50 protein-coding genes and 1 tRNA gene (2 of these 51 cut by a window edge) are annotated in these 57,671 nt (G+C 37.0%); 16 read left to right on the top strand and 35 right to left on the bottom strand.

Features of this window, described 5'->3' with window-relative positions; genetic code table 11:
• The 3 genes from AO058_RS04515 to AO058_RS04505 form a co-directional block, all read left to right on the top strand.
• Positions 1–1,309 carry the 3' portion of a glycoside hydrolase family 9 protein gene (locus AO058_RS04515; RefSeq protein WP_075325438.1) on the top strand. It extends 1,169 nt beyond the left edge of the window, so the window shows 1,309 of its 2,478 coding nt (coding positions 1,170–2,478); its start codon lies beyond the left edge, outside the window; the stop codon is at positions 1,307–1,309.
• Between the two features lie 359 nt (positions 1,310–1,668).
• The gene (locus AO058_RS04510; protein ID WP_075325437.1) at positions 1,669–2,475 is read left to right on the top strand and encodes a response regulator transcription factor; all 807 of its coding nucleotides are present in this window, start codon (positions 1,669–1,671) and stop codon (positions 2,473–2,475) included.
• 94 nt (positions 2,476–2,569) lie between these two features.
• A complete protein-coding gene (locus AO058_RS04505; RefSeq protein ID WP_075325436.1) occupies positions 2,570–4,531 on the top strand; it encodes a tetratricopeptide repeat-containing sensor histidine kinase in 1,962 nt (653 codons plus the stop codon).
• Positions 4,532–4,552: 21 nt separating this feature from the next.
• Here AO058_RS04505 and AO058_RS18625 read toward each other — a convergent pair whose 3' ends face one another.
• From AO058_RS18625 to AO058_RS18835, 7 genes are all read right to left on the bottom strand, one after another.
• Positions 4,553–5,410 carry a nuclear transport factor 2 family protein gene (locus AO058_RS18625; protein WP_232228892.1) on the bottom strand — a complete coding sequence of 286 codons (858 nt, stop codon included), beginning with the start codon at positions 5,408–5,410 and terminating at the stop codon, positions 4,553–4,555.
• A 29-nt stretch (positions 5,411–5,439) separates the two neighbouring features.
• Positions 5,440–6,384 carry an NAD-dependent epimerase/dehydratase family protein gene (locus AO058_RS04495; RefSeq protein ID WP_317040660.1) on the bottom strand — a complete coding sequence of 315 codons (945 nt, stop codon included), beginning with the start codon at positions 6,382–6,384 and terminating at the stop codon, positions 5,440–5,442.
• Between the two features lie 32 nt (positions 6,385–6,416).
• The gene (locus AO058_RS04490) at positions 6,417–6,935 is read right to left on the bottom strand and encodes a nuclear transport factor 2 family protein (protein ID WP_075325434.1); all 519 of its coding nucleotides are present in this window, start codon (positions 6,933–6,935) and stop codon (positions 6,417–6,419) included.
• Between the two features lie 16 nt (positions 6,936–6,951).
• On the bottom strand, positions 6,952–7,362 hold the full coding sequence (locus tag AO058_RS04485) for a hypothetical protein (RefSeq protein ID WP_143083642.1): 411 nt from the start codon (positions 7,360–7,362) through the stop codon (positions 6,952–6,954).
• Between the two features lie 14 nt (positions 7,363–7,376).
• Positions 7,377–8,144 (bottom strand): hypothetical protein, encoded by a 768-nt coding sequence (locus tag AO058_RS04480; RefSeq protein WP_075325432.1) that lies wholly within the window; start codon positions 8,142–8,144, stop codon positions 7,377–7,379.
• 120 nt (positions 8,145–8,264) lie between these two features.
• Positions 8,265–9,008 carry a LytR/AlgR family response regulator transcription factor gene (locus tag AO058_RS04475; RefSeq protein ID WP_075325431.1) on the bottom strand — a complete coding sequence of 248 codons (744 nt, stop codon included), beginning with the start codon at positions 9,006–9,008 and terminating at the stop codon, positions 8,265–8,267.
• Between the two features lie 320 nt (positions 9,009–9,328).
• Positions 9,329–9,460, bottom strand: a complete 132-nt coding sequence (locus tag AO058_RS18835) for a hypothetical protein (RefSeq protein ID WP_257787186.1) — start codon at positions 9,458–9,460, stop codon at positions 9,329–9,331.
• A gap of 139 nt (positions 9,461–9,599) precedes the next feature.
• On the opposite strand from AO058_RS18835, the gene AO058_RS04470 reads away from it, so the two are divergent.
• Entirely contained in the window at positions 9,600–10,916 is a 1,317-nt protein-coding gene (locus AO058_RS04470) for an IS1380 family transposase (RefSeq protein WP_075325430.1), read from the top strand.
• A gap of 552 nt (positions 10,917–11,468) precedes the next feature.
• Here the strand turns inward: AO058_RS04470 and AO058_RS04465 are convergent.
• From AO058_RS04465 to AO058_RS04460, 3 genes are read right to left on the bottom strand one after another with little or no spacing between them, the layout of a single operon-like run.
• The gene (locus AO058_RS04465; RefSeq protein WP_232228891.1) at positions 11,469–12,485 is read right to left on the bottom strand and encodes an AGE family epimerase/isomerase; all 1,017 of its coding nucleotides are present in this window, start codon (positions 12,483–12,485) and stop codon (positions 11,469–11,471) included.
• Positions 12,486–12,523: 38 nt separating this feature from the next.
• On the bottom strand, positions 12,524–12,658 hold the full coding sequence (locus AO058_RS18830; protein WP_257787185.1) for a hypothetical protein: 135 nt from the start codon (positions 12,656–12,658) through the stop codon (positions 12,524–12,526).
• A complete protein-coding gene (locus AO058_RS04460; RefSeq protein WP_317040661.1) occupies positions 12,659–13,033 on the bottom strand; it encodes a hypothetical protein in 375 nt (124 codons plus the stop codon).
• A 186-nt stretch (positions 13,034–13,219) separates the two neighbouring features.
• On the opposite strand from AO058_RS04460, the gene AO058_RS04455 reads away from it, so the two are divergent.
• Positions 13,220–13,660, top strand: a complete 441-nt coding sequence (locus AO058_RS04455; protein ID WP_177195688.1) for a tyrosine-type recombinase/integrase — start codon at positions 13,220–13,222, stop codon at positions 13,658–13,660.
• Positions 13,661–13,715: 55 nt separating this feature from the next.
• Here AO058_RS04455 and AO058_RS04450 read toward each other — a convergent pair whose 3' ends face one another.
• Together AO058_RS04450 and AO058_RS04445 are read right to left on the bottom strand one after the other, a co-directional pair.
• Complete coding sequence (locus AO058_RS04450) at positions 13,716–15,041, bottom strand: serine hydrolase domain-containing protein (protein WP_083634131.1); 1,326 nt, start codon at positions 15,039–15,041, stop codon at positions 13,716–13,718.
• 26 nt (positions 15,042–15,067) lie between these two features.
• Positions 15,068–15,517 carry a MotA/TolQ/ExbB proton channel family protein gene (locus tag AO058_RS04445; RefSeq protein ID WP_075325427.1) on the bottom strand — a complete coding sequence of 150 codons (450 nt, stop codon included), beginning with the start codon at positions 15,515–15,517 and terminating at the stop codon, positions 15,068–15,070.
• A gap of 415 nt (positions 15,518–15,932) precedes the next feature.
• Between AO058_RS04445 and AO058_RS04440 the strand changes: the two genes are divergently transcribed.
• Positions 15,933–16,805 (top strand): sensor histidine kinase, encoded by an 873-nt coding sequence (locus AO058_RS04440; RefSeq protein WP_232228890.1) that lies wholly within the window; start codon positions 15,933–15,935, stop codon positions 16,803–16,805.
• A complete protein-coding gene (locus AO058_RS04435) occupies positions 16,798–17,523 on the top strand; it encodes a LytR/AlgR family response regulator transcription factor (RefSeq protein WP_075325425.1) in 726 nt (241 codons plus the stop codon). The genes AO058_RS04440 and AO058_RS04435 overlap by 8 nt, the downstream gene beginning before the upstream one ends.
• A gap of 6 nt (positions 17,524–17,529) precedes the next feature.
• On the opposite strand, the gene AO058_RS04430 is transcribed toward AO058_RS04435, so the two are convergent.
• From AO058_RS04430 to AO058_RS18315, 10 genes are all read right to left on the bottom strand, one after another.
• A complete protein-coding gene (locus tag AO058_RS04430) occupies positions 17,530–18,645 on the bottom strand; it encodes an ATP-binding protein (RefSeq protein ID WP_075325424.1) in 1,116 nt (371 codons plus the stop codon).
• Positions 18,646–18,707: 62 nt separating this feature from the next.
• The gene (locus tag AO058_RS04425; RefSeq protein WP_075325423.1) at positions 18,708–19,175 is read right to left on the bottom strand and encodes a helix-turn-helix domain-containing protein; all 468 of its coding nucleotides are present in this window, start codon (positions 19,173–19,175) and stop codon (positions 18,708–18,710) included.
• A 100-nt stretch (positions 19,176–19,275) separates the two neighbouring features.
• Positions 19,276–20,019, bottom strand: a complete 744-nt coding sequence (locus AO058_RS04420; protein WP_075325422.1) for a hypothetical protein — start codon at positions 20,017–20,019, stop codon at positions 19,276–19,278.
• Positions 20,020–20,030: 11 nt separating this feature from the next.
• A complete protein-coding gene (locus tag AO058_RS04415; RefSeq protein ID WP_075325421.1) occupies positions 20,031–20,831 on the bottom strand; it encodes an Mbeg1-like protein in 801 nt (266 codons plus the stop codon).
• A gap of 163 nt (positions 20,832–20,994) precedes the next feature.
• Positions 20,995–21,150 carry a hypothetical protein gene (locus tag AO058_RS18320; protein ID WP_156858129.1) on the bottom strand — a complete coding sequence of 52 codons (156 nt, stop codon included), beginning with the start codon at positions 21,148–21,150 and terminating at the stop codon, positions 20,995–20,997.
• 825 nt (positions 21,151–21,975) lie between these two features.
• A complete protein-coding gene (locus AO058_RS04405; RefSeq protein ID WP_075325419.1) occupies positions 21,976–23,163 on the bottom strand; it encodes an AGE family epimerase/isomerase in 1,188 nt (395 codons plus the stop codon).
• Positions 23,164–23,171: 8 nt separating this feature from the next.
• Positions 23,172–24,356, bottom strand: coding sequence for a glycoside hydrolase family 130 protein (locus AO058_RS04400; protein WP_075325418.1), 1,185 nt, complete (start codon positions 24,354–24,356; stop codon positions 23,172–23,174).
• Positions 24,357–24,365: 9 nt separating this feature from the next.
• Entirely contained in the window at positions 24,366–26,204 is a 1,839-nt protein-coding gene (locus tag AO058_RS04395; protein WP_075325417.1) for a sodium:solute symporter family protein, read from the bottom strand.
• A 13-nt stretch (positions 26,205–26,217) separates the two neighbouring features.
• Positions 26,218–26,451: a hypothetical protein gene (locus AO058_RS04390; RefSeq protein ID WP_143083644.1), complete on the bottom strand. Its 234-nt coding sequence runs from the start codon at positions 26,449–26,451 to the stop codon at positions 26,218–26,220.
• 126 nt (positions 26,452–26,577) lie between these two features.
• Entirely contained in the window at positions 26,578–26,718 is a 141-nt protein-coding gene (locus AO058_RS18315; RefSeq protein WP_156858128.1) for a hypothetical protein, read from the bottom strand.
• Positions 26,719–27,157: 439 nt separating this feature from the next.
• Between AO058_RS18315 and AO058_RS04385 the strand changes: the two genes are divergently transcribed.
• Positions 27,158–28,030 (top strand): AraC family transcriptional regulator, encoded by an 873-nt coding sequence (locus tag AO058_RS04385; protein WP_075325415.1) that lies wholly within the window; start codon positions 27,158–27,160, stop codon positions 28,028–28,030.
• 121 nt (positions 28,031–28,151) lie between these two features.
• On the opposite strand, the gene AO058_RS04380 is transcribed toward AO058_RS04385, so the two are convergent.
• The 7 genes from AO058_RS04380 to AO058_RS04350 all read right to left on the bottom strand — a co-directional run bounded on the left by AO058_RS04380 (position 28,152) and on the right by AO058_RS04350 (position 39,318).
• Positions 28,152–28,748, bottom strand: a complete 597-nt coding sequence (locus AO058_RS04380; RefSeq protein WP_075325414.1) for a 3-keto-disaccharide hydrolase — start codon at positions 28,746–28,748, stop codon at positions 28,152–28,154.
• Positions 28,749–28,751: 3 nt separating this feature from the next.
• Positions 28,752–29,507, bottom strand: coding sequence for a 3-keto-disaccharide hydrolase (locus AO058_RS04375; RefSeq protein WP_075325413.1), 756 nt, complete (start codon positions 29,505–29,507; stop codon positions 28,752–28,754).
• Between the two features lie 18 nt (positions 29,508–29,525).
• Positions 29,526–31,064, bottom strand: coding sequence for a DPP IV N-terminal domain-containing protein (locus tag AO058_RS04370; RefSeq protein ID WP_075325412.1), 1,539 nt, complete (start codon positions 31,062–31,064; stop codon positions 29,526–29,528).
• 16 nt (positions 31,065–31,080) lie between these two features.
• On the bottom strand, positions 31,081–32,430 hold the full coding sequence (locus tag AO058_RS04365) for a Gfo/Idh/MocA family protein (RefSeq protein ID WP_075325411.1): 1,350 nt from the start codon (positions 32,428–32,430) through the stop codon (positions 31,081–31,083).
• A 115-nt stretch (positions 32,431–32,545) separates the two neighbouring features.
• Positions 32,546–34,330, bottom strand: coding sequence for a RagB/SusD family nutrient uptake outer membrane protein (locus AO058_RS04360; RefSeq protein ID WP_075327879.1), 1,785 nt, complete (start codon positions 34,328–34,330; stop codon positions 32,546–32,548).
• A 21-nt stretch (positions 34,331–34,351) separates the two neighbouring features.
• Positions 34,352–37,567, bottom strand: coding sequence for a SusC/RagA family TonB-linked outer membrane protein (locus AO058_RS04355; protein ID WP_075325410.1), 3,216 nt, complete (start codon positions 37,565–37,567; stop codon positions 34,352–34,354).
• A 35-nt stretch (positions 37,568–37,602) separates the two neighbouring features.
• Positions 37,603–39,318 carry a GMC oxidoreductase gene (locus AO058_RS04350; protein WP_075325409.1) on the bottom strand — a complete coding sequence of 572 codons (1,716 nt, stop codon included), beginning with the start codon at positions 39,316–39,318 and terminating at the stop codon, positions 37,603–37,605.
• 336 nt (positions 39,319–39,654) lie between these two features.
• Between AO058_RS04350 and AO058_RS04345 the strand changes: the two genes are divergently transcribed.
• On the top strand, positions 39,655–40,482 hold the full coding sequence (locus AO058_RS04345) for a sugar phosphate isomerase/epimerase family protein (RefSeq protein ID WP_198036135.1): 828 nt from the start codon (positions 39,655–39,657) through the stop codon (positions 40,480–40,482).
• Positions 40,483–40,930: 448 nt separating this feature from the next.
• Here AO058_RS04345 and AO058_RS04340 read toward each other — a convergent pair.
• Positions 40,931–41,007, bottom strand: a tRNA-Ile gene (locus AO058_RS04340).
• 85 nt (positions 41,008–41,092) lie between these two features.
• Positions 41,093–41,533, bottom strand: coding sequence for a methylmalonyl-CoA epimerase (gene mce, locus AO058_RS04335; RefSeq protein ID WP_075325407.1), 441 nt, complete (start codon positions 41,531–41,533; stop codon positions 41,093–41,095).
• A 427-nt stretch (positions 41,534–41,960) separates the two neighbouring features.
• Between mce and rbfA the strand changes: the two genes are divergently transcribed.
• Positions 41,961–42,356 (top strand): 30S ribosome-binding factor RbfA, encoded by a 396-nt coding sequence (gene rbfA / locus AO058_RS04330; RefSeq protein WP_037318333.1) that lies wholly within the window; start codon positions 41,961–41,963, stop codon positions 42,354–42,356.
• Between the two features lies 1 nt (position 42,357).
• On the top strand, positions 42,358–43,563 hold the full coding sequence (locus AO058_RS04325) for an ABC transporter permease (protein WP_075325406.1): 1,206 nt from the start codon (positions 42,358–42,360) through the stop codon (positions 43,561–43,563).
• A 242-nt stretch (positions 43,564–43,805) separates the two neighbouring features.
• On the opposite strand, the gene dusB is transcribed toward AO058_RS04325, so the two are convergent.
• From dusB to AO058_RS04305, 4 genes are all read right to left on the bottom strand, one after another.
• Positions 43,806–44,798 (bottom strand): tRNA dihydrouridine synthase DusB, encoded by a 993-nt coding sequence (gene dusB / locus AO058_RS04320; protein ID WP_075325405.1) that lies wholly within the window; start codon positions 44,796–44,798, stop codon positions 43,806–43,808.
• A 194-nt stretch (positions 44,799–44,992) separates the two neighbouring features.
• On the bottom strand, positions 44,993–47,398 hold the full coding sequence (locus AO058_RS04315; RefSeq protein ID WP_075325404.1) for an outer membrane beta-barrel family protein: 2,406 nt from the start codon (positions 47,396–47,398) through the stop codon (positions 44,993–44,995).
• A 127-nt stretch (positions 47,399–47,525) separates the two neighbouring features.
• A complete protein-coding gene (locus AO058_RS04310; protein ID WP_075325403.1) occupies positions 47,526–50,474 on the bottom strand; it encodes a glycoside hydrolase family 3 N-terminal domain-containing protein in 2,949 nt (982 codons plus the stop codon).
• 16 nt (positions 50,475–50,490) lie between these two features.
• A complete protein-coding gene (locus AO058_RS04305; protein WP_075325402.1) occupies positions 50,491–51,648 on the bottom strand; it encodes an acyltransferase family protein in 1,158 nt (385 codons plus the stop codon).
• A 215-nt stretch (positions 51,649–51,863) separates the two neighbouring features.
• On the opposite strand from AO058_RS04305, the gene AO058_RS04300 reads away from it, so the two are divergent.
• The 5 genes in view from AO058_RS04300 to AO058_RS04280 are tightly spaced (at most 51 nt apart) and all read left to right on the top strand, a layout consistent with a single transcriptional unit that may run on beyond the window.
• On the top strand, positions 51,864–53,150 hold the full coding sequence (locus AO058_RS04300; protein ID WP_232228889.1) for an ROK family transcriptional regulator: 1,287 nt from the start codon (positions 51,864–51,866) through the stop codon (positions 53,148–53,150).
• Positions 53,151–53,156: 6 nt separating this feature from the next.
• Positions 53,157–55,079 (top strand): glucosamine-6-phosphate deaminase, encoded by a 1,923-nt coding sequence (gene nagB, locus AO058_RS04295; protein WP_075325400.1) that lies wholly within the window; start codon positions 53,157–53,159, stop codon positions 55,077–55,079.
• A gap of 4 nt (positions 55,080–55,083) precedes the next feature.
• Positions 55,084–56,019 (top strand): N-acetylmuramoyl-L-alanine amidase, encoded by a 936-nt coding sequence (locus AO058_RS04290; RefSeq protein ID WP_075325399.1) that lies wholly within the window; start codon positions 55,084–55,086, stop codon positions 56,017–56,019.
• Positions 56,020–56,070: 51 nt separating this feature from the next.
• Complete coding sequence (locus AO058_RS04285) at positions 56,071–56,658, top strand: peptidoglycan recognition protein family protein (protein WP_083634130.1); 588 nt, start codon at positions 56,071–56,073, stop codon at positions 56,656–56,658.
• Between the two features lie 19 nt (positions 56,659–56,677).
• Positions 56,678–57,671, top strand: the start of a protein-coding gene (locus AO058_RS04280; RefSeq protein WP_075325398.1) for a phosphodiester glycosidase family protein. The gene runs 2,801 nt beyond the window's last position; 994 of the gene's 3,795 nt are visible here — the first part of the coding sequence; its start codon is at positions 56,678–56,680; its stop codon lies beyond the right edge, outside the window.

The raw sequence follows: 57,671 nt of genomic DNA, 5'->3' as shown, positions 1-57,671 counted from the left end.
CGATAGATATAAAATATGGCATGGCCGTTGTCATTTAGACGATGCAAGAATGGCGCCTGTAGATACCAATCATTTTGATGGTTACCTGCAAGGCCCTGAAACCCTTACCAATTTTGAACCTGGCGAACACGTACCGGGGCTAGATGCCGGTGGTTGGCACGATGCCGGAGATTACGATCTTAGAATAGAATCCCAGGCTTCTACCATCCACGGACTTTCGCATATTTATGAGATTTTTCAGGAAGATTATGATAATACCACCATAAACCAGGAAACAAAAACCGTAGATATTTTGCAACCCGATGGAAAGCCCGATTTTCTTCAGCAAATAGAACACGGCACCATACATATTGTAAATGGCTATAAATCTTTGGGTCGGTTTTATCGTGGGGTGATTGTGCCTACTTTAGACCAATATGTTTTGTTGGGCGACCCGGTAAACCATTCTGATGGCGAGATTTATAAAGAAACCAGTACTTCAAAAGAAATTCCGTTAGGCCAGGAAGGCGCGCCAGATGATCGCTGGGTGTTTACCGAAGAAAATCCGCGTAGGGAATTACAAAGTGCAGCGGCCCTGGCTGCCACCTACAGGTCTCTAAAAGATTTTAATCCAGACCTGGCTGAAGATGCCCTGGAAATTGCTAAAAAAACCTGGGAAACTACCTCTACAGATAATCCCGTGCACAAACTCAGCTTAGGTGTAGAACTCTTCAGAAGTACTTCTGACGCGAAATATGAAAATTTTATAAAAGAAAATGCTGAAATTTTTGCTGAAAATATTGCGCAAACCGGCTGGGTTCTCGCACCCGTTTTTGATGAAATTCAAGATGAAAATTTCAGAAATAAAATAAAAGCTTCTGTAGAAGATTATTACGTGGAAGTAGAAAAATTAGGAGCGCAAACTCCCTACGGAATGCCTTATGAACCCGATATTTGGGGTGCAGGATGGGGAATTCAGAATTTTGGGATGAAACAGTATTTTTTACATACCGCTTTTCCTGAAATCTTTCCGAAGAAATATATGCTAAACGCGCTCAATTTTGTTTTAGGAACACATCCGGGTGTAAATACATCTTCTTTTGCTTCGGGAGTGGGTTCTCGCTCCTTAACCCAGGCTTATGGAATGAACCGGGGCGATTTCTCTTTTACTCCCGGCGGAATTGGCTCGGGAACGGCATTAATTCGACCCGATTTTCCTGAATTGCTGGAATGGCCTTTTCTTTGGCAACAAACCGAATATGTTTTAGGCGGTGGTACTACAGATTACCTTTTTTTAGTATTGGCAGCCGATAAATTATTAAACGAATAATTGGAAAATCTCACTGTAAAAAGCTTAGAATATTCAAATCTCATTACCTAATAAATTACCTTTAAAGTGGTATTTTATAAATTATTTTCTGTCTCTATCTTAGCCTTGTCAAATTACTAATTGTAATAGCAGATTAGTTCAAAGAAGATTTGGTAGGGCTAACTTCTTAAATGTTTGATTTGGGGATTAACATTTATGAGTATCTAATTTCTAATACCATTAAAAAGTATTTGACGCAAAAACCTTCAGGATTTCCCTGGAGGTTTTTTCATTTATATAATTTTCTACCACAAAACTTGAAAAGACTAAGGTAAATAAGGAAAATTCCTATATTTAATGTGATTAAACAATCACACTTTATGCAAAAGGATTTCGAAAAAATCTCCGCTTACTGGCAGGAAATGTATTCCCGCCAGGTAAAAGAGTATCGGCCGTTTGAAATCTCTGAAGAATTTAAAAGATTTGCCACTATTTTCGCCCCGGGAGACTCCTATTTATATATTGTAAACCTTCATAATTTTGGATTGGAATATGTTTCTAATTCGGTAGAACGTTTTGTAAATAAAAAGGCCGGAGATATTACGCTACAGGATTTATTACAAACCGTTATCCCCGAAGAAATTGAAATTATAAGTCTTAAGAGCAAAGTCATCAATAATTTTTATACCGAATTTCTTGATAAAGAAGATGTATTAAACTATAAAAATATGTTTTCTTATAGAATGAAAAATGCCGGCGAACAAACACGAACTATGTTGTACCAAGCATTCCCATTAAGTGTGTTAGAAAATGGAACCCCAGAACATGTATTGTGCATTCAAACCGATGTTTCTCACCTTAAAGTGACCAGTACCAATACAGTTTCATTTATTCATATAAACGGCGGAAAATCTTATTATAATATAGATATTTCTAAAGGTACATTTGAACCCGGCGAAAGTGCAGATGCCAATTTTTCAGAATTTCTCACCGAAAAAGAAAAAACTATTGTTTGTAAATTATCCCGAGGATTAAATGCTGAACAAATAGCCACAGAAATGAACCTCTCTCCTCACACCATTAAGACGCATAGAAGAAACGTACTACAAAAAAGCGGTTGCAGAAATACTACTGAACTTGTTGCCAAATGTCTTACTACCGGAATAATTTCCCCGGTATTAAGTTGAAAACAGTTTTACACCATTTAATTTTATATCAATAAAGTTCTCACAAACAGTTATTTAGTCTTATATTTATAAGGATATCTCAATATTACGATCCTTGATTCTGGAGAAAAAATTATTTTTAGCGCTTTCCTTTTTAGTGCTTTTTAGTCCATCAATTTATGGGCAAATCTTCGATTTTAGTAAACCTGATCCATACAAAAAGATTTTTGTAGAAACCGATGATTTTGGCCTTTCTTACTTGAAAGAGCTAGAAGAATCTTTGGAGAAAATTGAGTCAGATACTCTTAAGTTTGAAGTTTTAAACGATCTGGCTTATTACTGGCATACCAGGAACCTCAGCACTGCCCTGGAGTTTACCGAAAAAGGATTGGCACTTTCTTTAGAAAAAAATAATTCGCTTTGGAATGGTAGATTCCAAATTACCCAGGCTGCAATTCTATTGCGCCAGGAAAAACTAGATGAAGCAGAGGCAGTCCTCAAAGAAGCTGAAGCCAAAGTAACAGAAAGCGACCTTTCATTTCTTAATACACAATTAGGCTATGTTTACGAACGCCGTGGACAATTAGGAAGAGCTGCCGATTTTGCCCTCGAAACTTTGCGCCTGGGAGAAAAATTAAATAATAATAAAGCAATTGGAATTGCTTACAGCGATTTAAGCAACTTGTTTTGGAAGCAGGAAAAATATGAGGAAGGTTTGGAGTATGGCCTGAAATCACTTTCCTTTTTTGAAGAAAGAAACGTAGTAGATCTTGATTATGATTTTACACTTTACGTGGTTGGAAATAATTATTTAAAACTTAAACAATACAACAAAGCAATGGAGTACTATACACGTTCTATTGAAATTGGTGAACGTTATGGTTTTTATAATAATCTAAGCGATGTTTACATTTCTCTTGTAGATCTTTATGCATTTTTGAATGAATTTGAAAGCGCTGAAGAAGCCGGTAAAAATGCCATAAAGTATGCCTATCTTCTAGATAATGCGTTTATGCTAATGCGTTCTTACCTTTCGGTTGGAGAGTTACAAATTCAGAACAAAAATTATCCTGCCGCAATAACTAATATCAAAAAATCTATCGAGGTGGCTACGCCAAGCTTTGGAGATGGTTTCTTCTTAAGCAAAGCTTATAACAGTCTTGGTGAAGCTTATGCGAAAAATGCACAGTATCAGGAAGCGTATAAAGCATTTTCTGAATATGATTCCCTTAATAAAATTGTATTCACCGCAGAAGCAGATCAACGTATCTCTCAGCTTGAAACCGAATTTAATGTGGCTCAAAAGGAAAATACTATTCAACTTCAGGAAACAAGGTTATTACAACAGCAAACGAGTCAAAATCTTATTAGTCTTATTGCCGGCTTATTGTTCCTAATTTTATTGGTGCTATTTGTTAGTTTTAGCAATAATCGAAAGAAAAATAAACTATTAAGAAAACAGAATAAGGAGAAAGAATTCTTATTAAAAGAAATTCATCACCGGGTAAAAAATAATCTTGAAGTGGTTTCCAGCCTTTTGGCTTTACAAACAGCACAAATTAAAGATCCTAATGTTGTGAGTGCGATGAAGGAGAGCCAGAACAGGGTATATTCTATGAGTATAATTCATCAGCGTTTATACCAGAATGATCATCTTTCTTCTATTGAAATGAAAGATTATTTCTTAAATCTTGGCAATCATATCCTGGATTCTTTTGGGGAAGAAGAACGCATTAAGATTAACTATAAAATGCCTGAATTGCATCTAGATGTAGACACTGCGGTACCTTTGGGATTAATAGTAAACGAACTATTAACAAACAGCCTCAAATATGCTTTTCCGAATAAGCAAGCGGGGGAGATAACTATAGATTTAGATAAAAAATCGGCTAACGAGTTGCAGCTGCTAGTAAAAGATAATGGTATTGGGCAAACCGAAGGTGAACCCGTTAAAGGAACCGGATTCGGAAAAACACTCATCGATTTGCTTACCCGACAATTAGATGGGACGATGCAGGTAATTTATACCTCTGGCACTCAATATTTATTCAATTTTAAATCTCACAGGTTTCCTTGATTTGAGATAGAACAAGGTTTTTTAATTACCCATAGCATCATTTATTTTTTTGGTATCTACATATTGCTGAAAGGCACTAACTTTTCCATCTTTTAAAGTCCAAAGGTGAGCAACTTGTGCATTATAAGTTTTTCCCGTTTCTTTAACTTTAGCATTATATCGCAAGGTAGCCAATACCTGATTGTTGCTCATTTCATGTAGCTCGATGTCTTCAAGTTTAAAATATTCGTGTTCTGCTCCAACCCTCTCAAAAACACCTTTTAAAACGGCCTCCGGACCTATATATGGGTTGCCACCGGCATAAGCATTACCTTCGGCTTCGTTCCATATAATTTCTTCGTCTATTGCTTCCAGAACAGAAGGAATATCACCCTCGCCAAAAGATTTATAAAGGCCATCAATAATCCCTATGTTTTGATTTGTACTTTCAGGTTTCATCTCCACCCGAATGAGACGTATGGGCTTTGTCTTGCTAAGATTTACGACAGAATGCGGTGCCTCCGGTTCTTTGGCCATGGTGAGCGGAAAGCTTAATGGTTCCGGAAGTTTTTGAGTATTAAAAATAACCTTATCATTACTATCATAGTCAATAAAGTCGGCGGCTTCCTGGATATATAAAACGCTTGGCCATTTGTGATGGTGAAGCGGTTCTTTTTCTTCCGGAGCCAAATAAACTTCAAGTACCCTTACCTGGTCATTCTCTAATAATATTTTATGATTATTTGGTGCAGCTATCACAGCATCCAGTTCAGCTGGCCAATTAGCCGGATTACCTGTTTTATAATCTATTTTTTGACTTTCCTCGTATTCCTGTCCAAAAGTGGCAATGGTCACTAAAAATACGGCCAGGAAAATAGTCTGGTTTTTAAGTGTTTTCATGATTAATATGTTTTAAATTCGGTAATTTCTCATTTAGAATAACTTCTTAGGGTTTCTCTTACGGGCCTGAACTGAATTCCTAAATCTGTTTTTGCGAGATCGTTTTTATAGACAATTTGTGCTTTTTCCTTGGGTTCTTTATGATTCAACATTTGATGAATATCCCACACTTTATATGTTTCACTCGTTAAAAGGTAATCTTTGCAGTGTAAGCCCTTTTTCGTGGCTGCCTGGTATGTGGCATTAGCCACGTCTTCAACATCTACCACGGCAAAAGGAACATTATTATCGTAGAGTCTTTGAATAAAATCATCTGGCGCTAATTTGTTCTTTATAAGAAATTGCAGGCCAGTAGAGGTGGAGTCTTCTCTATTAGACAAAGATTTGCCCATCACCATTACGGGGGAAACAGAACAAATTTCAAATGGAAGGTCCGGGTTATCTGCGATGAATTTCTCAACGACCTGGTTAGCAATAAATTTGGCTTGAGAGTATGGATGGCTATCTTCACTGGTGTACCTGTCTTCTTTTTCATCAAAAGTATCAGAAAAGCTTTTGCCACCTGCCGGCATTGGGAAATTGGTATTCCAGGCTGCAACAGATGCAATAAAAACTACTTTTTCAATATTCGAAACCTCGCTTATTGCCTGGAGAAAATTTTGGGTTCCTTTTATAGTAGGATCATAAAGTTCAGCTTGCGGGTCTTTTACATCCAGTTGAAAGGGAGTGCCACTGTGAATTACGATCTCGCAATCTTTTATAAAATCTTTTAATTGATCCAGGTCTTCCAACTTAAAAGCCCTGATGTTGAGGTTTTCTGAATTTTGAAGATCAAAAAGATGCTGATATTTTTCGCTCTTATGGATATTGGTTACCGAAACTTTTACCTCGTAGCCTTCTTCCAAAAATTTCCTGGTTATGTAGCTTCCAATAAAGCCCGAACCGCCTATAATTCCTACCGTTTTCATCATCATAGCATTTAAGTAAGTCGTAACTGTATTAACAGTTAATTCCCGGTTCTTTCTTCTGAAGAACTTAATTCATCTGCCTGCTGGATATCCTTTACTATTTTTGAAACATCCCAATAACCAAATTCTCTTACAATTTTCCCGTTAACAAACCGGGCAGTAATATGAGTGGGAATTTGATACACTTTATTATTTGCTTTATAAGTGCCCTCCCAAAGGCCCCAAAAGTTCACCCAGGTTTCGCCTTCATCGTTTACAATCATTTCATATTCTGAGGCATCGTCTACAAAATTCCAGCTAGTAAATTGAGAGGCATCTTTCTTGTTTTCCGCTAAGAATTGCGTTAGGTTTTTCCCGTTTTCTTCTGTTACATTGTTCATTATTTTAGCGGTATCACTATAATGTGCTAGCATAGCTTCCCAATCCCTATCTTCATAATCTTCCAGTACTTGTTTGTAAGTTTCTATTTCTGGTGATTGCTGGGTGTAGCGTGTTCGTTGTTGGCTACAAGCTATAAATATGACTATTGCAACTCCTAATGACATTAACTCTTTCATGACTTTATATTTTTAATTATTCTAGGAAACCTATTATTTTACCTTGCTTTAAAGACCAGGAATGTTTAAATATTGTATAGATGTATTCACATTCTGATGCTTTGCGACCCTTCACTATTCCGGTTACCAAAACCTTATTTTTACCAGATACCTGAAAATTGAGATCCTTAAATAGAATGCTTTGCCATTCATTTTTTATAATTCCGCTAAGCGTAATATTGTAATTGCTATTCTTTACACTTTCTATTTCATCCCAATCTATACTGTTCGTTAGTGCGGCAATTTCATTTGCCGTAGCATTCTTATTTTGCAAGATTTCATATAGCTTTTTTACCAAATCCTGGTCAATATTCTCCTGCCCCTGCAAGTAGTTTGAAGTAAACAAACCAATAAGTAATGAGATGAAATAGAGGTGTAAGACTTTCATAGCTGTTTATTTAATTAATTGGAATTATAAGCTAGATCTGGACGCATACTGCCTGTTTTAGATTCATATTTATGAACATATTGCATAAGATCATCAAATAATTTCTCACCCTCTTCTCCAAGCAGTTTATCTGTTTCTTCAGAAGTTTTAGCATAGGATTGCGCATCTTTTGCTGAAATCACCACTAGGTAATAATCTCCAGTACTTCCAAAACCATTGCGATAAATTCTGAAATGTTGTGTAGCACCTTTTGTTTCATAAAGGGATTTAATCTCCTTCATCTTGTTTCTAAGGTTCGTAACATTTTGTGGTGTCACGTGAAAGAAATGCCATTTCCGGTAATCTTCTCCCTCGGTATTTGTGGTAAGGCCGTTGGGCATATAAGACATATCGTTTATTAAATGCACCATATAATTGCGGTGGGTATCGTAGCATTTATCAAATCGACTAAATATAGCCCTGAAGTTTTCTTCTCCCATCTTTTCGGCTAAAGGCGCCATAGGATTTTTGTCAAAATCGGCCATACTATTTATGGGAGCAATAGTTAAATAGGTTCCTCCGTCAATACGCGCTGTAGTCCAGTCTGCATCTTTAAGATTGTGTTCCTTGCAGGCTTTAATAAAATCTTTGGTAACGGCTTCATATTCTTTTAGCATAGCAGGTTTTACCTGATCTTCGTGTATCCAGAATGCCTGAGTAGTGCTTCCATTTTGTGCCAATAATTCATTGGTGTTCAATAATACAATTGCTACAAAAAGGGCAATAAATTTTACGGTCTCCATAATTTCTTGTTTTTAAATTAATTACAAGAACAATATACCATCGTAAAAAACTGAAATAAAGCAAGTTAGGACAAGAATGCTAAAAAACTGTCCTAAACACCCTTATTTTTGATCAAAGGTCTAAATGGTCTGCAGTCTTTTTAAAAGTTCTGGGCGTTTATCTTTGGTCATAGGAATAGCTTTTTTAGAAATAACGACGTGAGTGCCTGCTATTTCATCTATTCTGGAAAGGTTAATAATATAGGACCTATGGATTCTTAGGAAATGTTTTGGAGGAAGTTTTTTATCCATTTCTTTAAGGGTTGTGACCAGTAAATATTCTTTTTCAGCAGAAAAAATACGGCAGTAATTACGCTCTGCCACTATGTATTTAATAGCTTTAATATCTACCTTTACCATAGTATCCTGGTGCCTTACAAACAGGCAATCTTTGAGAATAAAAGTAGCATCTTCAACCTTATTTCCTGGCGAAGTGACGATATTGCATTTTAACTGACTTATGGTTAGTTCTATACTTCGCTGTAGATCTAATTTCTTAAAGGGTTTAGATATAAAAGCAAAGGGGTGGGTTTCTTTTGCCCGGTTGAAATTTGCTTCATCGGCATTTGCGGTAAGATAAATAATGGCAAGATTAGGATGCAAATCCTGCATCTTTTGTGCGGTTTCTATTCCATCTAATTCCCCTTTAAGCTGAATATCTATCAACGCAATATCCAGGGGATTGTTTTTAATAAATCGCAACGCGTCTTCTCCCTTCGGAATAATCCCAGAAACCTCATAGCCCATTTCGGTAAGCTGCAGTGAAATATTAGCTGCAATGATCATTTCATCCTCAACTATTAATATTTGTATGGGTTGAATCATTGACCACCAGTATTTACTCGATATTCGAGATTAAATGCTCCGAGGCTTATCTCGAAATCAAATTGTATTTTCCAATCCTATTGCTTCGTGAGCTTGCTCTGAAGTAGTTTACTTTCTCACAAAATTATGAGATAGGTATAATTACCAGAATTGAATTAAGATTGTACTACTTTTTAAATCTTTTCTAGCAAAAGGATATTTGTGTAGGTTTTGAGGGGGTGGGCCTTAAAAAAACTGGGAACAGGAAATTATTTCTATAAAGGCTTGATCTTAAAAGATCCTAAGTATCTAATTTAGTAAAAAACTACTAAATACCGATTTTATTTTATTAAGTTTTGACGCTGGTGAATGAGGTTGGTAGAACTCCCCTCTATTTTATCCTCAATAAAATCATTTATTCCAGATCTTAGTCTCGCTAATGCTTTTCCAGATTCAAGTATAAATTTCTTCATATTTCCCAACGCTTCAGGCTATAAAATATAGCTAAAAGAAACCTAGAATCGTAAAATGGAAATAAAAAAAAGTGATGTATTTTACTTATATTTAAGTTGTTAACACAAAATATAAAATAAAACAAACATCACTTTGAAGGTGAAAAGTACAAAGAATAAACTAAACGGAAAAGCGAAAGTTGTAAAGCATTCATTCTCAGGGAATCGTCTTACTAAATACGCAGGTCTCAACCCTATCCTCCGATTTATGAACAAACAGGGCTTGGTGCAAATGTTCAGTAGTTCCTTCCCCACCCACTGGCAAAACGCCACAAAATTCGGTAAAGATCAGATTTTATTAGTTATTGTAATGGCCTCCATAAGCGGAGTCAGTCGGATCAAAAAAATCTCCAACTTCAGTAATGATGGACTGATTAAGACCTTATTGAAACTTGACAAAGGTATAAACCAGAATGCAATATCGGCCACCTTAAAAAAAATGGGACAAGGTGGTGCACGCAAGTTACAGGAGCTGTTACTTGGCAAAAATGCAGCTTGGTTGAAAAAGAGCAAATTGGCCAGCATAACTTTGGATGCCGATTCGACCGTCAAAACAGTTTGCGGCAATCAGACAGGGGCCGCCAAAGGATATAATCCTATAAAGAAAGGTTCCAGGAGCTATCATCCACTCTTGATTTTTGTAAGCGAATTAAAAATGCTCTACCACAGTTGGTTCAGGACCGGTTCAGCCTTTACTTCCAACGGTATCACGGATTTTTTACAGGAAGTCAAAGCCAGTCTGCCCAATACTGTCGATAAGGTATTCTTCCGTGCCGACAGTGGCTTTTTCTCTGGAGATCTCTTTGACTTGTTGGAGGATTACAACTGGGACTATTTGGTAAAGGTAAAGCTGAAAAATCTCAAAAAACTGCTGGAAAGGCAAGAATGGACAATGATAGATATGGAAAAGGATATTGCCATCTGTGAGTTCTCCTATAAAGCGAAAGGCTGGAAAAAGACCAGGAAGCTCAAGGCCGTACGTACGGTCAAAGAGTATATAGAGGTGGAGTTTCTTGGAGGACGGGATGTTGTTCCGTTGTACCAATATGCCTGTTATATCAGTAGCTATGACAAAGATGCCACACAACTGCACGAGATATATAAGCTGCGTTCGATCAGCGAAACCTGGATTGAACAAGTGAAAAGTCATACCATGGCCGGAGGTACATTAACTAATAACTTCTGGGCAAATGATATCCTCTGGCAATTAGGAGTCTTAGCTTATAATATTTCTTTAATGATGCGCCAGAAGAAAGACAGGTTCAAAAAACAGGAACACCGTACCTTTATGGAATGGTTTGTCGAGGTTCCGGCAAAGGTAACTTCAAGTGGCCGCAGTATAGAGCTTAAGATGTACGAAAATCATTTCTTTAGAGAGGACTGGGAGGAAATGACGAGTTTACTCGAAGCCGCATAACCAAAACAAAAAATCAATATCATCATACATATGCACAGGGATAGGTATGTCCAAAAAATACGTAAAAACAAAAAAATCCCAAAGACACAATAAAAATTACCCCTAAAATAATTATGTCTCCAGAATATTCAGACCAAAATCATAAAAAACATCATTACCAACCAATTCGAAGAAATGACTTTAGCCTAAAAAGTTCGTTTTACATTTTTAGGAGAAAATTAAGTGGAAACGTTATTAATCTAATTAGTTTCTTAAGGAGATAAAACTTTTTAATAATTTATTTAATTTGGAAAATATACATGGATGTAATTACACCTACCAGGTATATTTCTAAAATATAGTGCTTAAAAACCCCCACCCAAGCCTGGATGAAAGTTGCGGTATCGAAGAAAAATTAGCTCCTTACATTCAAAACATAGTTTAGCTCTCCGGATTTATCTTTATCATTACCCTCTAATTTGGTCTTTAATAAGTTTCAACCACGGAAATGGCCTTTTTTCAAGTTAACTCCAGAAATGTATTTATTAATTCTATTTCGTTATTCAAGTTTTTTCATTGTGTTTCTTTTATAAGCCTCATTAGGGTCCTGCAATTATGGTAAGGTGTCTTCCACATGCTTAATTTATCTTGTGTATAAGGTCTATTAGACTGGTCTACTCTAAAAAACCACTCACCATTTTGTCTGTCTATTAAATTGTTCTGGGTAAAATTCCAGATATCCAGTATTGCCGTTTTGTATTTTTTATCTCCAGAAATATTAAAAGCATAGTGTAAACCCATCATCGCTTCCACCTGTGGCCACCAGTGCCTATCAAAGTCGATCTTCCCGGTAACCAGGTTCTTTTCATTACTCACACCTTTGTTCTCCACATAGGCCTCCTCCAGGAATTTATCTGCTACAAAAATTGCGGCTTCGGTAGTTTGAGCAATCAATGTTGAATCGCCGACCATTTTCGCGGCTTCTATTAGTAACCATGCTGCTTCAATATCGTGTCCGAAAGAAATGACTGGGCTTTGTAACGACCATTTTTCATCGAAGAATAATCCATAGTGCCCTGATTCATTATCAAGGAAATTTGAAAGAAATAGTTTAACCAGGTTTTCTAAAGCCTCTTTAACCTTAATATTCCCTGTTATTTGCAGTAAAGTGGTGTAAGCTTCCAGTATATGCAAATGGGTGTTCATTGTTTTAGAAGCATTTTGATCTTTTTCACTAAGACGTACATCGTCTATGGGACTCCAGTCTTTCTGAAAAGCTTCAAAATATCCATTTTCCTTTAAATCTCGGGCCTTTTTCTCAATGAAGGAAAAAGTTTCCATCGCTCTTTCTTTTGCCTGTTCATAACCTGATAATTTAAAATATTCAGCATAAGAATAAACGCTAAAAGCCTGTGCATAAATTTGCTTCCTGGTATTTACAGGACTTCCTAAATAATCTACTTGCCAGAAAAATCCTTTATTTACCTCATCATAAAAATGGGCTTCAAAATATTTATAAGCTCGTTCTGCCAGCGTTTTTAATCGGGAATCGTTATTAAAATTACAGGCTGCAGCAAAACTCCATAGCAATCGGGTATTAAGAATTATGCCTTTATTTGCTTTTTCAATCAGTTTGTTAAAGTGGTCTCTTTTGCCCAAAATCCTCCCTGAACCTCATCAATACTATACTCTTTCCAGTAGGATAAAATATTTTGAAGTTCAGCTTCTAAGTCACGTTGAATCATTACCGTTGCTATCTGCATTTATTTTCCTGTGATCATTTTATTCTTTTCAACCTGCTGAAGAATTGCTTTAACCGATTCTTCAGAAGTATATTTATCCTGCCTCGTATTTATAACGTAATCCAGTAACTTCTCTACCGAAGAAACGGCTACATGAGACCTGGTATCTGAGGAAGCGTAGTAAATAAACACTTTTCCGTCATCATCAATAATCCAACCGTTTCCAAAAAGCACATTAGGAACATCGCCTACCGTTTCTTCGTAATTTGGCGCCATAAAATAGCCTGTCGGTTGGTAAATCACTTTATAATTTGTTGAAGATCTGTCATAAAAAGATACAACGTATAGCGTAATCCTCCCGCGGTCTTTCTTACTCCGTGGGCCAAATGTAGCCAACCTTTTTCGGTTTTAATCGGTGCTGGACCCAAACCATTCTTCAATTCGTAAATCGTATGGTAAGCTTTCCGATTAATGATTTTTTCATCTTCCAGAACCGGATTTTTGAGTGATAAGCCTCATTTAGTCAACAGCAGAAATTATTTTATTTTTAGTTTCTATACCAGGGGAATGAATTTCGCTGATATGATGAGACTAAAGTGGAATAATGTTTCCGGGGATAGAATTCATTACACGCGATCCAAAACTAAAGGAAACTTCATTATAAAAATTATGCCCCCGGTAAAAGACATACTTAACTATTACCGCAAAAATAAAAGACCGTACATTTTTCCAATACTCCTTAGGGAAAACCTCACCCCCACTCAATTAAACGATAGAAAAAGAAAAACTCTCAGCAAGTTTAATAAGGATTTGAAGGAATTAGCCAGTCTTGCCGGAATTGATAAACCGGTTACGAGTTATGTCGCCAGGCATAGCTTCGCCAAATGCTTAAAACAAAAAGGTGCGGGAACAGATATAATAAGTGAATCTCTAGGTCATCAGGATATTAAAACTACCAAAGCTTATCTAAAAGAGCTCGATACTGCCATACTGGATGAAGCCAGTGAATTATTGTTGCAATAAATGCAAACATCAGAACTAAGACTCAACTTAAATTAGTAATCCATTCTAGATCAACCTACTCCCTTTTAAGCTCATATATCTTCCCACCCTGTTCCAACATCATCTTTCCTTCTGCATTAATGAAAGTAAGTTTAAGCATCAGCTGATCGGCCTTAAAACTATTTTCTCCTGAAAAATCCAATGGAACAGGTGGCTGATCAGTTCCCTGGGCGTATAATACACCTTCTTTATGAAAAATAGCAACATCAATAGGAAATTCTGCGCTACCATAGTTTCCCTTATATTGATCAAGCACATCAGGATTAAGTGCCGTGGGCGGAGCGAAATCGGGGATTTGATATGGTAAACCAAGGGTTATTTTTATCGCTTCAAGAAAAATACTATTAAGGGGATAATCTGAGGCGTTAGCGATATATGATGCCGTTATTTTTTCTTTTGGAAAGTGGACTGCAATAGATGAGAATCCATCTATCCCACCGCCGTGACCATAGACTTCAAAACCATTAAAGGTTAACTTCATTAAACCCAGTCCCGTTCCATCATTTGTAGTTTTCATAGCTTCCAGCGAAGCTTTTGACATAAGATCGCCCTCAAATAAATTGTAATAAAATATATTAAGATTTTCGGGTGTAGAAACAAGGCCTCCAGCTCCCATTGGGACACTCATATCTGTCTCGGGGGTAACCTTCCAATTACCTTCGGTTTTCACATAAGATCTGGCCTGATTGTCTTCAGCATTAATTTGTTCACCATAAAATGTATTTTTTAGCCCAAGCTTATCAATAATTCTATTCTCTACTATTGCGGCATAATCTTTCTTCTCAACAATTTCTGCTATATAAGAAAGTAATAAATAGTTTGAATTTGAATAGCGTGTTTCATCGCCGGGTTCAAATAGGGTTCCATTTTTAATTATTCGTTTTAGCATCGCTTCCCGGGTTTGTAGTTTTTTCATCCAGGTAGTGAAATCTTTATCATCTGTCACATTAAATATTCCGCTTTCGTGTCGCAATAAATGCTCTAATGTTATTTTTTCTGAGTTGGGCACATCCGGAAAAAAATCACTCAAATAACTATCCATCTTCAGCTTATCTTCTTCAACAAGCTGCATAATAACTACGGCGGTAAAGGTTTTAGTAATGGATCCAATCCGATACTTTGTAGTTGCATTTGATTGCAAATTCTTTTCTACATCGGAATACCCGATGGATCGCTGATAAAACTCTTTTCCGTTTGAGAAAATGGAAATACTTCCCATTCCTTTTTCCTCTGAATTAACGATATCAAATAAGCTGTCTAATGTTTCAGTTGGAGGGTTTTCCTGAGCTTTTAAGAGGTATCCCGATAAAACCAGAAGTAATGGTAAGATTAATTTTTTCATAATATATCTTATTGAAAATTGGAAGATTAATTAGACTCTTTGGAAAAGACAGGTTTATCCTCTTTTACCTGAAAGGGTTTTATCCAATGGAGTAAAATAGTAGACAATCGTGTAAACAGAAAAATAAAAGCTCCGAATAAAGTCGGTAGCATTGTTGTTTTTAGGCCATCGGCGAAATCCCGTGGGGTGGTTCCTTCAAAAGAGCTGAGATAATCCAGCGTATTGATTAGTTGAATTAATTGCCCAAAAACCCCCAGCACCAAAGCAAAAAGTCCCAGAGAGTTTATAATGATAATAGTTTTGTTTATTCTGGGGTTTCGATTGCGAACTAAATAAATTCCTCTCACCAGAAGAAATAAACCTATAATTCCAACTATTAGGATAAGCATCATTATAAAAAATCCCCCTTCCTGAAACCTTGCGGCAAGAACTTCTAATATACCTCTGTGCGCTCCTTCTTGTAGTGCTATTTGCATAATTCAATTTTTAATTTGTCCTTATTCAAATCTACAGTCTTTTCACGGCTATCGATTCAAAAGTCGATGGACAACTGTTTCCTTTCTGTTTTTGGCAGAATTTGTTCTCATTACGGTTAAAATAAACTGCAACAGTTAAAAGCAGCTAAAAAGATGTTATTCATCGCAATTAAGTAAATTTCACTAAAATAATTTGGATATTGTACTGGTTATGAAGCTTAACCGATTTGCATATTTCTGCTCGAGGAAAATTTTGTTGCACAGCATTTTTTGGATTCTTGTGCTCCTGTTTTTCTCCTATTTTTTGGGTGCTCCCAATGAGAATATCTTTTTTTCCGGTTCTTTTTCGGTATTTCTTCTACCTGTAACAATCATCACTACCTACACTATAATTTACTATCTCATTCCTAATTTTTTGCTTAAAAAAAGGTATCTACTTTTTACTCTTTATAGCTTTTATACGCTGGTTTTATCTGCTTTTGCCATTGTGCTTTCTATCTTCTACGGACTCGTTTTTGTCTTGAATATGAACTACAGTGAAATGCCACCTCTTAGCCGAAGTCTTTTATCTATGATGTTACTGGTGTATCTGGTTGTATTATTGGTGAGTTCATTTACCCTGCTAAAACAGAATTATGCAGCTATAGCAAAAAATAGGTTATTAGAGAATAAGATTCTTGAAGGGCAGTTGAAGCTTAAAGAACAAGAGTTGAACTATCTTAAATTGCAGGTTCATCCTCATTTCCTTTTTAATACACTTAATACCCTTTATGGCTACGCATTAAAAAAGTCTGAGGAAACACCAGATATGATCCTGAAGCTTTCAAACCTTCTTGATTATTTATTGTACCAGGCAGATAAGCCCTTGGTAAGCCTTAGCAGTGAAATAGAACACATAAAAGATTATTTGGCATTGGAAAAAATGAGATATGGCAGTAACTTATTAGTTGATCTTGATCTTCCGGAAAATATGGAAGATATTAGCATTGCGCCCATGTTATTTATTCCACTCGTGGAGAATAGTTTCAAACACGGACAGTTTGTTGATAAGAAACTGAGTATAAGTATTCAACTAAAGATAAATGAGAATAGGATAGAATTTACCATAGAAAATTCGGTTAAAAGTACAGAAAATCCAATCATAGAAAATGGGATAGGATTATCAAATCTGGAAAAACGATTGGAATTATTATACCCAGATCATCATACTCTTTCAGTAAATAGAAACAGTAGTTCTTTTGAAGCGCAACTCTCATTAATACATAGTAAAATTCACCAGCATGTCTGAAAAAATATCTTGTATAATAGTTGATGATGAGCCTGTAGCCCGCGAGGTCATAGAAGCACATTTATCTAAAATAAAGAGCGTAAAGATAATTGGCACCTGTGGAAGTGCGGGGGAAGCATTCAGTTTAATTAATGAACATAAAGTGGACCTGATATTTTTAGACATAAACATGCCTGAAATTTCGGGTTTGTCCTTCGCACGTTCAATCAATAATGATATAAAAATAATCTTTACTACTGCATATCGGGAATATGCTATAGATGGCTTCGATTTACAGGCAGTGGACTACCTCTTGAAACCCATTACTTTTGAACGTCTTTTAAGAGCAGTCAGTTCTTTTCATAAAATTCATTTTAGTAAAGAAGAGCAAAAGATAGATGGAGATAAAAAGGAACATAACGATTTTATATTTGTACGCTCAGACCGCAAAATGATTAGGATTAACCTTAATGAAATCTCTTATATCGAAAGTTTGAGTGATTACTTAAAAATCTATACTTCCGAAAGTCCTATTGTTATAAGAGAAACAATCAGCAACATTGAAAAAGAGCTTCCGGAATCAAAGTTTATTAGAACACATCGTTCTTTTATCGTGTCACTGGCAGCATTAAAGTCTTACACCAATGAGTATTTAGAAGTTAACGGGAAAGCAATTCCTATAAGCAGGAGCTACAAATCTTCCGTTTTAGAAAAATTAGAAAAATGGTCGCTGCAATAAATCCTATTAGATTAGAATGTCCCTAAAGTTATCTTTATTGATGATTTTTACCTCTGCATCATAAGCTTTCAGAAAAGTCTTTGGAATTTTTATCTTATTTTTTGGATTCCATTTAATTTCAAAACCTTTCAATTTCCCCTCCCCTTCTTCAACATAATCAATTTCTTGCTGTTGAACGGTCCTCCAGAAATATCCTTTACTCAAAGAATTATTATAAGCCAGAAATTTTAGACGTTCGGCAATTAAAAAATTTTCCCAGAGATTACCTTTATCCTGTCTATCATCCATTGGACTTAAATCGCCAATTATCATATTTCTAACTCCGGTATCGTAAAAGAATATTTTTTGATTGGTTTTTATTTCATTTCGTAGATCCTTACTGAAGCTTGGGAGTTTAAATATTACAAATGCCTGGCAAAGAAGATCAATGTAAGTTGCAACGGTTTTTTTGTCGATACCCAGCAACTGAGATAATTCGTTATAACTTACCTCACTACCAATTTGAAAGGCAAGAGCCCTCAATAATTTTTCCAAAACCTCTGGTTTACGGATTCCTCCATAACTCAGAATATCTTTATATAAATAACTATCGGTAAGTTGTTTTAGAATATCCTTTTCTTCGCCAAAATTATTCATCACATCGGGATACATTCCGTAGATTATTCTTAACTCTAATTGTTGCTCAGCTTTAAGAAAGCCCACGTTTGATTCAAATTCTCCCCAGGAAATAGGATACAACTGATATTCCCATTTTCGGCCGGTAAGAGGCTCCTGAGTTTGATTGTTTAATTCGAAGGCAGATGAACCACTTACTAAAAGCTGAACTGATTTCAATTGATCTGTAATCAACTTGAGAGTAAGCCCGATATTATCTATACGCTGAGCTTCATCTATAAACACAGTTTTATAATTCCCAATTATGTTTTTAAGTTGTTCTAAATTGGGATTAGAAAGAAGTTTTCTGACTGTTGGATCATCTCCATTTAAGAAAAGATATTCTTTCCCTTCCAATAATCTATTGAAAAGTGTAGTTTTACCAACCTGTCTCGGGCCAATTAAAAGAATTGCCTTACCGGTTCCAAAACGGTTTTTTATTTTCTCTTTTAAAGCTCGTTCAATCATATTTAGGGATTATATTCCCCAAATATAATGTTTTTTGAGGATTGTATTCCCCAAAAATTATATTATTCACCTTTACTCTTAGTATCTAACATTTTTATTGGTGAAATCAATGGAATTATCACATCCTGAAAGTTTGTATTAGCCAAGCGATCATAAAACATTCCTCTAGCCGTGGAAAAACTAATACCTAATAAGGTAAAAAACGCGGCGTATAATCCCTTTACAGATCCTAAATACACATATTTGTATTCTGTTAAAGGTTCAATGCTTATTAGATCTACACCTAAAGCAACTTCCATTTTTGTGATACTTTTTAAGGTCAAGTTATGTAGGCCAGTTAACCACTTAGAAACCTCGTACGGTTTTTTATCCAACATTTCTGCAAATTCCTTTTGCTTTATTTTACGGTTATCTAAGATATTCTGAACCTTATTAGAAATTGCCAGATTACGTTCTACTAATTTATCTATTTCCGGATCACCGTTCTTTTCTAACCAGTTATCAATAATATTATTCTTAGGGAAACTCATAATTAAAGCTCTATTTTAAAATTTTGTTCAAATTCAATTTCTGTGAAGCCTTCAATTCTACGGATTTCCTGTTCTTCCAAGGCTCTGTAATGCGGCGTGATCAATTTGTAGGTTTTTTTGTGCTTATCGTAAATATGTCATAGCCTATTCCTATCCCAAACCACAGATTTCCATTACCATTCCATTGATATTCCTCCTGATTATTAATATAGTCCACGCCTAAATAAATACCTACCTGGATACATTTATGCTGGAGCATTAAACCGTTCAATATTGATAAAATAGACACGTTTTGTTCCTGGCCAGGCGACACGCCATTGGAATTGGAGGTATTTAAAGAAACACTGCCCAGGCCTAAGCCTGCTTGATAATTAATAGAAGTATTCCAGAAAGTGTAAATGTTATAGTTTAAAGCACCATTGAGATTGAACTCAGTTGAATAAGAAAACTTCGTCTGAGGCCTTACCTTAAATGGCAGTGAAATAAGGCCCAAAGAAAATTTTTCTACCGGTTCTACGATTTTGTAGCTCTTATCAAATTCAGATCGATTGACGGAATATATTTTTTTATTATAGAAGTGACTTTTTTGTGTACCTTCTTTAAAATCCAATGCTCTTAATTTTACAATATTGTCTGTGACGCCAATTACTTCAAACTGGATAAAAGTCTCTAAATAATTAACCGATTTGGTTGTATCCAGATTTTGCGAATAAATAAGTTCAGGATTCCCGGTAGTTTTTATAGATTGTTTTAAAGAGACAATATCACCAGGAACCACCTCCTGAGCAAAACTTTGTGTAACAGGTAATAACGTTAAGATAAAAAGTAAAATTTTTTTTCTCATACTTAAAAAAGCTATGAATTAATTGTTGGTTTACAAGCTGTCATAAATGAGCTGTTATTTTTCGGGTATTCAAATTCCAGTTTATTAAGATCTAATGATTTTCTGACCTCTTCACTCTCGATGGCGGCAATTTGAGTTAAACAGGTGGCTAATTTTTGTATTCCGTGCTTACTTACAGGATTTCCGTGGGAGCAGCCAATTGAAGTATATAACTGGGTTGGCTCACGTCCCGGTGCGCGGAATAATTTAAGGATTTCCCCATTTTCTACGATACTATACCTTTCATTTTCAAAATCTCCATTTTTCTTAAAGACAGGGCTTCCATTAAAGGAATATGAAGTCACATTCCCGCGGTTAAGAGAAACATGGGTCGCTATTCCTCCTCCCAAGGAATGGCCGGCAACAGTGAGTTTTTCAGCCCCATACTTTTTCCTTAAATCATCAAAAATTTCCAGGGCATAGCTATTTTGTTCCTGATTAAATGGATTATTGCCTCTTCTATAATCTAGAGTAGAATCGGTTCCCCGGAATACCAGAACATAACCTTCACTTTCCAGATCCTGATATAATGCTGCATTAAAATCAATAGCTTTATTTTCAAAACTCTCAATTCTTTTAAACAGGTCTGAAACTTTAAACTGGTACTCCTGTTCATACACATTTTTAGAGAGTTGCGCATATTTCCAGGATTGTACTGCCAGATCCCTTATTTCATTACACCATCCTGAATAATGGTCGCATCCTGTTAATATTTCTTTTGGAGTAACGCAGCCAAGCAGGAGCACTACTAAAATCATTAATGTGGGTTTCATAGAAAATTTTGTTATTTTGAAAATTTGCTAAATTGCTGCTGATAGTATCTGAAACTCGTGGGAGATTTCGTTAAACCGTATATCATATTTTTCAGATACATACTCCTCCACAGCATCGTAGATCGTTTTCTTCTTTTGTTCGGATACCTGATAAAGTTTGGATTCAAATTTCTCCATAACCCAAAGCTTTAAAACTTTCAATTCCTGAAAGTATATTATAGAGCATCGAAACTTCATTGAAGTTCCCGGCAATTGTGGGCATCGCTACTATCTTATAGTAACTGGTTCCCACCCGGATATAGGGTAACTGTTTCATCATAACATTTTTAAAGGATGAATAAAAGGCAAGCGCCTATTTCTGGTTTTTCAGTAAGTGCTTATTGAACTGATCCTCAAGGAAAACATCTGACAGGTCCGGCTCTCCCAGGAGCCAGCATCGATCTTTTCCTTGTCGAAAAATTTCTGACGAATATTAGGATTGTTCCCCATCGGGATAAGCTTGAAATGCGTAAGCTTGTAGATCTTACTTTTGGAAAGCCCGGTGATTGTGCCAGATCTTCCACGTTCATTACTTTTTTGTTAGTTCCCAGGAGGCCTTTAATATCAATTAAGAGATCCTCAATTCTTTTGTTTTCTTCCATTTTAAATAAATATTGATTTTGAAAACAAACTAATTGAGAAAAAGGAATCAAATCTTATTAGAAGAAAGATTTAACTAAAAATCAATTAAAACCTTGAAATATATTCTGTAAAAAATAGAATTAATTAAAAATTCCCTAAAATTGCTTTTTAATAAAACGTCCTGATGGTGGTGGGATTTAACTGAATAGTATTTAAGATAAATCAAAAAACTTTTTTCAGAAAACGGAAGTCATGAATTATGCTGAAGCTTAAAACAAGTATAATAAAACAACTATTAGCAATTAAATAAATTCATATACCCGGTATTTCCAGGTTTTAATTTTTTTCAAAGGTTTCAAAAACACAAATAAGATTCAATGATTGGAAAAACCTAGTAGTATTAGAATTTATTCCTCCCTCCAAAAAATCTTTCTCAAATTCTTGAAAGTGTCGAAAAATAATTGGAGAAAACAAAGACAGTAATTTGCAGAAATACCACTAAAAACATCCTATTTTTTCATTTTTATAGATTTAGAAGCATTAGTAAGGCGCGGGAATTGTGATAAGGGGCTTTCCACATGCTAAGTTTATCTTCTTTAGCATATGGCGAGTTATTGCAGTCTATCCTAAAAAACCACTCGCCGTTTTTTCGATCTATTAGATGTTTCTTGGTGAAGCTCCAAATGTTATATTTTGCCTCTAAAAATTCTTTGTTTCCAGAGATTCTCCATGCATAGTCTAGTCCCACCATAGCTTCTACTTGTGGCCACCAGTGTCTATCGGTATCAACTTCTCCTGTTTTTAGATTTTTTTCATTTAAAATTCCTTTATCTATTTGATACCCTTCTTTCAAAAAGACCTCAGCTATTAAAACATTAGCTTTTTTGGCATTTTCAATTAGAAGATTATTCTTTGTTGTTTTTGCGGCTTCTACCAGTAACCAGGCAGCTTCAATATCATGACCGTAAGAAATTAACTCGCTTTGTGAATTCCAGTTTACATCAAAAAAAAGCCTGTAATGCCCGGTTTCATTATCCAAAAATTTATTCAGAAAAAGGACGACAAGGTTTTCAAGGGCTTCTTTAACTTCAGGCTTATTCGTAACTTGCATTAAAAGAGTATAGGCTTCAAGAATATGCAAATGCGTGTTCATGGTTTTAGCCGAATTCAGATCTTTCTCACTTAACCGCATATCTTCAATTGTAGTCCAATCTCTTTGAAAAGCTTCCAAATATCCATTTAATTCTATATCCCGGGCATTGGTTTCAATAAGATCAAATAACTCAAGAGCACGATCTTTTGCTTTTTCAGTTTTTGCTAGATTGTAATATTCAGCTAAGGCATAAATGGCAAAAGCCTGGGCGTAAATCTGTTTTCTGGTGTTTTGAGGCTGGCCTTGCGCATCGAGTTCCCAAAAAACACCGTTGTATTCTTTATCCCAAAAATTATCTTCAATGTAATTCCAAGCGCGCTCAGCTAATTTTAAGGACTCTTTATCTTCTTCAAAATTGGCAACAGCAGAAAAGCTCCATAAAAGACGGGTATTTAAAATTGCTCCCTTTGGCGTATTTTCGATCAGATGATTATAATGATCCCGCCTTCCAACAAAGCCGCCATGAATATTATCGATACTAAATTGTTTCCAGTAAGTCAAAATATTCTTCAATTCTGAAGAAATTTCGTCGCTAAAATTCTTGGCCCTGGCTTCCATTGTCTGAATTATTTTTTTGACTTATTCTTTTCTATTTGCTTAATTATATTATCAACAGAGGCACCTGAAGTAAATTTATCCTGAGGGGAGTTCTTAACATAGTCCAGAAGTTTTTCTATGGAAGAAACCGCCACATGACAGCGTGTATCTGAAGAGGCATAATAAATATAAATCGTCCCGTCTTCATTCTTAATCCATCCATTTCCAAAAAGTACATTAGGGACATCCCCAACTGTTTCTTCATAATTTGGCGCCATAAAATAACCGGCAGGTTGGAAGGTTATTTTAGAAATATCGTTTAAGGCGGTCATAAATAGGTAAAGTGTGTAGCGCAATCCGCCTGCGGTATTTCTAACGCCGTGAGCTAAATGTAACCAGCCTTCTCTGGTTTTTATAGGTGCCGGACCAAGTCCGTTTTTCATTTCATAAATGGTATGATAAACCTTATGGTTTATGATCTTTTCATCTTCCAAAACCGGATTGGACATATCCTTTATATAACCTAATCCAATTCCACCACCTTTTCCAACTTCAATAAAACCATCTTGCGGGCGGGTGTATAGCGCATATTTTTCATTTACAAACTCAGGATGTAGCACCACATTTCTTTGCTGCCCTGAATTCGAAATAAGATCTGGCAGGCGTTCCCAGCTTAAAAGGTCTTTAGTTCTTATTATTCCTGCATTGGCTATTGCAGCAGTAGTATCAGCAGGTGAGTTATGGTCTTTTCTTTCGGTACAGAAAACGCCATAGATCCATCCATCTTCATGGTGCGTAAGGCGCATATCATAAACATTCGTATCTGGTATTTCAGTTTGAGGAAGCACAATGGGTTTCTCCCAAAATTTAAAATTATCCACACCATTTGGACTTTCGGCAATAGCGAAGAAAGATTTTCTGTCATTTCCTTCTACTCTCACGGCCAGTACATAATTGCCTTTCCATTTCATCGCTCCGGGATTGAAAGTAGAATTTATGCCTATTCGCTCTAAACCTAAAGGATTTGCTTTTATATCAAAATCATAACGCCATTCCAGCGGGGTGTGATCTCCAGTAAGTATTGGATTTTTATAGCGAGTAAAGATCCCGTTAGAAGAAACTACTGGTTTATTAGGGTTTTCCAGGAGTTCACGATGTCTTTGCTGAAGTTTATCGTAACAGGGGATTTTTCGGGTATCGTTTTTAGTATCCATAAGATGAACTTATTTATTCTTAATGTTTGGTTCTTTTTTAATATGATCCCACCAATTCATTTTAAGAAAAATGATGCAAACAATTAATATTGCAATGCACACCAGCATGGGTAGGGTTTCATGCAGGATTAGATATAGCGGTATAACCACCAGCAAGGTTTGGCCCAGTGTTCCCACTACCACATTAATCATGTCGCGGCTAAACCCATTATTCCTGGTAAAATTTGGGTCCTCTGCGGTAATTTCCCGATGTATGGGTCCCCAAAACCCCCAGGGTCTGGTATTCTTATAAAAATCTTTAAGTACCTTTTTATTAGTAGGAGGTGCAGAATAAGTTCCTATAATACTTCCGGCAATAGAAATTAAAAGGATAATGGGGAAATAATATAGATCCAGTGTATCTGTGAAAATCGGAAAAACAAGTGCTGGGATTATTCCTGCAAGCATACCCCAGAAATAACCTTCTCCATTGAAGCGCCACCAGTGCCATTTTAAAACATTTGATACTACGTAACTCCCGTAGAGCGCAGAAACAATCCATTGTAAAATTGAATTTACATCCTGCACAAAAAAGCCAAGCACTATACTTATTAAAACCACCACAATACCACTGCTGTAGTTCATCAGTTTAATTTTGGAAGATGAAGCAAGTGGGTTTTTATACTTCAAATAAATATCGTTAACAATGTAAGCCTGGGCTGCATTTAAGGTACCTGCAAAAGTTGACATAAACGCGGCCAGCAAACCGGCAAGTAGTAAACCGAGTAAGCCTACAGGTACAAACTGTTCTATAGCAGCCGGTAAAACTTTTTCAAAGTCTATTACTCCAGCCGTGCTCAGTTTTAGATCTTCATAAAAAAGGATTCCTAAAATTGAAAAACCACCAACCATAAGGTAACGGGTTGGAATAAGCGCGGCTATAGAAAAGGCACTCATCTTTGCGGCTTCCAGAGGGGATTTTGTAGATAAAATTTTCTGCATATCATAATTGGGAGCCGGACCTGCGATACTGGAGAGAATACCTTTAAAAACCATTAGCATAAAGAAAATTCCAAAGAGGGAATATCCATCTGAAACGATTTTTGAGTTTACCTCTATTATAATACCTGACCAGTCCATATTTAGTTCCCAGTCAAAAAATGGATTCAACCAACCCTCTGGCACATTAAGCGTATTTTCTCCCATAGCTTGCCAGGCAATTACCGCAATGACAATGGAGGAGACTGTCATAATCCCGTATTGTAAAACGTCGGTCCATACAATACCAGACATACCGCCCAATACTGAATAAAACACGGCAAAAAGGGTGAAAATTATTCCATAGAAATGAGGCAGGTAAGCAGCAGGAATATCAAATGGACTATATGTTGAAACAATTTCCCAAGGAATAAATATCTCTACGAATTTACCCAACCCAATGAAGCCATAGGCCAGGAATCCAAGGCAACTTAAAATAGCGAAAACCACAATTATGGCGTGAGACCAACGACCACCACGGCCGCTATCAAATCTAAATAAGATCCATTCTGCGCCGGTGGTTACATTAGATCTTCTAAGCCAGGCCGAAAGGTAAACCATAAGAAACACCTGGTTAAAAACAGGCCATAGCCAAGGAATCCATATACTTTTAAAGCCATACACAAAGGTGAGCGTAACCAGCCACATGGTTCCGGAAATATCAAACATTCCCGAGGCATTAGAAAGTCCCATCGTATACCAAGGGAGACTTTTTCCTCCCATTAGGTAATCATCTTTACTTTTATGGGCCCTCTTTCTAAGCGCAAGACCTATTAATATAGTTCCGGTAAGATAAAGTAAGATAATAAGGATATCCAGGCCTTGTAGCATAAGATAAAATTCATTAGTAGTTAATTTTGCTGATTTCTTTTAAAAAAAGTATTTCCTTCAGGTCTTCGAAGGTTTTAAAATCTTCTTCAGCGACATCGCCTTTATAGGAAGCGAAATAATGATCTGGTCCGTCCTTTCGCCACATCAATACCCATGCAATACCAGAATTTTTTATTCCCGGGTAAAGAGCTTCGGTCCACCATTGAGCATTCATCCCAAATTTATTGTTTCTACTTTCAGTAAGCACATAAGGTTTGTTGCTGGTCTGTGCTTTTTTTAAAATTTGAGGTACTGCGCAGCCCTGGCATCCCACGAATTTACATTGGTTACGGGATTATCAAGGTACCAGCTGAAAGTAATAATGCCTCCTTTTCTATACTTTTTTTGATATGCCTCGCATAAGCTTAAAAGAAACCATGTCGAGATTTGTCGCCCGAGCCAGTTCTATATGTCCAACCTCAAAACCGTGAATAGCCGGGAATTTTCCAGTAATTTCTTTGTCATCACTTTTCATCTGTTTAACATTATCCCCCCAGTTGATTCCGTTAGCTGTTGCATCTTCGTGGCCAAAAGCAATTCTTTCTTTAGCAATAACCCTTATTCTTTGATATAAATTTTTGTTTCCTTTGAAGCTTGTTTATCTGCAAGCTTAATACTATCAAAATCAATATCCCGAGTTGTTTTACAGGAAGACAGAAATAGGACTGGTAAAATAAGTGCCAGGATTTTGATAGATTTATTCATAAAAACCGAATATTTAATTTTATAGATTTGAAAAAATACTTTAGTATTTCTTAAATCTTCTTTTATATTTAGCCCTTAAAAAGCAGGGATTATATTTTTTAGCGATTAATTGTTAAGGAATTCCAAAAATAGCACGCTTCAATATATTAACTTAATATGATTTTGTCATTTATTGATAAAATTTTCTCTATTCTAAAACTTCTAATGTGATGAATAAAGATATACATCGGGAAATTACCCCTTTATCCCCTGAAGATAGTTTTCTGGTTTTTGACCGAATTAAAAATGATTTTGATTTCCCTATTCATTTTCATCCTGAATTTGAACTCAACCTTCTAATTAACGGCAAAGGTGTAAGGCGCATCGTGGGAGATAGCATGGAAGAAATTAGTAACATTGAGCTGGTACTGGTTGGGCCAAACATTCAGCACGGATGGCAGCTACACAATTGTAGCAGCAATAATATCCACGAGATCACAATACAGTTTCACGACAATCTTTTTGGGGAAAAATTACTAAGTAAGCGTATTATGAAGCCAATAAAAGATATGTTTGAAAGATCTACTCACGGCATTTTATTTTCAGAAAAAATTACTGAAGAGATTAAACCTAAACTACTTAAGCTATCTAAAATTGATAGTATAGATTATCTTCTGGAACTTATCTCCATACTCCACGATTTGGCAAACTCAAGAAACCAAAGGCTGTTATCATCTTACACTTCCACATATAAAGATTTTGAAAACAGTGACAAGATTAAAATAATCTATGATTACGTTCAGGAGAATTACCATAATAAAATCTTACTTTCAGAAATTGCAGAACTGGTAAATATGAGCAAGGTATCTTTTAACCGCTTTATAAAAAAGAGAACCGGTAAAACTTTTATAGAATATATCAATGATACCAGAATTGGTTATGCCTCACGATGGTTAATAGAAAAAGACCTGAGCATCGCCGAGATTGCTTTTAAATGTGGATTTAATAATATTGCTAACTTTAACCGAGTTTTTAAAAAGTGTAAAGATTGCACCCCCAGTCAATTTCGTGAAGAGTTTAGCGGTATAAAAAGAGTGCTTTAACAAAGATATCGCTAAGGGATTATTGGTAATACTTTGATTCCGAATAAAAAAAGCGCCTGCTTCTATAAGAAACAGACGCTAGCTAACAAATCAACTGTAACACTGCTAACTAATAAAAACTTTACTTTAAATTTTTGATTTTTATATTTCGCCAAAAAACTTTTATACCACCTCCATCGTGAATTTGCAGGGCAATTTTTCCATTGGCATCACCAATTCTTTCGTCTGAAAAATTGATCATTTCCTCCCCGTTGAGCCAGGTTTGAACCTTATCCCCCTCAACCCTTATCTTCATCTTATTCCAATCTCCATAATTGAGAACATCTTCCTTACTATCTTCGGGTTTAACAAGCCAACCTCTGCCATAAGATTCATAGACTCCACCTGTATGCAAGTCTGGTGGAGCTACTTCAACCTGCCAGCCCGAAATCTTTGTACCTTCTATATCTGAACGAAAGAAAACTCCGCTGTTACCATCTGCCTCCTGAAGAAATTCCAGTTCCAGTTCGAAATTTTTATAATTTTCTTCGGTTGCCAGGTATCCGTATTCGGCATCCGGGCCGCTTTGGGCAACCAGTAAACCTTCTTCTACATACCATTGTTCGGTACCGTAAACTTGCCATCCCTCAAGATCTTTTCCATTAAAAAGCTGAGATTCCGATTTACAGCCTACTAAAGCTACAAACAGAAGAGCCAATAAAATTCCTGTATTTTTCATCTTTTATAGTTCTTTGATTTTTATATTTCTAAACCAGGTAAAACTGCCGTGATCCTGCAGGCCTATTAGTCCGGATTTAGCTTTTCCGTAATCAGGGAAATCTTTCCACTTTCCTTCATCTTTTCTTTTTTGCCAATCCTCAGACCAGGGTTCAAATTCCAGTGTTTTCTCGCCATTCAACCAGTAGGTGACTTTCTCATTAGTGAATCTAATTCTGCTGGAATTCCACTCGCCTATCTCTTTTAGGTCTTCTTCATTATATTCAGGATCATACATTCCATAATCTCCTCCAATAGATTGCCATGGCTCCAGTTCCTGCGGAAAACCAAGTTGGTCTATGATCTGGTATTCGGGAGCGGCAAAGTATGGTGCGTCATATTTTTCATCTTCTATCACATGGTAAAAGACTCCGCTATTTCCTTCTGGAGAAATCTTCCATTCAAGATAAAGTTCAAACTCCTCAAATTCTTTCTTTTCGTACACAATATCACCACCAATATCACCACCTTTTCCGAGAGATTTTAAAGTTTTGTTTTCTATTATCCATCCATCAGGCAAACCTTCTCCTTCTTTCCCATTGTATGCCCGCCAGCCATCGGCATTTTTGCCGTCAAAGAGATATTGCCAATCTTCATCCTGACTTGAGATTTCATTTTTTTCTTCTGCTTTCACTTCCGATTCGCTTTCGGAATTTTCAGAAGAATTTTTACAGGCCATCATTGCCATGACAGTAAAAATGCTTAAAATAATTTTTTTCATAATTTATTATTTATGTTTCTAATTACACGCGGTATTAGTGACAAAGGCTATATGTTTACTGTCACTCGACCAGCTAGGGACATTAATGCTGCCCTGCCCACCGTATATGTAGGCTATAACTTTAGGTTCACCCCCATCTACCGGCATAAGCCTTATCAGGCAGCGCTGATAAAAAGGATGTTCTCCTGAATCAATTTCGGGAGGAAAAGAAATGAAAGCGATCCACTTGCCATCGGGTGATACATGTGGGAACCAATCATTATGATTCGGATCAAAGGTTAATTGCTCTTGCTCGCTCCCATCGGGTTTCATCCTCCAGAGATGCATCTTGTCCTTACGGTTAGAGTTAAAATAAATATATTTCCCGTCTGGTGAATACTCTGAGCCATCGTCCAAATAATCGGTATCTGTTAACTGAGTTTCTTTCTTATTATCAATATCAATGCTGTAAATATCCATTTTACCCTTACGTTCCCCGGTAAAAAGCAGGGTTTTATTATCAGGAGATATCCCATGCAGATACGAAGCTCCTACGCCATCTTTTGTTATTTTCTGCGGAAACGTATCTCCTGCAGGGTCCATAATATAAAGGGAGGAGACCCCATCATCTTCCTGGTTATGATGACTTATTCCTAAAATACTTTCATCAAAAGAAAAAACATGATCATTGTTATTATTGGTTGCAAATCCCGTTTCAATTTGCTCCACTTTTTCCGATTTCAAATCATAACGGTATAGGTAACCATTAGAATTATAGACAAGGTCCTTATCATTATTTACCCAGTTAGGAGCCTGAATGGAATGAGCAGAAGTATACAGAATCTTCCGCTTGCCGGTTTCCACATTCAGAATCTCCAGATTACTGCCAAGATATTCGTGATACTGCTCAAAATCTGGCCCGGCAGGCTTTATGATCCTTACGTTGTTTACAATTACTTTTCCATTCGCTCCCTCACGTCCCGGATCAAAGAAAAGTCCTGCGAACACCTCGTTTCCCAGGTTCTCATTTTCAATTTTTACTGTTGTAAAAGGCTCCCCGAATTTTGCTGAAGAAAAGTAATACACATCTCCTCTTCTCTCTAATTGGAGCACATTGGCCTTAGCCAAAGGAACTTTGATTTTCTCTGATTTTAAACCTTCAATTGTATTAGATTCCAAAGAAGCTGCACCTAAATTATTTACCTGAGCGATTACCTCAGCAGATTCTGAACTCAGATTATTTCGAATTATCCATCCGGAATTTGATCCGGAACCAGTATCTTTTTCAAAGCTCAAATGAGCTCTAAGAATAAAGTCTCCTTGTATGGATTTATAGAGATAGTGGAAGGCTTGAATTTCGCCAGGTTTTTTATCTTCAGAAATTGAAAACGAATATTCCTGCAGTCCTGGGTTGTAATCCACCTCTCCAATAAAAGCAGAATCCCGGATGGTCACCTCATTTTCAAACATTCCTAGATCCCTTTCAGTAGTTTCCGGATATTGAGAAAAATGATTTTCAAAAGGAAAGGCAGAAATTAATAAGGCTAATAAAAAGCTTCCAAGGATTAGTTTTTTCATCTACAGTATTATAGAATCATATCACTTTCATCTCCACAGGGTCCCAACCCATAAATTTGTTTTGCCTGTAGCTTTCATTACAAAGCAAGGCAGGAGCAGCAGCCCTGAATCCAAAAACCGGATCCTCTACTACCGGACCATTGGTTCTTATAGCATGGAAAAAATTAGCGAAGTGATCGTAATGAGCTCCTTTATACCCTTTTTCAACCTGGTAAAAGGTTTCTGAAGGTGGAAGAATTTTTTTACGGTCACTACGTTTTGGACTCTGCTCCTTACCCTTTTCCTCCATGAAGGGATCATCTGAAGCGGCAACGTCATTTTGTTTTAGCATAACATCGTCCCAGGTGACATCCATGGAACCTTTACTACCCACAATTTTCAGGTAGGTACTTCCGCTGGTGCCATCAACGAAATTGCATCGCAGAGAAAGATTAAATGCAGGATGTTGCGCGGAGTCGGGATAGTCAAACATGCCTAATAATACGTCTGGAACTTCTCTACCATCATTCCAATATCTAAGGCCACCGGTTGCTGCAACTTTGTTAGGGCCCACCGAATTAGTTATAAAATGAAGACTAGAAAAAAGGTGAACAAATAAATCTCCAGCCATTCCAGTACCGTAATCAAGATAATTCCTCCATCGAAAGAATCTTTTTGGATCAAACGGACGTTTTTCAGTATTAGCAATAAATTTTTGCCAGTCTACAGTTTCAGGAGAAGCATCTGGCGGAATTGGATATTGCCAGGCCCCGAATGGTGAATTCCTAGCCCAAAATCCTTCGGCATAATTGATATCGCCAATTGCACCCTGGGCAAGTAATTCTTTAGCTTTTTCATTCCCCAAAGAAGACAAGCCCTGGCTCCCTACCATAAAAACCTTTCCAGACTTTTTCCAGGCATTAATCAATTCTTGTCCCTCCGCCACTGAATGCACCATGGGTTTTTCACAGTACACATGTTTGCCTGCTTTTAGTGCATCAATGCTTATTTGTTTATGCCAGTGATCTGGAGTAGCGATTATTACTGCATCAATATCCTCTTCTTTTAGAATATCCTCATAATCTTTAGTGAGAAAAATATCTTCACCCCATCGGGTTTTTGATTCTTCCAGTCTACCGTCATACAAATCACAAACGGCGAGCATCTTAATATTATCGTGTTTCAATGCTGTTTTTGCATCGGCAACGCCCATTCCACCGGCACCGATTAAAGCTAATCCCAGAGGTTTAGAACCGAATATATCTCCCGCAGTTCTTTCCAGGAACTTAATTTGTTTTGTTTCAGAGGCAAAAGCAGAGGGCATAATGGCTGCGGTAGCTCCTGCGAGGCCAAGGTTCTTTAAAAAAGAACGTCTTTGTTTTTTCATGCTTATTGAGTTATACGGGTATTGAATAAAACCATGGTTTATTTAGACAAAATTGGAAAATTAAAGAGAGTGCTTATAAAAACACTCTCCTTAAATTAATCAATGGCTACAAATTTTAATATCCCGGATTTTGTTGCAGAACCGGTCCGTCTGCAGTAGTACTTAAATCTATTTGACGTTGTGGTATTGGAAAATACACATCATTGGAATTAAAATCACCACCCCTAACATCAGTTGTGATTTGGCCTTCATAATCAATAAAGTTATTTAGTACTTCCTGGGCTACTCCCCATCGCACAAGGTCAAAGAACCTATGTCCTTCCATTGCCAGTTCAATTCGTCTTTCATACATAATCACCTCCATTGCCTGTTCTTCAGAAGTAAAATAACCTTCCGGATATCTTTCTATATTATAATTTGCAGCGTAATCCTGGGTAAAACCATCTAAAGGATTTTCCGGATCAACATAATCTTTGAGCCAATGCTGTGAATTATCGGCCATTCTTCCTCTTATCAAGTTCACATAATCTAAGGCAGTATTTAAATTTCCTGTCTTTGCTTCTGCTTCAGCTGCCATTAAAAGTACATCTGCAAATCTTATTACATTCACATTTATTGCGTTCCCGGGAGCCCAGGCACTTTGATCTGAATAGGTATCTGCATGGTATTGCCAGTAAATATGTTTTTTAGGAGCATAAGGTCCGCCAGAAGACTGCTCTCTTACCCAGTCATATCCTGGGTGGTAACCCCAATCGTGATAAGGTATATCCCTTCTACCTACTGTCCAGTCCAACCTTGGATCTAATGATTGAGTATCTGGAGTAAATGGTTCATCAGATAAAATTCCCATGTCATTCTTAACCGGATTGTTATTATAATTATCTAAATATGGTAAACCATTAGCTTCATCTGTACGATAAGAATTAACAAGGTCCTGTGTAGGTTGATAAAAACCACAACATCTAAAAGGACTATTATATGGATAAGCGAGCATCAAGGCCTGATTCGAATTACCTATAGTATTTGTTCCATCATTTGCTACCATTTGAATCGCAAACACGGATTCTTCATTATTTTCGAATTCAGCATTGAAGTTATGGTTAAAATTATCTACTAAACCATAGCTCAAACCATTTGAAGTAACACCAGAATTAATTACCTCTGTAAATATTTCTTTTGCCAGAGGAAATTTATCCTGGTACAAGTAAGTTTTACCTAAATAAGCTCCGGCAGCCCAGCGATTGGCCCTTCCTACGTCATCTTGAGTAGAGGGAAGGTTCTCGTAAGCAAATTTAAAATCTTCCTCAATATTTGGCCATATATCAGTATCGTTGGGAAGATTCGTATTTTCACTGTTTTCATCGATCCAAGGTACCATATTGAACATTTTTTTTAACTCAAAATAATAATGGCCTCGAAGAAACCTCGCTTGACCAGCAATATTTGCTTTGGATTGTTCTGAAATATTCTCTGCTTCATTAAGTAGTCTTAAAACCGCATTAGTCCGGGTTACTCCTTCATACAGGGCCTTCCATTTGGTATTAAAAAATCCATTACTCGGGTCCGCACTAAAGGTTGCAATTGAATTAATGGGAGGTTGATCCCCTCCATCACTTCCTTTGTGCGCATCACCTCCAGTAATATCCCCGTAAATCCAGTTTGATGGAGTTGCTTCCCAACCGTTACCACCACCCAGTGCCACGGTACCACCATTAACAACATCCTGGCCATCTAAAGCGGCATAAGCTCCTATTAAAAGTGCCTCAATCCCTTTTTCATCAGCGAGCACCTCATCGCTTAAAGCTCCATATGCAGGTTTATCTAAAAAATCCTCTGAGCAGCTATGGAAGATTCCTACTCCGAGAGAAAGAAAAACTATTGTATATACTATTTTTTTCATATCTATATATTTATTTATCATCTAAAAAGTAAGATTAACACCGAAAATAATCTGCTTGGGTGTTGGATATGCTCCTTCATCAATACCAAAAGCTGTTGCTGTCCCAGTTAGTTCGGGATCTACGCCAGAATAGTTGGTGATGGTGAATAGATTAGCTCCTTGTACATATAATCTGAGCCTATCCAACCCAACATTATCTAAAATATTTGTTGGCAAGCTATATCCTAATTGAATATTTCTAACCCTAAGATAGGAGCCATCCTCTACGAAATAGGAATTTGGAACATTAGCTGTACTAAAGCTTCCACCGGTCTCCTGAATGGGAGCGGAAGCATTTTGATTATTAGGAGTCCAGGAATCATATAAGGCTGTATTACTTTTCGCTCCATTAAAGGAACTATAGAAATCATGCCACCATTTTACCTGATTCCAAATATCATTGCCATACACTCCATACAGGAAGGTACTGAAGTCCCAGTTTTTATATGTGAATTCCAAGTTTAACCCACCACTAAACTCAGGGTTCGGGTTACCTAAGAAGGTACGATCATCACTAGTAATTACGCCATCCCCGTTTATATCTTCATAACGAAAACGACCTACCCCAATATCAGATTGGTATTCAGCATCTGGATTATTTAATACATTTTGGGCTTCCTGATTTGCTGCGTCTACTTCTTCCTGGCTATTCCAGAAGCCAATTATATTATAACCGTGAAACTGGCCTACAGAATTACCTACCGCATTTCTTACTATACTACTACCATTGAAACGACGAGCCTCCTGATCAAAGTAAGAAACTCCATCTGCGATATTTACAATTTCATTTTCATAAGTTGTTAGTGTTAGCGTAGTGTTCATTTTCAAATCTGAGGTAAAATCAAAAAATGCAGTTGCAGAAAGATCTAAACCACTGTTTTTCATTTCAGCAATATTTACATAAGGCACTGTGGATACACCTGCGGTACCAGTAAGTTCCGGATTATACAATAGGTCAACCACGTCCTTGCGGTAATAATCAGCAGAAATTTGAAGTTTACTTTTAAATAAATTCATATCTACCCCTACATTTGCATTGACGTTCTTTTCCCAGCTTGCATTTGGATTCCCAATACGCGAACGCTGGAAACCTTCTATTATATTATTATTAGAACCATTAATATCATAGTAAGATGAAACCCTATTACTTCCATAAGTAGTAAAAGCATTAGCAGGGTCAACATTATTCTGGTTCCCCATTACACCATATCCACCTCTTACTTTCAATTCATCTATCCAGTGAACCTCGTCCATAAAAGCTTCTTCACTTATTCTCCAACCGGCACTGGCGGCAGGAAACCAACCATGTCTAGGATTAGTAAACCTGGAAGTAGCATCACGGCGTAAGGTTGCTCCTAATAAATATCTTTCATTAAGAGTGTAATCAACTCTACCAAAAACAGAAAACAAAGCGTCTTCAGTATAAAAACCAGAGTTAGTTTGCGTTCCAGAACCTGTACTGAGATTAACGTAATCAGGATCAAAAGAATAAAACCCTTGGGTTAAGGCACTCACCTCTTCATATTGATTATGATAAGCTTCTGTTCCTACTAAAACAGTGATATCATGTAAATCATTAAAATTGTTTTGGTACTGAAGTGTATTAGACCAGGTCCAGTTGTATCCTGTAAAGGCATTTTCAGTCAACTGATTATATGTAGTATTTTCAGCATTTTCATAAGTAGGATAGGCAAAAACCTGACCATTTGTATTGGAATAACTTCCTCCAAAACTTGTTCTGGCTGTAAAATTCTCGAGAAAATCAAGTTCAGCAAAAATATTACCAAAAATACGACTCGTCCTACTAAAATTATTTTGGTTCCTATCGAGAATAGCTACTGCATTCTGAGAATTACCTAGTGATGGAGCCTGAGTTCCAGCAAAGTTGCCTGCTATATCATAGACAGGGATAATAGGTTGTGACCTATAGGCGTGATTAATAGGATTTTCTCCTGTAACCGCAACCCTATTACCCTCCGAAAGTGAGTAGGCCAGGTTTTCCCCAATTCTAAAATTATCTGAAATATCAAACTGACTGTTTACCCTCGCTGTATATCTATCAAAATAAGTGTTTTTTAAAGTTCCATCCTGATCCATATAATTTAAAGAGAAAAGGAAATTACCTTTTTCTCCGCCCTGGCTTAGAGAGATATCATGGTTCATAATCGGTGCATTACTAAAGATTTCCTGAAACCAGTTTGTCCCTTGTTGGTTAGCTCTTATAATTTGATTAAATCCATTTACTGCACCGGATTCGGTGTAAAATGGATCTACAAAATAACTAGATTCATCTACCTCTCCCTGGCTTGCACCACCGGGAAGTATATAGTAAGGAAGCGTTGGTTGAGCTCCACTCCCGTATTGTCTATCTGTAATTGGTTCACCGGGATTAGTATTTTCCATTGCAGCCCATCTTAAATCAGCATGTTCCTGAGGGGATAAAATATCATACACATTACCCTTTGGAACCATTTGAGATCCATAATACCCATTATAGTTCACTTTTAAATCCCCCGATCCTTTTTTAGTGGTAATTATTATCACCCCGTTTGCTGCACGAGCACCATAAATAGAAGCAGACCCTGCATCTTTTAAGACTTGCATATTTGCGATATCATTGGGATTAAGGTAGTTAATATCCTGGGTAGGAACTCCGTCTACTACATAAAGAGGACTACTGTCACCAAAAGTATTAATCCCTCGTATACGTACCTGCGGTGGTTCTCCAGGCTGCCCAGAACTTGTAACTGTAACACCTGAGGCCTGTCCCTGAAGTTGTTCGGTTACCTGAGGAGAGGGCTGTCTTCCCATAGATTCCATGTCTACTACGGAAACTGCACCAGTTAAATCTGATTTCCTCTGGGAACCATAACCCACAACAACAATTTCTTGCAGAGCCGCAGCCTCAGGTTCTAAAGAAACTTCAATTTCCGTTCTCCCTTCTACCTGAATCTCAGTAGTTGCATAACCAATATAACTAAATACTAATGTAGCATCTGCTGGCACTTCTATAGTAAATTCCCCGTCAAAATTAGTTAATACACCATTTGATGTTCCCTTTTCAATGACGTTAGCACTAGGAACTGGCATACCGCTATCAGCATCCAGTACCACACCAGTTAGGAGGATCTCATCCTCTTGAGCGAAAATGGTTACTGGAAACAGTAACATAACAACAATAAATAATGGTATCTTCATATTAATCTATTTTGGTTAGTAAAATTATTTTCAAATTAAGACCTCTCATTTTTAAATTGTTTTATAGCATAATTGGCAGCTCGGGCTGTGATTGCCATATAGGTTAGAGAAGGGTTTTGGGAAGCTGACGAAGTCATACAAGCTCCATCTGTAACAAAAACATTCGGCACATTGTGGAGCTGATTATTTCCATTTAGTACTGAAGTTCTAGGGTCTCTCCCCATTCTTGCCGTGCCCATTTCGTGAATTCCATTTCCAGGGAAACATTCTTCCTCATATCCTTTTACATCTTTAAATCCAGAAGCTTTTAACATAGCTACTGCCTGCTCCTTCGCATCTTTCCTCATTTTCTTCTCGTTCTCTTTGTATTCGCAGTCGAAAGTTATTGTGGGCAATCCCCACTCATCTAATTTTTCATAATTCAAGGTCATTTTATTTTCATGATAAGGAAGACATTCACCGAAACAATTAATTCCTATTCGCCATCTACCGGGTTTTACTATTGCTTCTTTTAACTCTTTACCATATGACATTTCACCTATTGCCTGGGTCCAGTCAGTTCTACTGGCTCCCCCCTGCATCCCATAACCACGCACAAAGTCTTTCATAGTTGTTTCCTCATTGATATTCCGAAATCTAGGCACAAAAAAACCAGCAGGTTTTCGTCCCTTATAATAATCTTGCTGATGATTTTCGGAAACACCTGAAGCCCCCACTTTAAAATGATGATCCATTAGATTATGGCCCAATTCCCCACTATCATTCCCCAATCCTGTGGGAAACCTTTCAGATTTTGACTGCATAAGAATTGAGGTTGTAGGTATCGCTCCTGCACAACAAAAGATAATATTTGCCTGAAATTCTATTCTTTTTCCGGTTTCAGCATCGATTACTCTCACCCCAGTTGCTTTGGATTGTTCTTGATCGTAAGCAATTTCATGAACTATCGAATTTGGTCGTAGAGTCATATTTCCAGTTTTCACTGCAGCAGGTAATGTCGAAGAATTACTACTAAAATAAGCACCATAAGGGCAGCCTCTTATACAACGGTTTCTGAACTGACAATTTGATCTACCCTCCCGTCCTTCAGGGTCGGTTAAATTTGCGACTCTTGAATTAATAATTTGTCGATCTGAAAAATTTGCAGCTACCCCATCCCTTAATTCTTCCTCTACACAATTAAGAGGCATTTCAGGCGTAAAAATACTATCGGGTAATTGGGGTAAGCCTTCAGCTTTACCGCTAATTCCTATAAATTTTTCTACTTTTTCATACCAGGGCTTAAGATCGTTATATCTTATAGGCCAATCTACACCATGTCCGTCATTCTTATTTGCCTCAAAATCTAAATCGCTCCAACGGAATGACATCCTGGCCCACATCAGAGATTTACCTCCTACATGATACCCCCTGATCCAGTCGAATCTTTTTTCTTCATTATAGGGATGTTTCAAATCGTTTACAAACCAGTGTTTACTGGCATCATTAATTGTATAACCCGTTCTGGCCTGTTTTTCCTGCTTTTTAAGCTCCTCTCTTGTAACCTGGCCTTTAAATTTATAATCCCAGGGATCATCATTCATCGTTGGATAATCTTTAATATGCTCCACCATTCGTCCTCGATCAAGTACTAAAGTTTTTAGACCTCCCTCACAAAGCTCTTTAGCCGCCCACCCGCCGGTAATTCCTGTACCAATAACGATAGCATCAAATTTTTCAGAATATTTTTTATAGCTATTTTTATTATCCATTTATTATCCATTAATTTTTGATTCTTAAAAACAAGACATTATTTCTTAAACCTTGAACAGACGCTAAATTTTTTAACATTATAGTTATCTCTATAAACTTTTTTTAGCAAATTATTAAGATCTAAATTATACTTTGAGTTCTATTCTGAATAATACTATTTAGTCACTTTATCATACTATTCTGTCATTCTCCAATTTTTTGGTTTAAAATATGATTATTTAATAATTATTTATATTTAGTTTAGAGAATTATATAAATAAAAAACCCATTAATTAAACTTATAGTATAAAATAGAAGCAATGGTACATCGAAGGAATTTTATAAAACAAACCGGTTTGGCACTGGTAGCCTGTTCAATCGCTCCGGGATTTAGTTTTACATCTAAAGAAAAAGAATCATTAGGAATTCAACTTTACTCTTTAAGAGATACAATTTCCCAGAACCCAAAAAAGATTCTAAGAAAATTAGCCAATATTGGGTTTAATGAAATAGAAACTTATGGATACAACGATGGAAAATTTTGGGGATTGAGCGTTGCCGAGCTTAAAGAAGAACTCACAAAAAATAACTTGACATCACCTAGTGGCCATTACGACGGTAATTCCCTTATTAAAGGGGACTTTGAAAATTTCAAAGAAATAATTTCAGTAGCCAGGGAACTCGATCAGAAATACATTATTATTCCAAGTATTGCAGAAAATCTTAGGAAATCCAAATCGGATTATCTCAACATTGCTGAAAAATTTAACGAAGCGGGAGAAATCTGTAAATCAGCAGGAATTACTCTGGCTTACCATAATCATGCCTTTGAATTTAAAAGGATGGATGATTCTACGGGATATGAAATTCTAATAAATAATACTGATAAAAATATGGTTACCTTTGAAATGGATATTTATTGGATCGTTAGAGGAGGGCACGATCCAATATCATTATTTCAAAAATATCCAGGAAGATTTAAATTATGGCATGTAAAAGATATGCATAAAGAAAATCCAGAATTGAATACGGAGATTGGCAATGGGAATATTAATTATAAAGAAATATTTAATAATGCAAAAGTATCTGGTGTTGAGCATTATATTCTTGAACAGGAAAACTTCGAAATGCCTGAATTTAAAAGCCTAAATAAAAGCTATAATCACCTCAGTAATTTACTTTAAATTTTATAAAATTAAATTCGACAAGGGATTTTTCCTTTTAAAGTTTAGTTTGGCAATTAATCCTTTTGAAAAAAGTTTAAACTTTAGCAAACTACAATTTTTATTAGGAATAGGTGAAATGAAGATTCAGTAAAAATCCCTTCCACTGACCCAGGATTTAAAAACGATCAGTTTTAATTTTGCAAATTCATCATATGTATGGTATCTCCACATATGAAGAATCTACCTATTCTCATGATTAAAAGGATGAGAGTTTAAAATCTCTAACAAAGGGTTAAGTTTTCAGCAATTTTTCAGTGAATTAATAAGATGGTATCTCGAAGAAAAGGCTCCATAACCTTTAAATTACCAACAGGATTGGGAACTTTAATATGGGACTAATTAATCATAAATGTTGTACCCAAGTAGAAACAAAAAAGCCTTACATCTCTGTAAGGCTTGATTTTATTGGTGGTCCCACCTGGGCTCGAACCAGGGACCCCTTGATTATGAGTCAAGTGCTCTAACCAGCTGAGCTATAGGACCAATTCAGGTATTTCAACAATACCCGAATTTTAGGAGTGCAATATTATGATATATTTTTAACTCCTGCAAGGTGAAATGCAATTTCTTAATTTCTTGCTCCTTCTCCTTTGGGGAGGGCTGGGGAGGGGCTTTTTTCCTGGCATAATTCTACCAAAACCCCGTGGGAACTTTTAGGATGCATAAAAGCCACCAGCTTATTATCGGCGCCCTCTTTAGGTTCAGTATTTATCAGCTTAAAACCTTCATTCTCGAGTCTGGCAATTTCAGCTTTAATATCATCTACCGCAAAAGCTATATGATGAATTCCTTCGCCGCGCTTGTCAATAAACTTAGCAATAGGACTTTCAGAGTTTGTAGCCGCTAATAATTCAATTTTACTTTCTCCAATTTTAAAGAAAGAAGTGCTAACGCCTTCACTTTTTACTGTTTCGGTTTTATAATGCTTACTGCCAAAAACCGCATTATAAGTGGCATTGGCCGCTTCAATATCCTTCACTGCAATCCCAATATGTTCAATTTTCTTCATTTTTCATTTTTTAAATAGATAAAGCAAGTTAAACTTCTAATTTTATATATTCAAAATGGGTAAACTTCTATAAATTTAAAAAGATAACACAACATCTTTACTACAATAGGTTAGGTAATACTTAGGTTGCTTTTGAATAAGTTCACTTTGGCCTATCGAAAATTTATCGTGAAATTTGAAGTGAAGTTTCCGTAAAATTTTAGGCTGTTTAAGCCAACATAAATTTTCATGTAAACAGCAGCTTAATTGGCGAGTTCTTAAAATTTAGATAAAGATTCGCAAGCCTAGATTTTTTTGGTTCGTTTTTTCATCAAGGGAAAAAATGAACAAGTCAAATATTTAAGAATAGTATAATTCAAAATTAAGACTTGTACGCATAGTTTTTTACATTTAGGAGTATACCAATTTATTATAGTATTTTTGCCTTATGGAAGAGACAAACAGACAAAAGAAAATAGGAGGAGTTTTGCAACGCGATCTAGCCGATATCCTGCAAAAGAACCTTAAAGATGCCGGGAGAACAGGAGTGATTATTTCGGTCTCTAAAGTGAAAGTAACTACAGATCTTTCTATCGCGAAGGCTTATATCAGTATTTTTCCGCAAAAACACGCGCAGGAAGTTATAGAGGAAATAAACCTTGGCAAGTCTAAGATAAAACACGAAATGGCACAGCGCACCAAAAACCAGTTGCGAAAAATGCCGGAAATTAATTACTACCTGGACGATTCTCTGGATTATATAGAAGGTATAGAAAAATCTATTAAAGGCGAAGAAAACCCAATCACTGATCCCGATCTTCTGGAACGCCGGAAAAAATCTTAATTTGAAGTTCCCCTTCTACATCGCCAGGCGCTATCTTTTTAGCAAAAGCAGCAATAATGCCATTAATATTATTACCATTATTGCCGCCATAGGCGTTTTTGCAGGGGCTTTTTCATTATTTATCGTTCTTTCAGGGTTCGCCGGACTAAAGGATTTTAGCCTTTCGTTTTCCAATAAATTTGACCCCGATTTAAAAATTCTCCCGTCAAGCGGAAAAACCTTTCAGTTCCCTGACAACAAAGCCAATCAACTCGCTGAAATTGAAGGAATAGCCAATTTCAGTAAAACCATTGAAGAACGAATTTTTCTAGATTACCGAAATAAAAATCACACGGCTTTTATAAAAGGAGTTGATGACAATTTCCGGCAGGTAACCCAAATAGACAGTGCGGTTTCGGGCTCTTGGTTAACCAATAGTGAGGCCCAGGTGGTTGTGGGAAACAGAATTTCCCGAAAACTGGGACTTAGTATTTTTAATTACCAAAATCTTTTAAATGTAATGGTGCCACGCCCAGGAAAAGGGCAAATTACCGGTTTAAATCCAGGGCAGGCGTTTAACCAGGAAAAAGTGATTGTTAGCGGAATTTATAGTGTAAACGAAGAACTGGACGATAAATATGTATTCTCCAATCTTAATTTTGCCCGAAATCTTTTAGAATTAGATGAAAATACATTTTCTGCCATAGAAATTAAAACAACTCCAAATGCAGATACCGAAGCGGTAACCGCTGAAATAATAAACCTTTTTGGCGACGATATTATCGTAAAAAACAGGGCACAACTCAACGAGACTCTTTATAAAATGCTGAACACCGAAAATCTAGCGGTATATCTTATTTTTACGCTGGTTTTGATAATCGCACTTTTCAATGTTGCCGGTTCTATTATTATGGTGATACTCGATAAACGGGATAACATTAAAACACTATATAACCTTGGCGCTTCAGAAAGTCAGATCAAGCAAATTTTCTTTACCCAGGGAATCCTTATGACGATTATAGGTGGGGCCATTGGTTTATCAGCTGCAGTTTTATTGGTTTACCTACAACTACAATTTGACCTTGTTATGATCACTCCCAGCCTGCCCTATCCCGTAGCCATTACTTTTGAAAACATTCTAATCGTGATATTTACCATAGGAATTCTAGGGCTTATCGCTTCATTTATAGCGGCGGGTAGTAGTAGAAAAGCTTTAAAAGCGGTTTAGATTAAGCTTAGTGTTTCTGCCACGAATTCACGAATATTTTTCCAAAAAGCTCCCCTACTTTTTGAGGAGGGGAATGAATTCAGCGTAGCTGAAGAAAGGGGTGGTTGTACACCAACAAATAAGAACACAAAAATTCTGCAACATGGAACCCCTCCGGCCCACGGCCACCTCCCCTTGAAAATAAGGGGAGGAGCTTTTCATATTTTTCAAATGAATATTCGTGAATTCGTGGCTTAAATTGATTAAGCAAACTGGAAATCTGAAAAATCCCTTTCTACCTCATCAAAGGCGGCAAAGACATCTGCAGCATCGTCGCTGGTTACCATTTTCATGCGGTGTTCTTTGAAGTGGGGGATTCCTTTGAAATAATTGGTATAATGGCGGCGGGTTTCAAAAACACCCAGCTTCTCCCCTTTCCAGTCGATAGCCATTTGTAGGTGACGCCTTGCAGCATCCAGGCGTTCCAGCATATTTGGAGGCGGTAAATGTTCTCCGGTTTCAAAGAAGTGCTTTACTTCTCTAAAAAACCAGGGATATCCAATACTGGCGCGACCAATCATTGCACCATCGAGTCCGAATTTATCTCGCATCTCTACCGCTCTCTCGGGCGTATCAACATCGCCGTTTCCAAAAACCGGAATATGCATTCGTGAATTATTCTTTACCTCGGCAATTGGTGCCCAATTCGCTTCGCCCTTATACATTTGAACACGAGTTCTCCCGTGAATAGAAATGGCCTTGCAGCCCACATCCTGAAGTCTTTCTGCAACTTCAACGATTTTAATAGAATCGTTATCCCAACCCAAACGGGTTTTTACTGTAACGGGTAAATTGGTATGTTTTACCATGGCTTCGGTAAGGGAAACCATAAGATCTATATCTTTTAAAATACCGGCACCGGCACCTTTGGAAACCACTTTTTTCACCGGGCAACCAAAATTAATATCAATAATATCGGGGCCAGATTTCTCTACAATTTCTACCGATTGTAGCATAGATTCCAGGTTGGCTCCAAAGATTTGGATGCCTACCGGGCGTTCTTTTTCGTAAATATCAAGTTTCATGGTACTTTTCGCTGCATCGCGAATAAGCCCTTCTGAAGATATAAATTCGGTATATACCACATCGGCGCCCTGCTCCTTGCAAAGCGCACGGAATGGCGGGTCACTCACATCTTCCATCGGTGCCAACAGCAACGGGAAGTCTCCTACATCTATATTTCCTATTTTAGCCACTTCGGTTTATTTTGGAGTGCAAAAGTACAAAAAGCCCCCTAACCCCCAAAGGGGGAATTTAAGTCGGCTCTTCTATAAATCCTCATCCTGTTCCGAAGCTTCGGGATATTTCAGGATCTAACAAGATATAATTGTAGTATAGGCTTAAGAGCTGAAACAAGTTCAGTTTGACGGAATAAAGGATATCCGGCCTTTTATAACCTATTCCTTTCAACGGCGTCTATGCTGCGTTGGTTGTCTTCCAGTCTAAAGTTTCCGAAGTTATATTTAAATCCAACCCGCACATAGCGCATTTCTTCTTGCGCGAAATAGGAATTATCCTGGTTTAGATATTGCGAAGTTAACCTGGTATTGGTATTATTAAAAATATCGTTGATATTCAGGCTTAATTCTGCGCGATTATTCCATAAAGTTTTTCTTACTCCAAGGCTTAAAGTTGAAAACGGGTCAAAATTATAAGAACCGGTAATATAATCTGAAACGTAGGTAAAGCTTAAATTTCCTGAAAAAGTTCCGTCTTTTGACAGCGTAAATGAATTATACAACTGTCCAAAAACAGCATCAATTTCGTTGGTAACTTCTGCATTATTGCTTTCTACCGCTAAAAATGTATTCTCTTCGTGAAAAAGGGAAGCATATAATTGTGCATACCACCAGCCGGTAATTGATCTGCCGTGCAAAATGTCGAGTCCGTAGCTTTTACTTTCCAATAAATTGGCCTGCAACCTTCTAATGGTTAAGTTCTGATTGTCCTGAAAAGCTAAACTTGCAGGTGATCTTCCATTATCACGATAATACACATCGAAAAAATACTGCCCTAAAAGCGTATAATTCAGATTAATATTATTGCTAATTGCCGCACGTAAATTCGGGTTTCCGGCGTTAAAATCGTTTTCATTTAAAAAATATCTAAACGGGTTTAAACTTTCATAACGTGGGCGTTCAATTCTTCGGCTATAATCCAGCGTAAAACTATGATTATCTGAAGCTCGATATTGCAAATATGCCGTTGGGAACAATTCAAAATATTCCTGACGGTTTCGCTGATTTGTTGATAAAGACACTCCCAAAAGATCGGTATACTCTCCTCTTAAACCAACTTGCGCACTCCATTTTTCCCAATCCCTGGAGGTATTAATATAAACCGCAGAAACTGTTTCGTCATAATAAAAATCGTCTGAAAGATTATCATACAAATCGTCCAGGCTTTCTGCATTAGAAAAGTTGATCCCACTGTTAGAATTTATATTTGAAACCTTTGCCCCGGCATCGAAACTCATTTCGCCTAACGAACTATTAAAATCCAGTTGACCGGTAAAAATCTCTATATTTTGTCCCGAGGAAGTATTGAAATTGATATTTTGAACATTCTCACCGGCTGAATCAAAATAATTAGTGGCGACCTTTTGGTCACGCTCCTGGTTAAACCTGGTATAATGTGCCGCTGCCGAAAAACTACCTCCATTTTCAAGTTTATGGGTATAAGTTAGATCTAAGCCAATGTTATGTTCATCGGTACCAACCTCACTATCGGTCATAAAGTTTGAAAAAGCCGTATTTCCCTGTGTAGTAATATCGGTTCGCACCGAATTATCAAAAGTCTTGTCGGGTGAGAAAAAGAGGTTCGAAGAAAAACTTAGTTTATTTTTTTCATCGAAATCATAATCCAAAATCACATTCGCATTATGTGCCTGCGAGCGCGTAACTCTTTCAAAATCGCTTTCCCATCTTTGACCAAATTCTTCATTTGGACTAAAATTTATATAACTATCGTCTCGTTTTATCTCTTTCCGCGGACTAAAAGTATAATTCGCAAAAACGTTAAGCTTATCGCCTTTCCAATAGTGACTGGTTCCAAATTGGTATTTTGGAACAATTCCCTGCGTGTAAGCACCTTCTAAACTTCCCTTATAACCGGGTGAAATGGCAGATGTGGTATTGATATTTAGAATAGCACCACCTTCAGCTTCGTAACGTGCCGGCGGATTGGTAATCACTTCAATAGACTTTATATTTTCTGCCGAGTAACTTTGTAAAAGGGTTTGTAATTCATCTGCAGTAAGTTGCACTTTTCTGTCATTAATATAAACCGTAACTGAAGAATTTCTAACCTGTAATTGGCCTTGCGCTATAATCACCCCCGGGGTTTGTCTTAAAATATCCCAGCTGCTTCCACTGGAAAGCGTAGAATTTTCAACATCAAAAGTAATGCGGTCTATGCTTCGGGTAATTTTTGGTTTACGGGCGTTAATGGTTACTTCCTCTAAATTTGAAGCGCCCTCTTTTAAGGTAATCTTTCTTATTTTTTTATCTGAATTGACCGAAATTTGCTGAAGATATTCTTCATAGCCTACAAAACTTACTTTTAACAAATAATCGTTTGATGCAATTTCCTCAAACAAAAACTCACCATTATCTTCTGAAATAGTTCCCTTATATACCGATGTAGAATCTTCGGCATTTAATAATATAACATTTGCAAAAGCAATAGGCTCATTGGTTTCGGTAACCAATTTACCCTGTATAGTGTGCTGGGCAATTAGAGAATTTGTAAATAAAAAAAGTAGGGTAACTGGAAGTGGGAAAAAAGTTTTGGTCATATATATTGAATGGTCTTTAAGGAAAAATCAAACAAATATATACTTTCTTAAATAAAATGTAAAAGTTTTAAAGAATCTATTCGCTAATTCAGAATTATTCTCAATGGCAGCAATAAGACTGGGAGATTTATTCTATCGCATCATACAAAACCTGCTGAATATTGGTTCTGGTATTTAATTGGTAAAGCCTTGTGTTTTCCCGTGAAGGCAAAACCCTGTTTGAAAGAAAAAGATAGAGTAAATCTTCTTCGGGATCTACCCAGGCGTAAATTCCGGTAAATCCGGTGTGTCCAAAACTGGCTTTGCTGGCATCTTTTGCAGTGTTGCTACTTTCTCCCTTGTATTCTAAATATGGCTTGTCAAAACCTACCCCACGGTGATTATCATTTTCTGGAAATTGTGCCGTACTCCATTCTTTTAAAGTTTCTTCTTCAATATAGCGCTCTCCGGCATATTCGCCCATGTTCAGGTACATTTGCATCAGTTTTGCCAGGTCGTTGGCATTAGAAAATAGCCCGGCATTAGCCGAAACTCCACCCATCATAATCGCACCTTCATCGTGTACCATCCCATGAATGGTTTTTTTTCTGAATAAATAATCGTGTTCTGTAGGTACAATTCTACTTTTTTCAAAGCGTTCCAGCGGATTATAACCTAGAGTTGTAGCGCCAAGTTTATCGTAAAAATTTTCATTGATATATTTTCTGAAATCTTCTCCACTAATTTCTTCAACTATAGAAGGAAGCAGGTAAAAAGTTAAACCCGAATATTTATATTTTGCCTCGTCTTCCAGCTCAGATTTCTTGATGGCTTTAAACATCTTCTTTTGGTAATTACGATGTAGCCAAAGATCTTCACTCACTTTAATAGGAAACCTGGCAGAAGAATCTTTCTTAAAAGTATACCATTTAAAGCTTCCATTTTTGCGCAAGGTGTTTTTCCAATAAGGAATCCAGGGTTTAAACCTGGCCTGGTGCGTTAGAATTTGCCGAAAAGGAACGCCCGCTTTATTCGAGTTTTTGAAGTACGGCAAGTAGTCATCTATCCCGGCCTCTAAATCAAATTTTCCCTCGTCCTGTAATTTCATTAAAGCCGGTAAAGCCGAAGAAATTTTTGTTACCGAAGCCAGATCGTACAAATCGGTTTTCTTAACTTTTATGGTATCGCTGTATTCGTGGTAACCGTAAGCTTTGTGTAAAACGATTTTCCCATCTTTAGCGACTAGAATTTGCCCTCCCGGCGTCGCTTTTTTTTTAATAGCTTCCTGCATTAAGGAATCTACACCGCCAAAAAGTTTTTCAGAATTCATCCCTGCATCTTCGGGCAGGGTATATTTAAATCTTATTTTTCCTTTAACATCCATCCCGTCTCCCGACTTGAATTTCTCACCAATACTCACCGGAAGTCTTCCGTTTGCTCCTACTCCACCAAAAATAAGTTGGGCTGCGAGGTCTTGTGTGGTTTTGGTATCCTGATAAGTTAAAATTAAACCGGCTGCATTTTCAATTTTATCCAGTTTATTTATGGAATATGGATTTTTAAAATAGCTGAAAATTGTAAGTTCTTTTGCGGCAAGTTCTGCAATGAAATCCTGTACAGGTTTCGAAAATTTCATGGTGTTTCTAGGAAAACGGCTATCGTCGTGAATTCCACCAATTACAAGGTTATATTCTGAAAGTTTTTCTTTGATTTTTTCGATTTCCGAAGCTTTTGCATCAGCTTTTAACTGAAAGTTTTTTACTTCGGTATATAAATTCAGCGTTTTCTGAAATTCGGTTTGTTTGGAAGCTCCAAAAGAGACTGAAGCTATCTTTAAAGTATCAAGCTTTCTTAAAGGCAGTATACTTTTTTCGTTTTTCAATACGGTGAGTGAAGCTTCAACCAGTTTTCTGTTAAGAAAGTTAGCTTCCGCTGTATTGATCTCTTTCAGGATATTTTTAGGACTTTGCGCTTTAAATTCATTCAAACCAACCCATTGTTTTACCGCCAGAATTTTTCTTACCCGTTCATCTAACTGTTTTTGAGAAATTAATCCTTGCTTAATGGCTTTATTTACTTCCTCAATAGCTTTTGGAACATCTTCTGTAAACTCTAAGAGATCGTTACCCGCTAAAATAGCGTCTTTATCTACAATCCCGGGTTCGTTTCCCTTGGTTACGCCTTTCATATTCATCGCATCGGTCACGATTAAACCTTCAAAACCTAAACTATCTTTTAAAATTCCGGTGATGATAGATTTTGATAAGGTAGAAGGAACCCCGGTAGAATCCAGTGCCGGAATATTTAAATGCGCCACCATTACGCCGCCAATCCCGGCGTCTATCAATTCTTTAAAAGGGTACATTTCTAAGGAATCCAATCTTTCAAAAGGATGATTTATCTGCGGAAGCGCATAATGGGAATCGGTATCGGTATCTCCGTGGCCGGGAAAATGTTTAGCTGTGGTTAGCAGATTCGCATCCTGCATCCCACGCATATAAGCGATTCCTTTTGCGGAAACATTTTCTTTATTTTCCCCAAAAGAGCGGTAATTAATCACCGGGTTATTCGGATTGTTATTTACATCTACTACTGGGGCAAAATTAAGATGAAGCCCCGTACGCTTTATTTGGCGGGCCACTTCCTGCCCTAAATCGTACACTAAACTATCGTCACGAATTGCACCGAGGGCCATTTGATAAGGATAACTAATGGTATTGTCCAGTCGCATTCCAAGTCCCCATTCGGCGTCAATCGCTCCCAATAATGGAACTTCGGAAGCTAACTGGTAATCGTTCATCAACTTTAATTGAGTTTCAGGATCACCCTGGAAAAATATTAATCCGCCAATTTTTTGTTCGTTAATCAGTTTTAGAATTTCTTCTTTATGAGCATTATCCCGGTTAGAATAAGCCGCCACCATAATAAGTTGCGCAATTCGCTCTTTTGGAGTAAGCTCTTGCATTATAGAGTCAACCCATTTGCTGTTGGTATATTGAAGAAATTCCGGAGATTTCTTAACCTTTTCCTGGGCCTGAAGTGTAAGCCCGAAAAAGGCCATTAAAAAAATGAATAAGCGTGATATTTTATTTCTCATTATTCAGCAATTGAATTTATACTTTAATATAGATACGTTTTTTATGTAACCAGTAACCCAACAACCACATAAGCAGCATATAAGAAATGGCAAACAGCAGCGAGGCGTTATAATTGTTTAGCCAGCTAAGATATAAGTTTTCATAAAGCCAGGGTTTGAGTGCCTGCCCATTAACATAAATAATATTCATAAGCATTACTACCAGGCCAGACATTACAAAAACAAACAAAGGATTTTTTCCAAAAGCCTCGAAGAAAGTCGTCCATTTCTTAAAATTGAAAATTTCAATGATCAAAATTAAGGCCGAAAGTATTAAAAGCGTCCACCCCGTACTGTAAATTACGTAAGAGCTGCTCCAAATAGGTTTATTTATAGGAAACCAAATATCCCAAATTTGCGCTATAATCAATAGCACGACTCCGTAAACACTTAACTTGATTACCGTAGAAATATTATTTCCTGATCTTTGAATAAAAACGCCAGCCACATAGCCAGCAATTACATTCACAATTGCGGGAAGCGTACTTAATAAACCTTCAGGATCAAACGAGAGGCCATAACCTTTATAAAGATTGGCATCGTTAAATATTAATCGGTCAAACTTCAGCGCAGCATTATGCTCTAAAGAAAGCGGATTAGGCTGATCGCCAAAAAACCACATAACAGCCCAATAGCCAAGTAAAATTAGGCTTCCAAAAATGATAGATTTTTTCAGTTTTAAATAATGAAGAATTAGCGAGCCAAAAAGATAGCAAAGAGCAATGCGCTGCAAAACTCCCATAATTCGCATATTCGCCAAATTCTTAAAAACCAGTTCGCCTTCCTGTCTAAATACAAACGGAAATGCGTTTAAAAATAACCCGATAAGAAAAATAAGTGCCGCCCTTTTAAAGACCTTTCTTAAAAATACGCTTTCAGAAATGCTTTCATATTTACGTAGGCTAAAGCTCATCGCGTTGCCAATTACAAATAAGAAAGAAGGAAAAACCCAATCGGTTGGGGTAAATCCATCCCAGGGAGCGTGTTTAAACGGCGCATAAATATGTGACCAGCTCCCTGGCGTATTTACCAGTATCATTAGCGCTACGGTAAGTCCGCGCAATACATCTAAAGCTAAATAACGCTGGTTTTTTCCGGTTTTTGCTTCCTTAAATAGTTTATTGACTTCAGTCATTCTTCTTTATGGTACTCCTAAAAGCTGAGGTTTAGATTTAAAAATTCAAGTTTATAATACCCTATAAAAGTATAAATTTCGATTAAATAATCAATCTTTTATAAAAAAATCGAAAAAGTATTTTTAAAAATAATTTTTTTATATACTTTTAAATTCAAAATAAATTCATTTTTTTAAAAGCTTAAAACAAACTATTAATGCTTTTATTTTAAAATATGACAACTCAAACTATGCCAACAGATCTACATGACTTTTTTATAGATGAAAAGAAACTATCTAATATTAATAATGTAGAGCGAAAGAAATTCCTTCAGAAATTAAAGATTATAAAACATCTATTTCTGAATGGTGAAACCTCAAACGCCGAAGTTTGCCAGCGCTTTAATGTAAGCCTACCTACTTCCATGTCTCTGCTCAATCAACTTATTGAGGAAGGCATAGTGATAAAAAAAGGTAGGGGGAAATCTGAAGGTGGCCGTAAACCAGACCTTTACGGACTTGTAGAGAATTCGTTTTTTGTGGTGAGTATTCATATAGAACGGTTTAGAATTAAGTTGGCAGTAATTGATAATAACCATACCATTCTACACGAACAATCCTGGCCCGCAGAGATTTCTACAGATTCTAATATTGTAGATCTCTTATTTGAGTGGACCCAGAAATTATTAAAAGAAGCTAAAGTGAAACTGGACCAGGTAATGGGTGTTGGTATAAGCATGCCTGGACTGGTTTCGGCTGAAGCGGGCAAAAACTTCACCTATTATCTAAGCGAACAGGAGCCCGAATCACTTAAAAATAAATTTGAGAAAAAGTTTAAAAAGCCGGTGGCTATTTTAAACGATGCAAAAAGTGCGTGTTTAGCTGAATTTCGATTTGGTACAGCCAAAAACAAGAGTAATGTTCTGGTAATTTCTATGGACTGGGGTATTGGCCTGGGAATTATTATGGGCGGCAGGATGCACAGCGGCGAATCGGGTTTTGCAGGCGAATTTGGACATATCCCAATGACAGAAGATGGGCTGCTTTGCCACTGCGGGAAACGCGGTTGTTTGGAAACAGAAGCATCGGGACTTGCCCTTGTTAGAAAAACCAAAGAAGGTTTAAAAGCGGGACAAACTTCGGTATTAAATAAACTTAAGAAGGAAGAGTTAGAAAAACTGGAGCCAGAAACTATTATTAATGCCGCAAACCGTGGCGACCAGTTTGCGATAAATGTACTTTCTGAAATAGGAATAAACCTTGGAAAAGGTATCGCAATCCTCATTCAAATCTTTAATCCCGAATTAGTGATTTTAGAAGGAAAAATAGCCGAAGCTAAACAGTTTATCACCACTCCAATTCAACAATCAATGAACACTTACTGTATGATGCAGCTTAAGGAACGCACCAAAATAGAACTTTCTACCCTGGGTGCAAATTCCAGTTTATATGGCGGTACCATAGCAGTAATGGACGATATTTTTAAAGACCAGGTTAGCCTGGTGAAATCCCAAATTAGTTAAAAAATTATGGCCAGATTAAATCTTTTAGAAGAAACACGTTTTGAAAAACTACCGGTAAAAGTTTATGAAGATGAACATATTGCCTCAAAAAAGGTAGCTAAACGAATTGCAGATCTTATTAGACGTAAACAAGACAAGCATGAAAATGCCGTGTTGGGCCTGGCTACAGGCGCCACCCCGGTAGAAGTTTACGAAGAGCTAATTAGAATGCATAAAGAAGAAAAACTTAGCTTTAAAAACGTGATTACTTTTAACTTGGACGAATATTACCCCATGCAGCCTGATGCTAAACAGAGCTACGTGAAGTTTATGGACGAAAACCTTTTTAACCATATAGATATAAAAAGGGAGAATATTCATATTCCAGATGGAACCCTGGCCAAAGAAGATATTACCGATTATTGTCTCGCCTATGAAAATCAAATAGGTGCTGTTGGCGGTTTAGACCTTCAATTATTGGGAATTGGTAGAACCGGTCACATTGGTTTTAACGAACCGGGTTCAGCACCAAATTCAGGAACGCGTTTAGTAACATTAGACGATCTTACCCGAAGGGATGCTTCGCGAGATTTTGGCGGAAAAGAAAATGTACCTACCAAAGCCATTACTATGGGAATTGGTACTATTTTTAAAGCAAAAGAGATTATTTTAATGGCCTGGAGCAAGAAAAAAGCTCCAATTATTAAAAAAGCGGTTGAAGGAGAAATGTCTGGAAATGTCCCAGCAACTTACCTTCAGCTTTCAGATAATGTAGAATTTATTTTAGATGAAGATGCGGCTTCAGAGTTAACAAGATTTAATACGCCGTGGTTAGTAAAAGACTGTTCCTGGAATAAAGCGCTTATTAAAAAAGCGGTAATCTGGCTTTCTTCCGAAGTAAAAAAACCAATCCTAAAACTTACTGACGAAGATTACAATAATAACGGAATGGCGCAACTTGCCACCGAGCAAGGCCCCGCCTACGATATTAATATAGATGTATTTAACCAGTTACAGCACAGTATAACCGGTTGGCCAGGAGGAAAACCAAATGCTGATGATACCCAGCGCCCGGAACGTAAAAGCCCTGCAAAGAAACGTTCTATTATTTTCTCCCCACACCCAGATGATGATGTGATTTCTATGGGCGGAACTTTTATTAGGCTGGTAGACCAGGGCCACGATGTTCACGTAGCTTACCAAACTTCAGGGAACACCGCTGTTTGGGATACCGATGTGTTACGTTACGTAGAGTTTGCCATAGATTTTAAGAAAAGTACCGGGGAAGATACCGAAAAGCTGGAGGCTACTTACGAGAAAATGCGTGACTTTATCGATAAGAAAGAGCCTAACGAGATAGATTTAGATGAAATAAGAGATGTAAAAGCTTTTATTAGAAAATCTGAAGCGATTGCAGGTGCCCGTTATGCCGGCTTAAAAGATAAAAATATTCATTTTATGGCCCTGCCTTTCTATGAAACCGGGAAAAAAGTAAAAAATCCAGTAACCAATAAGGATGTTGAACTTACCATGGAATTATTGAAAGAGGTAAAACCTCATCAAATATTTGCCGCCGGCGATTTTGCCGATCCTCACGGGACTCATATTGTATGTTTTAGGATTATCCTGGAAGCTATGAAAAGGCTTAGAAAAACTGAATCCTGGACCAAAGACTGCTGGTTATGGATGTATCGTGGCGCCTGGCAGGAATTTGAAGTGCACGAAATTGAAATGGCCGTACCGCTTTCTCCCAAAGAAGTACAACGCAAAAGAGACGCTATTTTCCAACACCAGTCGCAAAAAGACAGGCCGGTATTCCCTGGCGATGATGAACGGGAATTCTGGGTACGAGCAGAAGAGAGAAATCGCGAAACAGCCGAAAGTTATGATAAACTGGGATTAGCGAATTACGAAGCAATGGAAGCCTTTGTAAAATGGAAATTCGAATAGATCAATGAAAAAATTAATTCCTGTTTTTTATTTAATAATGGCCTTGGCTATTATTTCCTGCGGAAGTAACCCTTACGCAAAAACCAATCGTTTACATAAAAAACAGGCAAAAGCTTACGGTAAACAATTACAGCAGTTCCCCACCCCCGAAAACCAGAAAGAATCCGCACTCAATTATGGTGACTACTGGGTGGGAACTACTAATTTTAACCTGAGAAAACCTAATTACGTGGTAATTCACCACACCGCTCAGGATTCTCTTGGACAAACATTAACCACTTTTACCCTTCCCAGAACACAGGTAAGTTCGCATTATGTAATTGCCAAAAACGGTGAAATTTTTCATATGCTAAATGATTACTACCGCGCCTGGCACGGTGGAATTGGGAAATGGGGAAATAATACCGATTTAAATTCTTCTTCCCTGGGGATTGAAATTGATAATAATGGGAAAGAAGAATTTACCGATCTTCAAATAAATAGTTTAATTGAATTGCTTAAGGAAATTAAGGAAAAATACAGTATTCCTGATGAAAATTTTATTGGCCATTCCGATATTGCACCCTCAAGAAAAGTAGACCCCAATGCTAATTTCCCCTGGAAACGTTTAGCCGAAGAAGGTTTTGGGTTATGGTATGATGAAGCTGAAGTAGAAAATCTAAAACTGGAAGCCGAATTTTTTAAACCGAATCCATTGGCGATTAACCTCAACAGCCGACTTAATACCCGAATTCCTTTTATAGATAAATTAGTTTTCCCTGAAGTAATTCCCGCCGATTTCAATGTTGAAAATGCTCTTAAAATTATAGGCTTTAATACGTCAGATCTGGAGGCTGCTAAAAGCGCTTTTAAATTGCATTTTATTCAGGAAGATTTAAACCAACCTTTTGGTAAGCACGATCTTAAAGTACTTTACCAGCTGCATAAGAAGTATTTGTAGGCACCTATTTTTCAGAAATAAAACAATTTAAAAATTAAATAAGGCAATTTTATGAGTCATATTGGTAAGTTTATTTTGCTTCTTTTGTTTTTCAGTAGCTTTTCACTTTTTGCACAGCAAATTTCTGAAAATGAATTAGCTATTATTCAAAGAAAAGATTGGAATGCCCAAAAACCGGTTATGAAAATGAAGTCGCATAAACCGGAATTTATTACCATTCACCATACAGGGATGCCTCAAAAACCGGAACTTTCTATAGAAAAGAAACTGCAGGCATTGCAAAATTTCTCCCAAAAAGATTCCCCAATGGCCGATGGTAGTATAAAAAAAGCCTGGGCAGATGTTCCTTATCATTTTTATATTGCAACCAATGGTAAAATTGCTGAAGGAAGGGAGATAAAATTCCAGGGCGATTCTAATACTGACTACAACCTTGAAGGGCACGTACTAATTGTAGTAGAAGGGGATTTTAATAAAGAAAAAGTGCTACCTCAACAATGGGAAAGTTTAAAAGAACTTATCTTTTATATTTCCAGCGAATACGAAATTTCCCATAACACAATTAGCGGCCATAAAGACCAGGCCGAGACCAGTTGTCCCGGAAACAACCTATATCAAAAATTGTCTCAATTAAGATAACCTCCTAAAATTTATTGTTATGAAAGCACCTAAATTAATCATCAGCATTTTAGGTCTTTTACTTTTTTTACCCCTGCAAGCCCAGGAAATAAACCTCAACTGGCAGCCAAGAAAAGATCTAAACATTAACCTACCGGCATCCATAAAGATTTATGATGCTTATGGAACTTTACCCGATAATAATCCCGTAAGAGCAATGTATGCTCTCGTAGACTTGAGTGACGAAAATCTAAAATTACGTTCTCTTGGCAGCAATACCATTAGGGAAACCACTAAAGAAACTTATAACAGAGGAAATGGAGTTTTGGCAATAAATGGCGGTTATTTTGCTTCAAATTCTTCGGTAAGTACTATTATTCAGGATGGGGAGGTTATTTCACCTGGACCCAGCGGTGAAATTTCCAGGGGTGCATTTGGAATGAAAAACGGAGAGCCGGAAATCGCCTGGGTGAATTCCGGGGAAAATGATATTCCAATGAAATTTGCTTCTCCAGATATTAATTCAGCTTCAGAAAATTGGGATGTAAGCCAGGCAGTTGGTGGCGGGCCAGTTTTATTGAAAAACGGAAAAATAAATGTAACCGATAAAGAAGAAGGGTTTAAAGGAAGCCATTTAGACCGGCATCCGCGAAGTGCCATTGGCTACAAAGACAAAAACACCCTAATTATTATGGTGGTAGACGGGCGGCAGGAAGCCAGTGCGGGAGTAAGTTTAGGCGAATTAGCACAATTAATGTTAGAGGTTGGTGCTAAAGATGCAGTAAATCTAGATGGTGGCGGATCTTCGGCAATGATCGCTGCCAACGAAATAGTAAATATTCCTGCAGATATTACCGGCGGAAATCGGAATAGTTTAAGGAAAAATGCGGGAGCTTTAGTAATCGCTGAAACCCAGGTGCCGCAACGCCCAAAACCAATAATTTTTGATACCGAAGACAGGAATTATTCTGAAACAGGAATTTGGAACAGCTCAAACCATTCAAATTATTATGGAGAGAGCGCCTCCCGGGTAG

Source organism: Salegentibacter sp. T436, assembly GCF_001932675.1.
Classification (GTDB): domain Bacteria; phylum Bacteroidota; class Bacteroidia; order Flavobacteriales; family Flavobacteriaceae; genus Salegentibacter; species Salegentibacter agarivorans.
This window is presented reverse-complemented; position numbering and strand designations above follow the sequence as displayed.

Coding starts and splice junctions, on each gene's coding strand:
- AO058_RS04370 (WP_075325412.1), bottom strand. CDS start 31,064: ATGAAAAAACTAATCCTTGGAAGCTTTTTATTAGCCTTATTAATTTCT.
- nagB (WP_075325400.1), top strand. CDS start 53,157: ATGGCCAGATTAAATCTTTTAGAAGAAACACGTTTTGAAAAACTACCG.
- AO058_RS04430 (WP_075325424.1), bottom strand. CDS start 18,645: ATGATTGAACGAGCTTTAAAAGAGAAAATAAAAAACCGTTTTGGAACC.
- AO058_RS18830 (WP_257787185.1), bottom strand. CDS start 12,658: ATGCAGATAGCAACGGTAATGATTCAACGTGACTTAGAAGCTGAACTT.
- AO058_RS04490 (WP_075325434.1), bottom strand. CDS start 6,935: ATGAAAGAGTTAATGTCATTAGGAGTTGCAATAGTCATATTTATAGCT.
- AO058_RS04450 (WP_083634131.1), bottom strand. CDS start 15,041: ATGAAAAAATTAATCTTACCATTACTTCTGGTTTTATCGGGATACCTC.
- AO058_RS04350 (WP_075325409.1), bottom strand. CDS start 39,318: ATGGATAATAAAAATAGCTATAAAAAATATTCTGAAAAATTTGATGCT.
- AO058_RS04445 (WP_075325427.1), bottom strand. CDS start 15,517: ATGCAAATAGCACTACAAGAAGGAGCGCACAGAGGTATATTAGAAGTT.
- AO058_RS04315 (WP_075325404.1), bottom strand. CDS start 47,398: ATGACCAAAACTTTTTTCCCACTTCCAGTTACCCTACTTTTTTTATTT.
- AO058_RS04360 (WP_075327879.1), bottom strand. CDS start 34,330: ATGAAAAAAATAGTATATACAATAGTTTTTCTTTCTCTCGGAGTAGGA.
- AO058_RS04400 (WP_075325418.1), bottom strand. CDS start 24,356: ATGGATACTAAAAACGATACCCGAAAAATCCCCTGTTACGATAAACTT.
- AO058_RS04380 (WP_075325414.1), bottom strand. CDS start 28,748: ATGAAAAATACAGGAATTTTATTGGCTCTTCTGTTTGTAGCTTTAGTA.
- AO058_RS04510 (WP_075325437.1), top strand. CDS start 1,669: ATGCAAAAGGATTTCGAAAAAATCTCCGCTTACTGGCAGGAAATGTAT.
- AO058_RS04285 (WP_083634130.1), top strand. CDS start 56,071: ATGAGTCATATTGGTAAGTTTATTTTGCTTCTTTTGTTTTTCAGTAGC.
- AO058_RS04480 (WP_075325432.1), bottom strand. CDS start 8,144: ATGGAGACCGTAAAATTTATTGCCCTTTTTGTAGCAATTGTATTATTG.
- AO058_RS04485 (WP_143083642.1), bottom strand. CDS start 7,362: ATGAAAGTCTTACACCTCTATTTCATCTCATTACTTATTGGTTTGTTT.
- AO058_RS04365 (WP_075325411.1), bottom strand. CDS start 32,430: ATGAAAAAACAAAGACGTTCTTTTTTAAAGAACCTTGGCCTCGCAGGA.
- AO058_RS04420 (WP_075325422.1), bottom strand. CDS start 20,019: ATGAGAAAAAAAATTTTACTTTTTATCTTAACGTTATTACCTGTTACA.
- AO058_RS04395 (WP_075325417.1), bottom strand. CDS start 26,204: ATGCTACAAGGCCTGGATATCCTTATTATCTTACTTTATCTTACCGGA.
- AO058_RS04375 (WP_075325413.1), bottom strand. CDS start 29,507: ATGAAAAAAATTATTTTAAGCATTTTTACTGTCATGGCAATGATGGCC.
- AO058_RS04355 (WP_075325410.1), bottom strand. CDS start 37,567: ATGAAGATACCATTATTTATTGTTGTTATGTTACTGTTTCCAGTAACC.
- AO058_RS04385 (WP_075325415.1), top strand. CDS start 27,158: ATGAATAAAGATATACATCGGGAAATTACCCCTTTATCCCCTGAAGAT.
- AO058_RS04310 (WP_075325403.1), bottom strand. CDS start 50,474: ATGAGAAATAAAATATCACGCTTATTCATTTTTTTAATGGCCTTTTTC.
- rbfA (WP_037318333.1), top strand. CDS start 41,961: ATGGAAGAGACAAACAGACAAAAGAAAATAGGAGGAGTTTTGCAACGC.
- AO058_RS18320 (WP_156858129.1), bottom strand. CDS start 21,150: ATGATGAAACAGTTACCCTATATCCGGGTGGGAACCAGTTACTATAAG.
- AO058_RS04435 (WP_075325425.1), top strand. CDS start 16,798: ATGTCTGAAAAAATATCTTGTATAATAGTTGATGATGAGCCTGTAGCC.
- AO058_RS04455 (WP_177195688.1), top strand. CDS start 13,220: ATGATGAGACTAAAGTGGAATAATGTTTCCGGGGATAGAATTCATTAC.
- AO058_RS18625 (WP_232228892.1), bottom strand. CDS start 5,410: ATGAAAACACTTAAAAACCAGACTATTTTCCTGGCCGTATTTTTAGTG.
- AO058_RS04300 (WP_232228889.1), top strand. CDS start 51,864: ATGACAACTCAAACTATGCCAACAGATCTACATGACTTTTTTATAGAT.
- AO058_RS04425 (WP_075325423.1), bottom strand. CDS start 19,175: ATGAGTTTCCCTAAGAATAATATTATTGATAACTGGTTAGAAAAGAAC.
- AO058_RS04405 (WP_075325419.1), bottom strand. CDS start 23,163: ATGGAAGCCAGGGCCAAGAATTTTAGCGACGAAATTTCTTCAGAATTG.
- mce (WP_075325407.1), bottom strand. CDS start 41,533: ATGAAGAAAATTGAACATATTGGGATTGCAGTGAAGGATATTGAAGCG.
- AO058_RS04475 (WP_075325431.1), bottom strand. CDS start 9,008: ATGATTCAACCCATACAAATATTAATAGTTGAGGATGAAATGATCATT.
- AO058_RS04305 (WP_075325402.1), bottom strand. CDS start 51,648: ATGACTGAAGTCAATAAACTATTTAAGGAAGCAAAAACCGGAAAAAAC.
- AO058_RS04290 (WP_075325399.1), top strand. CDS start 55,084: ATGAAAAAATTAATTCCTGTTTTTTATTTAATAATGGCCTTGGCTATT.
- AO058_RS18835 (WP_257787186.1), bottom strand. CDS start 9,460: ATGAAGAAATTTATACTTGAATCTGGAAAAGCATTAGCGAGACTAAGA.
- AO058_RS18315 (WP_156858128.1), bottom strand. CDS start 26,718: ATGAAAAGTGATGACAAAGAAATTACTGGAAAATTCCCGGCTATTCAC.
- AO058_RS04415 (WP_075325421.1), bottom strand. CDS start 20,831: ATGAAACCCACATTAATGATTTTAGTAGTGCTCCTGCTTGGCTGCGTT.
- AO058_RS04495 (WP_317040660.1), bottom strand. CDS start 6,384: ATGATGATGAAAACGGTAGGAATTATAGGCGGTTCGGGCTTTATTGGA.